The sequence below is a fragment of the Streptomyces sp. JW3 genome (genome assembly GCF_052216785.1).
In the GTDB taxonomy this organism is placed as follows: Bacteria; Actinomycetota; Actinomycetes; order Streptomycetales; family Streptomycetaceae; genus Streptomyces.
The window spans coordinates 109,558-167,228 of the sequence record NZ_JBQOUX010000001.1 but is presented as its reverse complement, the minus strand read 5'-3'; the positions used below and the strand labels follow the sequence as shown (position 1 = coordinate 167,228).

Genomic DNA, 57,671 nt, shown 5'->3' with positions numbered 1-57,671 from the left:
ACGACCTCGGTGCCGTCACCCAGCATGAGCTTGGTGTGCTTCATGCCGGTGGCGCCGGTCATGCCCTGGACGATGACCTTGCTGTCCTTGTTGAGCCAGATAGCCATGGTGTGTTGGTGTCCTCGTCCTGAGTGCTTACTTGGCGGCGGCGTGAGCCAGCTCGGCGGCCTTGTCGGCGGCGCCGTCCATGGTGTCGACGCGCTGCACCAGCGGGTGGTTGGCGTCGGTGAGGATCTTGCGGCCCAGCTCGGCGTTGTTGCCGTCGAGACGGACGACGAGCGGCTTCTCGACCTTCTCGCCGCGGTCCTCGAGGAGCTTCAGCGCCTGGACGATGCCGTTGGCGACCTCGTCGCAGGCGGTGATGCCGCCGAAGACGTTGACGAACACGGAGCGGACGTCCGGGTCGCCGAGGATGATCTCCAGGCCGTTCGCCATCACCTGGGCGGAGGCGCCGCCACCGATGTCCAGGAAGTTGGCGGGCTTCACGTTGCCGTGCTTCTCACCGGCGTACGCGACGACGTCCAGGGTGCTCATCACGAGACCCGCGCCGTTGCCGATGATGCCGACCTCGCCGTCGAGCTTGACGTAGTTGAGGTTCTTCTCCTTGGCGGCGGCCTCCAGCGGGTTGGCCGCGGCCTTGTCGTGCAGCTCGTCCCAGTCGTGCCGGAACTCGGCGTTGTCATCGAGCGACACCTTGCCGTCCAGCGCGAGGACGTCACCGGAGGCGACCTTCGCGAGCGGGTTGACCTCGACGAGGAGGGCGTCCGACTTGATGAAGGTGTCCCACAGCGTGACGAGGACGTTGGCGACCTTGTCGGCGACCTCGGCCGGGAACTTCGCGGCCTCGACGATCTCGCGCGCCTTCTCGGGCGTCACGCCGTCGATCGCGTCGATCGGTGTCTTGGCGACGGCCTCGGGGCGGGTCGCGGCGACCTCCTCGATCTCCATGCCGCCCTCGACGGAGGCGATGGAGAGGAAGGTGCGGTTGGCACGGTCGAGGAGGAAGGAGACGTAGTACTCCTCCAGGATCTCCGGGGCCGTCTCGGCGATCATCACCTTGTGGACCGTGTGGCCCTTGATGTCCATGCCGAGGATGTCCGTCGCGCGGGCGACGGCCTCGTCCGCGGTCGCGGCGAGCTTGACGCCGCCGGCCTTGCCGCGGCCGCCGACCTTCACCTGGGCCTTGACGACGGACTTGCCACCGAGGCGCTCAGTGGCTGCGCGGGCCGCCTCAGGCGTGTCGATGACTTCACCGGCCAGCACCGGTACATCGTGCTTGGCGAAGAGGTCCCTCGCCTGGTACTCGAACAGGTCCACGCGCTTCCGTCCCTATCAGTGATCTCGCGGTTCGTTGTCTGCGTGGGCGTGCCGCGAGGGCAACGTGACGACCGCCGTGTCAGTCACAAGGGAGGCGCACACGGTGTCCGAGCGCGCGGCATGTCCGTCTCGCAGGTTATCGCCGCATGCGGGAGGTCTCTAAATCACATCTCACACCTGAGCGGTGATACCTGTCACATGATGCCGCCCTCTCTGGCACGGGGTGCCGCAGGTGAGGCGGGCAGTACGGCGGCGGTGGGGCCTCACCGGGCTGGGGTCGGCCCGGTGAGGCCGGTGCACACCCCTGAGCTCCGGCGATGCCGGTTCTCCTGGGGCGTGGGGTGCCCGGTCCCCACCCCTGGGGACCGGGCACCCCGACCGCGGACTCCCGCGCCGGACGGAACCGACGGATTTCGGCCATCCGGTACGGGGGGGTCCGCGGCGTCGATACCCGCCTGCGGACGTCGGCGCGGTGCGTGGACGCCGTACGGGCGTGCCTGGACGCGTGGATCTGAACGCGTACGCATCGCGCGGAACGCAGAACGGGACGCTGAGCGGCGGCGGTGCGGTAGTCAGGGCGTTGCCGCGTGGGGCACGCCGACAGGATCGGTGAGCATGGCCTATGGCGACGTGGCGACGTGGCGACGGGACCCGGGTATCGGGCCGGTAGCGTCACAGACCCCGGGCTATCGAGCCACTGGTCACCTATCGAGCCCCTGGGCCACCGGTTGCCAGCTGCCAGCTGCGAACACCAGCTACCGGCTACCGGCTACCGGCTAGGCAGGAGAAACGGGAATGTCCCGGTACCGGTCGCGGACATCGCTCGCGTCGGCGTACGCGACTGCGCCGGGCGCGAGTCGCAGGGGGATACGGGTACTCAGCGCGACGGCCGACGCGTCACCGTGCCGCGACGTCCCGTGATCGGCCGCGGACGCGTTCCCCAACGCCCCGTCCGGATCCCCGGCGGGCGCCTGATGTACGGGACCGGGCACGTACCCCGTACCAGAGGCCGGACCACTCCCACCGAGGTCCGTCACCACCCCACCGGACGGCAACGGTCCGTACCGACCGACCACCTCGACCACCTCGGCCTCCGCGAGGCCCTGGTCTCGGCCCCTCTGGCCGGCATCCTGGTCGTCGGCCGTGGACGGGGTCACCGGGTCCGGCGGCATGAGGGCATGAGCCGGGACGGGCTCGGCCCCCACCGATCCGACCGGGCCGGACCCGACCGGGGCAGGCAGCAGGTTTACCGGCAGCACGGGAAACGCCGGAAGCACGGGCTCGGCCGGAACCACCGGCTCCGCGGGAAGCGCGGGCCACGCGGGCAACACCGCCCCGCCGACCAGGTCGGACAGAGCGGGGAGGACGTCGGACAGGACCGGCAAGAGGTCTGACAGAACCGGGAGGTCAGAGAGGATTGGAAGGTCAGAGAGAGCCGGCAAGTCAGACGGGCTGGACGGGGCGGACGGGCTGGACGGGCTGGACGGGCTGGACGGATCGACCAGCCCCGGCCGGGTGCCCAGGATCGGCAACTCGGCCACGGTCGACGGGACCGGCTGGGCCGAAGGATCCAGCTGGCCGGGCGAGTTGGGCTGACTGGTCGAGCCCGACGCGCTCGACGGGCCCGACGCGCCGGGCACGCTCGACGGATCGGGCGCGCCCGGCACATCAGGCACGCCCGGCAGATCCGACACGATCGGCGCGTCCGGCGTGCTCGGCGCGTCCGGCACGCTCGGTACGGCTGACGGGGTGCCAGGCCGCCCCACAACCGGAGGGATCGGCGTCGACGACGGCACTTCCGCCCGTACCGACCCGAGCCCCTCCCCCACCGCATCCACCAGGCCACCGACGGAACGTCCCGTCCCCCCAGAACCGGCATCCGCAGCGGCACCCCCGCCACCGGACCGATGCCCGGAACCACCGACCACCCGGTCGACCAGCGAGGGGGCATCGCCCGCCCCGTCGGCCGCCTCCGCGGGCTGCCCGAGGAGCAACCCGAGAAGGAACGCCCCGCCGACCAGCAGCGCCCCGAGGAGCGCACGCCGAGCGGCAGCGTGCAGAACGGCCGGACAGGACAAAAGGAGATGCCTCCCGTGCGACGGAACGAGGTCGGCGTCACGGGCACTGCCGGCGCGACGCGGTACAGCGGTACAGCGGTAAGGACGAGCGGAGCGCGAGTCACCGCTGACAGACGCCGATACTCGCACGAATACGCGGAGTTCGCGCAAGCCCTTGGTTACCGACAGGTAGTCCCGTCCCCGGCCAACGCACCGCCCCCGTCCGTCACACCGTCTCCGGTATCGGCAGCGGCCGCTTCTCGATCGCCGCCGCCATCACGTCCGGGAACAGATCCGGCGTGCAGGCGAAGGCCGGCGCGCCCAGCGCGGCGAGCGCCGCCGCGTGCTCCCGGTCATAGGCGGGCGCCCCCTCGTCGGACAGCGCCAGCAGCGTCACGAACTGCACCCCCGACGCCTTCATCGCCGCCACCCGCTTGAGCATCTCGTTCCGTATGCCTCCTTCGTAGAGGTCGCTGATCAGCACGACCACCGTCTCGCTGGGCCGGGTGATCTGCGACTGGCAGTACGCCAGCGCCCGGTTGATGTCCGTCCCGCCGCCGAGCTGGGTGCCGAAGAGCACGTCGACCGGGTCGTCGAGCTGGTCGGTGAGATCCACGACCGCCGTGTCGAAGACGACGAGCCGCGTGCTGATCGACCGCATGGACGCCAGCACCGCCCCGAACACCGACGCGTACACCACCGATGCCGCCATCGACCCCGACTGGTCGATGCAGAGGACGACCTCCTTCTTCACCGACTGGGAGGCCCGCCCGTAACCGATCAGCCGCTCCGGCACGATCGTCCGGTACTGCGGCAGATAGTGCTTGAGGTTGGCCGCGATCGTGCGGTTCCAGTCGATGTCGTGGTGGCGCGGCCGGTTGATGCGGGCGCTGCGGTCGAGGGCGCCGGTGAGAGTGGCCCGGGTCCGGGTCGCGAGCCGCTTCTCAAGGTCCTCGACGACCTTGCGCACCACGGCCCGTGCCGTCTCCTTGGTCGTCTCCGGCATCGCCTTGTTGAGGGACAGCAGCGTGCCGACGAGGTGCACGTCGGCCTCCACCGCTTCGAGCATCTCCGGCTCCAGCAGCAGCGTGGAGAGCCCGAGCCGGTCGATGGCGTCCCGCTGCATCACCTGGACGACGGAGGAGGGGAAGTACGTCCGGATGTCCCCGAGCCAGCGCGCCACGGACGGCGCCGATGCCCCGAGCCCGGCCGAACGCTCCCGTCCCGCCCGGCCCGTCTGCGGATTGTCCCCCTTCCCGTAGAGCGAGGTGAGCGCCGCGTCCATGCCGGCGTCCCGCCCGGACAGCGCGCACCCGGTGCCGTCGGCCGCGTCACCGCCCAGCACCAGCCGCCACCGCCGCAGCCGCTCCGCGCCCGGATCTTCCAGGTCAGCCGATCCGGTCGTCATGCCTCCACCCCCACAAGGTCACTGTTCGTGCTGTTCGCGCTGCCCGCGTTGTCCTTGCTGTCCTTGCTGTCCTTGCTGTCCTTGCTGTCCAGGCCCAGCAGCAGCCGCACCACCGGCTCCACCGCGTCGGCGCGCGCACCGTCCGGCTCGGGAGCGAACCCGGGTATGCCGGAACCGCCGGTGACCGCGCTCCCCCGCGCCCCGGGCCCGCGCCGGACCAGTTCCCCCAGCGTCCGCCGCACTCCCGGCTCGTACGCCGAGAACGTGCGCCGCAGCAACGGCAGGACGTCCGTGAACGCCTCCGCCGGTACGCCGGTCAGCCACGCGTCGACCAGGCCCAGCAGCCGCTCGTCGTGGACGAGGAGCATGCCGCCCCCGGAGCCGCCGCCGACGAAGCCCTCGATCCAGGCGGCGGCGTCCGCCGGCGGCGTTCCCAGCGACAGGGCCAGACCCATGAGGCGGGCGGCCTCCTCCGCCGGCAGCTCCCCGTCGTCCAGCAGGAGCCGCACCGCGCGGCCGCGGATGACGCCGGGCACGGTGTCCCGCCCGGACAGCACCCGCAGCACCTTGCGCCAGCGGACCCGCAGGTCGCCGTGGCCGGGCGCGGGGTCGTCGCCGAGCAGGCCCACCGCCCCGTGCACCGCGTCCACATGACGCCGCATCTGTTCGGCTCCGTCCGCGTCGAGCGCGGCGCACGCCGGTGGCAGACCGACGAACACCCGCTCGGCGAGACCCGCGGCCACCCCGGCCAGCGCACCGGTGTCGGTGCCGCGCACATCGCCGTAGCGCAGGGAGCGGACCAGGGCCGGCAGCGCCTGGGCGAGCTGGCCGACGTCCGTGTCCAGCGCCGCCCGGTCGGCCAGGATCCGCATCACCGCCGGGAGCGCGTCCGGCAGTTCGGCCAGCAGGCAGCACTCGGCGAGGACGGTGACCTCGGCGAGGTGCTGGGCGCCGACGGCGTCCGCCTCGGCCTTGGCGGTCGCGGCCGAGAGCACCGTGGTGCCCCACACCCCGGCCTCGGCCACCCGCACCGACAGCTCCGGCTCCCAGCGCAGCCGCCACGTCTCCCGGAACGTCCCCGTACCGGCGCGCGACGCCGCCGGTTCGCCCCACCCGACGCCGAGCAGCCGCAGCCGGTGCAGGAGTCTGCTGCGCTCGGTGTCGTTCTCCTTGCGCAGATCGAGTTCCAGCTCCCGCTCCAGTGCCTCCGGCTTGAGCCGCAGTCGGCGCTGTATCCGGGCCAGATCGCGTTGCAGCGGTACCGCCGGCGCCGCCTCGGGCACCTCGCCCAGCGCGTCCCCGACGATCAGCCGGTCGCGCACCAGGCCCAGCGGTACGTCCGAGCCCTCGCACATCACCGCGCGCACGGCGTCCGTCGTCTCGGTCAGACCGGGCAGTGGGCGTCCTCGCATCACGGCGAGCGTCTCGGCCAGCCGCACCGCCTCGATCACATGGGCTGAGGAGACGATCCGGTCCTCCTCCCGCAGCAACCCCGCGACCTTCGTCAGCCACCGCTCGACGGGCCGGTCCGGCGCGCCGAACAGATGTCCGTACCAGCCCGGCGAGTCGATGCCCGCGCCGTAGCCACTGCTCCGGGACAGCCTGCGGTGCGTCCACGGCACCCAGGTCATGTCCACCTTGGTCTTGGGCAGGCCCTTGAGCAGCGCCCGGTCGGCGGCGACGGTGGTCTTCCGGCGCAGTGCGGGCACGTGCCACGCCCCGCACACCACGGCCACGCCGCCCGGGAACTCGCGCTGCGCGGCCCGGACCTGAAGCCGCATGTACGCCTCCCGCACGAGGTCCCGGTCGTGCTCGGTGTCCCCCTCCGGCGCCCCCGACGGTCTCGGCTGACCCGCCGGACCCGCCGGACCGGTGCTCTCCGCCCCCTCCGTCTCCCGCAGCGCCCCCATCGCCTCCTCCAGCGCCGCGAACGGTGCGAGCGGATCCTCCTCCCCCGCCCCCCGATGCTCGACGACGTCCTCCCACCAGCGCTCGGGATCGTCGTACCCAGCGGCCTCGGCGAGCACGGCGAGCGGATCGGACCGCACTTCTGAGTCCGAGTCCGCCTGCCCGGGCACCTCAGATCGCTCGGCCTCCCCTGTCTCTCCCGTCTCCCCTGTCTCTCCCGTCTCCCCTGTCTCTCCCGTCTCCCCTGTCTCTCCCGTCTCCCCTTTCTCTCCCGTCTCCCCTCTCTCCTCCGTCCGTGCTCGCAGGGCCAGCGTGTGGGTGGCCGGCAGGTCGAAGAAGCGGACCGGCACATCGTGGTCCAGGGCCCAGCGCAGGGCGACCCACTCCGGGGAGAACTCAGCGAGCGGCCAGAACGCCGAGCGGCCGGGCTCGTCCACGGCGTGGGCGAGGAGGGCGACCGGCGGCCGCATCCCCTCGTCGGCGGCCAGCGGGACCAGGGCGTCCGCCTCGGGCGGTCCCTCGATCAGGACGACCCGGGGCCGGGCGGCCATCAGCGCCGCCCGCACCGCTCGGGCCGACCCCGGCCCGTGATGCCGTACGCCCAGGAGCAGCGGCTCACGCCCCTGGACACCGGTGCGGGCCTGGGCGTGGACATCAGTGCTCGTCACACCGTCCCCCTCCCATGAACGGCCGGATCCCCATGAACAGCCGGACCCTCGTGCCCAGCCGGACTCCCGCAAACGGCCGGACGCCCCCGACCATCCGTCCCCCCACCGCGAAAGACCACGTCGTGTCGTCCTCTCCAATGCCGGTCATGCGCTCACCTCCCGGCAGGCCCGGTAGAAGTCCTTCCAGCCGTCCCGCTCCCGGACGACCGTCTCCAGGTACTCCTGCCAGATGACCCGGTCGGCCGCCGGATCGCGGACGACGGCGCCGAGGATGCCGGCCGCGATGTCGCCGGAGCGCAGCACTCCGTCGCCGAAGTGGGCGGCCAGCGCGAGGCCGCCGGTGACGACGGAGATCGCCTCGGCCGTCGACAATGTGCCGCTGGGCGACTTCAGCTTCGTCCGTCCGTCGGTCGTCACCCCGTCGCGCAGTTCACGGAAGACGGTGACGACGCGACGGATCTCGTCGATGCCGTCGGGCGTGGCCGGCAGGTCGAGGGAGCGGCCGAGCTGGTCGACGCGGCGCGAGACGATGTCCACCTCGGCCTCGGGGCTCTCCGGCAGCGGCAGTACGACGGTGTTGAAGCGGCGGCGCAGGGCACTGGACAGGTCGTTGACTCCGCGGTCGCGGTCGTTGGCCGTGGCGATCAGGTTGAAGCCGCGGACCGCCTGCACCTCCGCGCCCAGCTCCGGTATCGGCAGTGTCTTCTCCGACAGGATCGTGATCAGCGTGTCCTGCACGTCGGCCGGGATACGGGTCAGTTCCTCGACCCGGGCGGTCATCCCCTCGGCCATCGCCCGCATGACCGGGCTCGGCACCAGGGCGTCCCGGCTGGGGCCGTGGGCGAGCAGCTGCGCGTAGTTCCAGCCGTACCGGATCGCCTCCTCGGGCGTGCCGGCCGTGCCCTGCACCAGCAGGGTCGAGTCGCCGCTGACGGCCGCGGCCAGGTGCTCGGACACCCAGGTCTTGGCGGTACCGGGCACGCCCAGCAGGAGCAGGGCGCGGTCGGTGGCCAGCGTGGTGACGGCCACCTCGACGATGCGGCGCGGGCCCACGTACTTCGGCGTGATCACCGTGCCGTCCGGCAGCGTGCCGCCGAGCAGGTACGTCGCGACGGCCCACGGCGACAGCTTCCAGCGGGCCGGGCGCGGACGGTCGTCCTGCGCGGCGAGCGCGGCCAGTTCGCCGGCGAAGGCGTTCTCGGCGTGCGGACGCAGGGCCTCCGCGCTCTCGTGACTCTCGTGCGGGCCTGCGGATGTCTGGGTGTCCGCGTCCGTGTTCACGGGCGCGGACCCGTTCTGGCTCGGGTCGACGGTCGTCGGTTCTGCGGACACAGGCATGGCTGAGTCCCCCTCCAGCTCGGCCGGTTCGGATCTGACATCTACGGTGCACCACACCACTGACAATCGCCCTGACCTGCACAAACACGCTCGCGAGGGCCGATTGTCAGTGGTAGGACCTAGCTTCGATGACATGACTCAGCAGGGGGCGCGCTGGACGGCCGACCAGGTGCTGGCACTGGCACCTGACGCCGCGTCACGCAAAGCGGGAAGCAAACTCGGTACGGCCGGGCCGTGGTCCGAGGCGGGATGTACCGACGAGGGGGCGGTGTGGGGACTGTGCAGAGGCAGCGGCAGCAAGCCGTATCAGACGGTCGTCGATCTCGCGGGCGCGACCGGGCCCGCGTACAAGTGCAGTTGTCCGAGCCGCAAGTTCCCGTGCAAGCACGCGCTCGGGCTGCTGCTGCTCTGGACCGGCGGGGACAGCGCGGTGCCGTCGGCCCAGGTGCCGGACTGGGCGGAGCAGTGGCTGGCGACGCGGCGCGGACGGGAGGAGCGGAAGGGCCGGGCGGACAGCGCCGGTTCCGCGGCCGCCGATCCGGAGGCGGCGCGGCGCCGGGCGGAGCGCCGGGCCGAGCGGATCTCGGCGGGCGCCACAGAGCTGGAGCAGCGCCTGGCGGATCTGCTGCGCGGCGGTCTGGCCGGCGCGGAGACGGCCGGGTACGAGCTGTGGGAGGAGACGGCGGCCCGCATGGTCGACGCCCAGGCGCCCGGACTGGCGGCGCGGGCCCGCGAGCTGGGCTCGGTCCCGTCGTCCGGTCCTGGCTGGCCGGTCCGGTTGCTGGAGGAGTGCGCCCTGCTCCACCTGCTCGACCGGGGCTGGCTGCGCCGTGACCGTCTGCCGGAGGGACTGGCGGCGACGGTCCGCTCGCGGGTCGGGCTGCCCGCCTCTCCGGAGGGACCGGCCGTCCGCGACCGGTGGCTGGTCCTCGCCCAGTACGACACGGCGGACGCGCGGCTGACCACCCGCCGGGTCTGGCTGCACGGCACCGCGTCGGGCCGCACCGCCCTGCTCCTCTCCTACGGTGCCGCCGGCCGGGCCCCGGAGCTGGCCCTGCCGGTGGGGCTGACGCTGGATACGGAGGTGTCCCCTTATCCGGGAGCCGGTCAGTACCGGGCGGCCCTGGGCGAGCGGCTCGCCCCGCCCGCCGCGACAGAGATACGCCCCCCGGGCATCAGTACGTCCGGGGCGGCCGCCCGCTACGGCGAGGCCCTCCGTGACGACCCCTGGCTGGATTCCGTCCCGGTGACGCTGGACGAGGTCATACCGGTGCCGGACGGCGACGGCTGGCAACTGGCGGACGCCGACGGCGACACGGCGCTGCCGCTCACCTCCGCGGCCCGCAACCGACCGGGCCTGTGGCGGCTGGTCGCGCTGTCCGGCGGCGCACCCGTCAAGGTCTTCGGCGAGTGCGGCCACCGGGGCTTCACCCCACTGACGGCCTGGCCACCGGGCCCGGGCCCCGCGGTCCCACTGCACTGACCCGCCCGCTCTCCCCTCAACTCCCCCACGTCTCTCCTGGCTCCCTCCCCCACACCACCCCCAACCCCCTCCCTCAGCGCCTCCCTTAACTCCCTCCCTTCTTTCCGCCCTCTCCAGGAAGAGGAACCGCATGCCCAGGACACCCGCGCCCGCGCCGCCCGTTTGGGAGGAGCTGGTCACCGCGGCACTGCTCGGCACGGAACGGCGTACTCCGCCGGGGTGCGTGCCCGGCCCGCACGCTCCGACGGACCTGTTGGACGCGGCGGCCGTAGAGACCGTGCGCAGAAGGGCCGCCCTGCGTCCCGCCCGGTCGGCGGAACATCCGGCCCCGGCCCCCGCCGATCACCGTCCGCCCCTGCCGGAGGCCGCCGCCCGCCGACTCGCCCTGCTGCTCACGGACCGTGCCGGCACGGGCGGCGGGAGCCGGCGCGGGTCGGCCCCCGACCTGATGGAACTGCTGCCCCAGTGGCTGGCGGCGGCCAACGACCACGGTTACGCGGCGCCGCCGGAATCGCTGCCCGCCCTGCTGGACGCTGCGCGTGGCCGGACCGACCTGCGCCCGGCGGCCCTGGAGTTCGCCGGACCGCGCGCCCTGTGGCTGGCCCGGCTGAACCCGGACTGGCGGTTCGCCCTGCGCGCCGCGCCGGGCGGCGACACCACGCTGCCGCGTTCCGAGGACACGGACCGGATCCGCCGGCTGTGGGAGGAGGGCCTGTTCGCCGAGCGGGTCGCGCTCCTGTCCGCGCTGCGCGCCCGGCGCCCCGCCGACGCCCGCGAACTGCTCACCACCACCTGGTCGACGGAACGGGCCGAGGACCGCCTGATGTTCCTCGACTCGCTCCGCACGGGCCTCGGTCCGGACGACGAGCCGTTCCTGGAGCAGGCGCTCGCCGACCGCAGCCGCAACGTACGGGCGACGGCGGCGGAGCTGCTGTCGGCGCTGCCCTCATCGGCGCTCGCGCAGCGCATGGCGGCGAGGGCGGTGTCCTGTGTGTCCGTCGACCGCACGCGGACCGCCCCGGCGATCGTCGTGGAGGCACCGCACGAATGCGACGCGGGCATGGAACGCGACGGCGTCGTCGCCAAGCCGCCCGGCGGACGGGGTGAACGGTCTTGGTGGCTCGGCCAGTTGCTGGAGGCGGCGCCCCTCACAACGTGGACCGGGCGCCTGGGCGGGCGGGCGCCCCGGGAGATCGTCGCGCTTCCGGTGGCGGACGACTGGCAGGGCGAGGTGCACGCCGCGTGGTGCCGGGCGGCCGTACGCCAGCGGGACACCGCGTGGGCACGGGCGCTGCTCGGGTCACCCACGGCGCCCGAGGCCGGCGGGCCGGGCGCGGTGTCCCTGGCCGAGCGGGCCAAGCTGCTCGGCGTCCTGGCCGCCGGTGAACGGGCCGACTGGGTCGCCGGGTTCATCGCGACGCACGGCCTGTCCGAGGCGTTCCAGCTCCTCGGGGTGTGCGCGGTGCCCTGGGCCGCGCCGCTGGGACGGGCGGTGGTCGACGCGCTCAACATCGCGCGGGACGCGGGGAACTACCCCTGGAGCTTCAGCGGCGTGATGGGCCTCGCGGAACGGTGCCTGGACCCCGCCGAGGCGGACCGCTTCGACGGGCTGTCGGCGATACCCGACGAGCCGGAGGACGCGTCGCCGGGGGCCGGCGGGTACTGGGCAGAGGCGTTCCAGCGCCTGGTCACCACGTTGCGGCTGCGCGCGGCGATGGCGGAGGAACTGGAGCCGGGTCCGACCCCCGAGGACGTTCCCGACACCCCGGGACCACGATGACCCGTCCGCCCTCCTCTCACACCCCCGCGGGCTCGCGTCCCCCGAGCCCACACCCCCGCAGGCTCGCGTCACCCCGGGCCCACGCCCCTAAGCCCGCACCCCGCAGGCTCGCGTCCCCCGGGGCCCACACCCGGGCTCACGCCCCCGCAGGCTGCCGCGCGTTCTCCCGCACCCAGTCCACGATCGACGTCGTGGTCGCACCGGGTGTGAAGATCTCCGCGACGCCCTTCTCCTTCAGCGGCGGGATGTCGGCCTCCGGGATGATCCCGCCCCCGAAGACCAGGATGTCCGCCGCGTCCCGCTCCTTGAGGAGGTCGATCACCGCGGCGAAGAGCGTGTTGTGCGCGCCCGACAGGATGGAGAGCCCAATCGCGTCGGCGTCCTCCTGGATCGCGGTGTCGACGATCTGCTCGGGGGTCTGGTGGAGGCCGGTGTAGATGACCTCCATACCGGCGTCGCGCAACGCCCGCGCGATCACTTTGGCCCCTCGGTCATGGCCGTCGAGCCCCGGTTTGGCCACCACCACGCGGATCGGACCGGCTGCCACACCCATCACTGCCTCCATGCCATGAAGCGACCTCTGATGAAGTGAACGAACGTTATCTCCAGCATCCCGCAACCGGCAGTTTCGCGGTGGACACCGAGGGGGAAATCACACAGAAGGACATATTGATCGCGCGGCGTTTCGATCACCAGCGGGAGACGCGCGCACGGAGAGCCGCGCCCGACACGGACGCACCGGGCAAGCACAGCACACGGGGCAGTGAACACGCAGGCACGCACAGCACGCGGGACGGGCCATCCACGGTGGGCCGCGGCCGCTCGGCACCCGCCATCCACGCAACCACCAGCCCGACAACCGACGGCGACACCCGGGTACCCAAAGTCGCCACACCAGCACGCACCGCCACCGAGCCGCACGAGACTCCCGCACTACCCCATTTACACCACCCGGCACCTGTGTCACGACTCTCCATGAGGGCACACGGGGGACAGAGGCGTTCTTCCGCGTGCCGACGGGAGGTCGGCCATGAAGGTCAGCTGGGCAGTGCAGCCCTTTCGTCCGCTCTGTCAGCGGCTCGCACCGGTTCTGCCGGTGAAGGTCGCCGGCGTTTCCGTGGGCCTGCTGAAAGCGACGGCCCTGGAGCTCGCGATCCTGGCAGGGCATGTCCTTCTCTATCCATCCGGCATCATCCAGGAACGCCGGGCGGCCCCGCCCCTCCCGGCTCCGGCCCCGCCCCCGTCCACCCTGGACGACGACGCCCAGGCCGAAACCGACACAGACACCGAAACCGAAACCGACACGGGCACGGGCACCGACACCGACACCGACACCACCGCCACCCCCCGCCTGCCGACCCAGGCCGAGAACCGCCCGCCGGTCGTCCTGCTGCACGGCTTCATCGACAACCGGTCGGTCTTCGTCCTGCTCCGCCGCAGCCTGGCGCAGCACGGCAGGCAGCAGGTCGAGTCGCTCAACTACTCCCCGCTGACCTGCGACATACGCACTGCCGCAGAGCTGCTGGGCCGGCACCTGGAGGAGATCTGCGAGCGTACGGGCAAGGACCAGGTGGACATCGTCGGACACAGCCTGGGCGGACTGATCGCGCGGTACTACGTCCAGCGCCTCGGCGGTGACCGGCGCGTGCGGATGCTGGTGACGCTCGGCACCCCGCACACCGGCACCCGCGTGGCCCCACTGGCCAACGCGCACCCGATCGTGCGCCAGATGCGCCCCGGTTCACCGGTGATCGAGGAACTGGCCCGCCCCGCGCCGGGCTGCCGTACCCGCTTCGTCAGTTTCTGGAGCGATCTCGACCCGCTGATGGTCCCGCTGGAGGCGGCCCGCCTGGAGCACCCGGATCTGCTGACGCAGAACGTGCGGGTCAGCGGTATCGGCCATCTGGCCCTGCCGGTTCACCCTGCGGTGGCTACCGGTATCCGGCAGGCTCTTGACGCGAGTCATATCAGCGCACTGTCCGAGGCCGACCCCGACGACCCGACCGGTTCCACCGGCCCCAGCGGGCTCACCGTCGCCTGATGACCGTTTGACGATCGCTGACTGACCATCGACCGACCGCTGACTGACCACCCGCCGATCGCCCGCCGATCACTTGACGACCACCACCACCTCGAACAACGCTCGAACGCCAGGCCAAACCCGTGCCCGCAGTCCGCCGAATCACGGCCGATTGCCCGTTTCCTGCGTGAGCGAAACCTGCGGAAGATTGTCGTGCCCGCATACCGCCGGGTACAGTCGCCGCACTGCTCTGGCAGCCCCTGTTGTCGAGGCGAAAGAGAAGTTGGTGAACGACCGTCACCCGTCGGGGACCCCCACCGCCCCGGCCGCGGCTTCCGAAGCCGCCTCGGCGCACTACGCGTCGTACGGCATCCAGGAAGCCCAGTACGGCGACCTCACCACACACAACGGCTACGACACCACCGGTTTCGCCGCCGACCCGCTCTTCGGCAGCCTCCCGGGCCGGCACACCAGCCCATACGACACCACCGGGTACGACACCGCCGCCGCATACGCCCCGCACACCGCGTACGGCACGCCAGGCACGTACGACGACACCACCCAGTGGACCGGCGGTCACCCGACACTGGACACCGGTGGTCACGAAACCCTGGACACCGGCGGACACCAGATCCTGGACACCGGTGGTCACGAAACCCTGGACACCGGCGGACACCAGATCCTGGACACCGGTGGCCATCAGACCCTGAACTACGACGTGTACGCCGCTCAGCATCACGCCGCGTACGACACCGGGGCCTACGACACCACCAGCTGGGCGGACGGCTGTCAGCCGCTGTCCGCCGTGCCACCGCAGGCGGGCGCCCCCGAGACGAGCGGCCAGTGGGACAGCACGGCCTGGCTCCAGCCCGACCAGACCCAGCAGTGGGACTGGAACACGCAGACCTCGCAGACCTCGCAGACCTCGAACACCGGCGCACTCGACACCGGCGCACTCGACACCGGCGCACTGGACACCGGCGCCTTCGACGCCACCCAGTGGAATTCCGACGGCTCGGACCATCCGGACCATCCGGACCACCCTGGAACCCGTCAGGAAGACCCGCCCGCCGACGGCCTCACCGCCACCGGCGAACTCCCGGCCATGACGCCGCTGCTGGAGGGCCAGGAGGAGACCACACCGGCCGCGGACACCGCGCCGACCCTCTCCCCCACCGCCTCGGCCGGCCCCACCTCGCCCCGCACCGGCTCCCGTTCGCGCCGTCGGCAGCCCGCCAAACGTTCCGCGCTGCTGACCATCGCCGTGCCCTCGGCGTGTGTGATGGGCGTGGCCGGTATCGCCGCCGCCTCCGTCGACGGTCTGAGCAGCGAGGACGGCACGGAGAGCACGGCGTCGGCGGCGGACACCCAGGTGGTGAAACCATCCGCCGCCAACAACAAGCTCGACACCCAGCTCGCCAGTCTGACCGCCGGCGCCGACGACTTCGCCGACCGGGCCAGCCGCACCCAGGAGCGCATCGACCTCAAGGCCGAGCAGGCGGCGGAGAAGAGGCGCGCGGCGGAAGAGGCGGCGCGCAAGGAGCGGCTGCGCCCTAAGTTCGCGCTGCCCGTCGAACAGCACGGCCTCAGCGCCTACTACGGCCAGGCCGGCATCAACTGGATGTCCGTCCACTCGGGCATCGACTTCCCCGTCTCGTACGGCACCACGGTCATGGCGGCGACCGACGGCACGGTCCGCACGCAGTACAACAGCGCGTACGGAAACATGATGATCGTGACGGCGAAGGACGGCACGGAGACGTGGTACTGCCACCTCTCCAGTTACCAGGTCTCCTCCGGTACGACCGTCAAGGCCGGGGACCCGATCGCCTACTCCGGCAACTCGGGCAACTCGACCGGCCCGCACCTGCACTTCGAGGTGCGCCCCTCCGGCGGCTCGGCGATCGACCCGCTGGCGTGGCTGCGCAGCCACGACCTCGACCCGACGTAACGCACCGAGCACGTAACGCCCCGAGCCCCCGCGGGGGCGGCCGTCACCAGTGCCGTCAGAGTTTCTCCACCGGCGCGTACCGCAGCAGCAGCCGCTTCGGCTTGGTGTCGCCGAAGTCGATCGTCGCCTCGGCGTTGCCGCCGGTGCCCTTCACCGCGACCACGGTGCCGAGCCCGAACTGGTCGTGCGTGACCCGGTCCCCGACCGCCAGCGACACCGCCGGCTGCTCACCGGTGCGGCGGGTGGCGAACCCGGACCCGCCCTGCGCCGACGACCGCGACCGGGACGAGGACAGCGACGCCGCCACCCCGGAGACCGGCCCGGCGGACGAGGCGGAGGCACTCGATCCGGTCCGCTTCCACGCCAGGTGGGCCGCCGGAATCTCTTCCAGGAACCGGGAGGGCGGGTTGTACGAGGGCTGTCCCCAGGCGCTGCGCAGCGTGGACCGGGTCAGATACAGCCGCTCGCGCGCCCGCGTGATGCCGACGTACGCCAGCCGCCGCTCCTCCTCCAGTTCCTTGGCCTGGCCGAGGGCGCGCATGTGCGGGAAGACGCCGTCCTCCATGCCGGTCAGGAAGACCACCGGGAACTCCAGGCCCTTGGCGGTGTGCAGCGTCATCAGGGTGACGACGCCGTCGCCGTCCTCCTCGTCGGGGATCTGGTCGGAGTCGGCGACCAGCGCGACCCGTTCCAGGAAGTCGGCGAGCCCGCCCGCGGACTCCCCCTCCCCCTCCCCCTCGGCCCGCTCCTGCTCGAACTCCAGGGCGACGGCGGCGAGTTCCTGGAGGTTCTCGATCCGGGTCTCGTCCTGCGGGTCGGTGGACGCCTGCAACTCGGCGAGGTAGCCGGTGCGTTCCAGTATCGCCTCCAGCACGGTGGCCGGTCCGGCTCCGGACTCGACGATCGTACGGAGGTCCTCCATCAGCGTGTTGAAGCGCTTGACGGCGTTCGTGGAGCGCGCGGCCATGCCGTACGCCTCGTCGACGCGCCGCAGCGCCTGCGGGAAGCTGATCTTTTCGCGCTGGGCGAGGGCGTCGATCATGGCCTCGGCACGGTCCCCGATCCCGCGCTTGGGCACGTTCAGGATGCGCCGCAGCGGTACCGAGTCCTCCGGATTGGCCAGTACCCGCAGGTAGGCCAGGACGTCCCGGACCTCCTTGCGCTCGTAGAAGCGGACGCCGCCGACCACCTTGTAGGGCAGGCCGGTGCGGATGAAGATCTCTTCGAAGACCCGGGACTGGGCGTTGGTGCGGTAGAAGACGGCGACGTCGCCGGCCTTGGCCTCGCCCGCGTCCGTGAGCCGGTCGATCTCGTCGGCGACGAACTGCGCCTCGTCGTGCTCGGTGTCGGCGACGTACCCGGTGATCTGCGCGCCCGCGCCCGCGTTGGTCCACAGGTTCTTGGGGCGGCGCGACTCGTTGCGCTCGATGACCGCGTTGGCGGCGCTCAGGATGGTCTGGGTGGAGCGGTAGTTCTGCTCCAGCAGGATCGTGGTCGCGTCCGGGTAGTCCTCCTCGAACTGGAGGATGTTGCGGATGGTCGCGCCGCGGAAGGCGTAGATCGACTGGTCGGCGTCGCCCACGACGCACAGCTCGGCGGGCGGCACCTCGCCCTCGCCCGGCGGGACGTCCTCGTCGTGGACACCGGTGCCGACCAGCTCGCGCACCAGGGCGTACTGCGCGTGGTTGGTGTCCTGGTACTCGTCGACCAGGACGTGCCGGAAGCGGCGCCGGTAGTGCTCGGCGACGTCCGGGAACGCGCGCAGCAGGTTGACCGTCGTCATGATCAGGTCGTCGAAGTCGAGCGCGTTGGCCTCGCGCAGCCGCGCCTGGTACATCGCGTACGCCTGGGCGAGGGTCTTCTCAAAACCGTCGCCTGCCTGGGCGGCGAAGTCCTCCTCGTCGATCAGCTCGTTCTTCAGATTCGAGATCTTGGCGCTGAAGGACTTGGGCGGGAAGCGCTTCGGGTCGAGATCGAGGTCGCGGCAGACCAGCGCCATCAGCCGCTTGGAGTCGGCGGCGTCGTAGATCGAGAACGACGACGTGAAGCCGAGCTGCTTCGACTCCCTGCGCAGGATGCGGACGCAGGCGCTGTGGAAGGTCATCACCCACATCGCGTTCGCGCGCGGTCCGACGAGCTGCTCGACGCGCTCCTTCATCTCGCCCGCGGCCTTGTTGGTGAACGTGATCGCGAGGATCTGGCCGGGGTGGACACGGCGCTCGCCGAGCAGGTGGGCGATGCGGTGGGTGAGTACCCGGGTTTTGCCGGAGCCGGCACCGGCCACGATGAGCAGCGGGGAACCGGCGTGCGTGACCGCGGCGCGCTGGTTCTCGTTCAGCCCCTCCAGGAGAGCGGCGGAGTCCAGTACCGGCCGGGGGGCGCCGTCCCGGTAGTACTGGTCCCGGTCCGGGGGCATGTCGAACTTCCCGGCGAACAGATCGTCCGGGATCGGCTCCGGTCCGTGCTGCTCGTCCTCGGGCGGTGGCGGAGGTTCCTCCTCGTGGCCGCGGGGGGCCTGGAGGCTCGCCAGGAAGCTGTCGTCAAAGAGGCTGCTCATCGCTCTACGAGTCTAGGGCGCCCCACCGACAACCGGACGCCGCCTCGAAAATCCGCCCGACGGACCGGCCGTCAGCCCTCTCCGGACACGCTCCCGCCACCCCGCATCACGCAGCGTGAGCCAAAGGCATGAGGTCACGAAAATGTATCGGGCATATCACCCTTCAACCTTCACAGCTGCCACACGAGTTGGCTACGGTGCGGGGCAGGCCGCACGACCCCCACCGGCGAACGTCGCCGGGCCGCGCGGCCTCCGCCGAATCCGGCGTGCCCGCACGGCACCCGGAACCGGGGACCCACCGTGACATGGGGTGATTCGGTTCACAGCCCTCCCCGGGGCCACGAACCGTAGGGCAGCCTTCCGTAGCAACACCACCGCCCGAACCCTCCCCCAGGCCTGGACGGCCCGGGGGCACCCCCATCGCTAACCCCGGTAGGCGGAGCACGGAAGGAGTCGCCTCCCTTGGCGTCGCACCGCAAGTCGCGTCCCGCCGGCACGCGCGTGGCAGGCATCCGGACCCCGGTCCTGGCCACGGCCGCGCTCACCTCCGTGGCCCTGCTCTCCCAGACGGCCACCGCCGCCCCCGCCGACGACCGGCCCAGCCTCGAAGAGGTCCAGAAGAAGGTCGACGACCTCTACCGGCAGGCCGGATCGGCCACCGAGCAGTACAACGCGGCCAAGGAGAAGGCCGCGAAACAGCGCGAGCAGGTCGACACCCTCCTGGACGATGTGGCCAAGCGCACCCAGGTGCTCAACGACGCGCGCGAGGAGCTGGGTTCCTTCGCCGCCGCCCAGTACCGCACCGGCGCGGCCGTCTCCGAGACCGCGACCCTCCTGCTCGCGGACTCCCCGCAGGACTACTTCGACCAGAACCAGCTGATGGACCGGCTCACCGGCCGCCAGAAGCAGATGGTCGACGACTACGCCACCCAGCAGGCCGAGACGATGGAGAAGCGCCAGGAGGCCACCGAGAGCCTCCAGACGCTCACCACCTCGCAGCAGGACCTGAAGTCGGCCAAGGCCACCGTCCAGACCAAGCTCTCCTCCGCGCGGGAGCTGCTGGCCGACCTGACCGCCGAGGAGCAGGCGCGGCTCGCGGCGATCGAGAAGAAGAAGCAGGAGGCGGCCGACCGCGAGGCCGAGGAACTGGCCCGGCAGCAGGCTGCGGAGCAGCAGCGCCAGGAGGCGGCAGCGGCAGCGGCGGCCGCCGAGCAGGAGGAGAGCGGCTCCTCGGAGACCGGCTCGTCCTCCGCCACCGACTCCTCGTACGCCACCAAGGCCGAGAAAGCCCTGGCCTTCGCCCGCGCCCAGATCGGCAAACCGTACGTCTGGGGCGCCACCGGCCCCGACTCCTACGACTGCTCCGGCCTCACCCAGGCCGCCTGGAAGGACGCCGGCGTCGACCTGCCACGCACCACCTACGACCAGGTCAACGCCGGCACGACGGTGTCGATCTCCGCCGCCCAACCCGGTGACCTGGTCTTCTTCTACGACGACATCTCGCACGTCGGCCTGTACATCGGCAACGGCATGATGATCCACGCGCCGAAGCCGGGCGCGTACGTCCGTGAGGAGTCCGTCTACTACGACGGCGAGTCGTCGATCTACAGCGTGGTACGCCCGGCCTGAGCGGCTCCGCTCTCTAGCATCGGCCCCATGTCACCCGGTATCTCCGCGCTGCGCGCCTGGTGGGCGGGGCGTCCGCCGGCCGCCGGGGCCGCCGTGATGGCGACCGGCATCGTGTCGGTCGGCCTGCACCTGACGGGACACGAGGTGCTGTCCGGGATCGCCCTGGTCCTGGGCAGCGCCGCCTGGCTCGGCCTCGCGCTGAACTTCGTCGTCCTGCTGCTGCGCGAGCGCCCGAAGTGGGTGGCGCGGGCGGCCACCCCGGGCGCGCTCACCGCCGTCGCCGCCACCACCGTCCTCGGCACCCGCTTCTCGCTGCTCGGCTGGCAGCCGCTCGCGGCCGTGCTGCTGGCGCTGGCCGCGGCACTGTGGCCCGGACTGCTCGTCCTGGTGATCCGGCACTGGAGCCGGTCCATGCCGGGCGCGGTGTTCCTCGGCTGTGTGGCCACCCAGGGCCTCGCCGTGCTCGGCGCCACGCTCGCCGCCGCCACCTCGACGCCCTGGCCGGCGCACGCCGCCCTGGTGCCGTTCTGGTTCGGCCTGGTGCTCTACGCCGCCGCCCTGTTCCGCTTCGACTGGCGGCAGGTGGCCCGGGGCGCCGGGGACCACTGGATCGCGGCCGGCGCGCTCGCCATCTCGGCGCTCGCCGGGTCCAAGCTGCTCGCCGCCGGCGGCAGCGGCATGCACCTGTGGAACCGGGACGACGGCGACGCCCTGCGCACCACCACCGTCGCCCTCCTCGTCCTCGACCTGACCTGGTACGTCGTCCTCCTCGCCGCCGAACTCCTCCGCCCCCGCCTCCGCTACGACGTACGCCGCTGGTCGACCGTCTTCCCGCTCGGCATGACGGCGGCGGCGACGCTGTCCGTCGCCGCCGCCGTGGAGGTGCCGTGGCTGAAGGGGCCCGGTCAGGCCCTGCTGTGGATCGCGGTGGCCGCGTGGCTGGCGGTGGCCGCCGGGGCGGTCGGGTCCGCGCGGTCGGCGCTCAGGTCCACAGCACCGCGATGAAGACGTTCACCAGCGTCAACGCCCCGACCAGCCCGAACAGCCCCTTCTCCACCTTCTCGTCGTCCCGCTTCACGTAGACCAGGCCGAGGATCACGATCAGCACGGCGAGCTTCACGCCGATCTTGATGTTGTTGACGGACTGGTCGTCGGCCTGGTTGAGACCGACCAGGATCACCCCGGTGACCAGCATGGTCAGCGCACCGTGCAACATCGCCGGACCGAACCGGGCGGTGCCGTCGCCCATCGCCTTCATCTGGGTGAGGAAGCCGCCGAGCAGCGCGGCGATACCGATGATGTGCAGGCCGACGAAGAGGTGGATGAGTACGTCCATGAGGCCGGAGCCTAGTGAAGGCCGCGCGCCCGGCAGCGCGGGGACAGCCGTGATAGCACTCCGCCCGGCCGCCGAGTTCTCGAATCCGCACATCGGTCATCACTCTGCGTAAAGCGAACGACCCGCGACGGAGATCATCGTTACATACAGTCACGCAACGATCCCCTCCCGTCATTTACGTGCAAGCCGTCACTCTTTCACCGCGGCCCGGTCTAGCGTCCTGCACCAGGTGACCGGCTTCCCACCGCCGTCCGGGCCAGGGGCGGCCGCCGGTACCACCGCCAGAGGGTCCGGCGGCGGCCCCGTTCCCCTGTACGGGACCGCCGCCGGGCCCCATCCGAAACACGGCATACGGAAGGAACGGCATCCCGGTGGCAGCACACCGCAGACCCCGGCAGCGCACGGTGCACCGCACCTCCGCCCGGACCGCCGCGACGATCGCCCTCGCGGGCGCGGCGACCGCCACCGGGTGGGACGGCACCGGACACGCCGCACCGGAGCCGACTCCGGCCCAGGTCGAGGTCACAGTGGACCGGCTGTACCGGGAGGCCGAGGCCGCCACCGAGCAGTACAACGGCACCAAGGAGCGGGCGGACGCGGCCGAGCGGCGGCTGGAACGCCTGCGGGACGAGACGGCGCGCAAGGAGGAACGGCTCGGCGAGGCGCGTACGGCGCTCGGTTCGGTGGCTGCGGCCCAGTACCGTGACGGCGGCCTCGACCCGGCCCTGCGGCTCGCGCTCTCCGCCGAACCCGACCGGTATCTCGATTCGGCCGCGCGGATCGAACGGGCGGGCGACCGGCACGCGACCGCCGTCGCCGGTGTGCGCAAGCAGTTGCGGGAGATCGAGCGGCTGCGTGGCGCGGCCCGCGTGGAGGTCGCCTCGCTGGCCTCCCGGCGGGCGGAACTGAAACGCCACCGCGCGACCATCACCGGCAAGCTGGCGGAGGCCCGACGGCTGCTGTCCCGGCTCACCGAGCCGGAACGCGCCCACGCCGATCGCTCCGCGGGCGACCGCGACACCCTGTCCGCCGGCGCCGCCGAGGCCTCGAATCCGCGCGCCGCGGCAGCCGTCGCGTATGCCTACGCCAAGCTCGGCAGCCCTTACGTCTGGGGCGCGACCGGCCCGAACGCCTTCGACTGCTCGGGCCTCGTCCAGGCGGCGTACCGCTCCGCGGGCGTCGCACTGCCCCGCACGACCTACGCCCAGATCGACACCGGCCACCGGGTCTCCCGGGCCGAACTCCGCCCGGGCGACCTGGTCTTCTTCTACCCCGGCGTCACCCACGTCGGCCTGTACGTGGGCGACGGCCGGATGATCCACGCCCCGAACCCGTCGTCCCCGGTCCGGATCGCCCCGGTGGACGAGATGCCGTTCACGGGAGCGACACGGGTGACCTGACTGACCTGACGCGGTCAGGCCGCGCCGATACGGGTACGGGCGAAGGAGACGAAAACGGCCCAGGCACCCCCGGCGACTGTGAACCGAGGGCTCGTGGAGCCGAGTTTGGAATCCCGGACGTGGATGGTGTGGGGGCAGGGGGCGACTTCTACGCAGGCGCCGCCCTGACTGTCGCTGTAGCTGGACTTGTGCCAGTCGCTGGCTATTTCCAGGCAGTTCCCGCCTTGATCGTCGCTATAGCTGGACTTGAACCACACCAGGCTGTCGCTCACAGCTCCTCCGCCACCCTTCCGATGAACTCAGCTGACTCCTCAATACTGAGGGCATGCACGCGGATCATGGCATGCCTCTGGTTCAGCGCACTCACCTTGTCCGGGGCGGCATGCAGCACGCTGACCTCTGGCCCTTCGACGTAGGCCAACGTGTCATGGTCCGGCGTCTCCAAGAGGACGATGGGGCCGGCGAGAGCGACACCGGTGCACCGGCCGATCGGAAGCACCTGCACCGACACGTTGCGGCGTCGACCGGCCTCCTGGAGGTGCTTCAGCTGAGTCCTCATGACCTCTCTGCCGCCGACTTCCGTCCGCAACGCAGCCTCATAGATCACGAACCCAAAGAGCACACTGACTCGTCGGCTCAACGCGTCCTGCCGACGGAGCCTGGCAGCCACCCGTTCCTCGACCGTCTCGTCATCCAACGGTGGACAACTACCGCCGATCAAGGCCCGGGCATACTCCTCCGTCTGCAACAGGCCGGGAATGAGCAGTGGCTCATAACATGAGAGCCCAATGGCATCCGCCTCAATGGCCATGTACTCCTGAGACCGCGCAGGAAACGGCTCCGGCTTCAGATACTCCTGCGCAGCGACCAGCTTCCCCCGCGCCCCGCAGACCTGGTCCGCGATCTGCAACAGCCGCAGCGTGGGCCGGCGCCGGCCGTTCTCCATCGACTTGACGTACTCGCAGTCATAGCCGGTCTCCTTGGCCAGCGCGTCACGGCCGACGCCCGCTTCCGAGCGCCACAGCTTGATCTGGCTGCCGCAGTACCGCCAGGCGATCGGCGGCTGGGAGTTCACCTCGGTCGACACACGTACCTCCGCCGGATTCACGTCGGGTACGGCAACTCGCTGTACCCGTACCGTCACTTCGCGAGGCTACGCGCGAGCCGGGACGGTGTTCTCGCCAACCGTGAGACATCGCCACAAGGGATGAACAGCGCATGCAGAAAGTGACCGCCCCGCAGGACATCGAGTGGCGGCTGCCCCGTCACGCCCGCAGCGTCGGCCGGGCCCGGACCCTGTTCCGTGAGCAGGCGGTCGCGTGGGAACTGCCCCCGGACCTGACGGACACGGCGGAACTCCTCCTGAGCGAACTGGTGACGAACGCCTACCGCCACGCGAAGGTCCCACAAGGCCGTGAGATCCGCGCCCGCTGCGTCCTCACGGACGACGGCTGCCTGCGCCTCCTGGTGACGGACGCGAGCGACGCACTGCCCGTGCCCGCCACCGCCGGCCCGGACACGGCATCGGAGTCGGGCCGGGGCGTGCTCCTCGTCGAGACGCTGGCGGACGACTGGGGCGCCGAACCGCGGGCGGGCGGCATCGGCAAGGTCGTCTGGTGCGAACTGCGTCAGACCAGCCGCCGCGCGGTGGCCCAGCGGGTCAGCTCGTGCCGGTTGGACAGCTGAAGTTTGCGCAGGACCGCCGAGACATGGGACTCGACCGTCTTGACGGAGATGAACAGTTGCTTGGCGATCTCCTTGTACGCGTAGCCGCGGGCGATGAGGCGCAGGACCTCGCGCTCGCGCTGGGTGAGGCGGTCGAGGTCCTCGTCGAGCGGTGGGGCGTCGGTGGAGGCGAAGGCGTCGAGGACGAAGCCGGCCAGCCGGGGCGAGAAGACGGCGTCGCCTTCCTGGACGCGGAAGACGGAGTCGACCAGGTCGGTACCGGTGATCGTCTTGGTGACGTAACCCCGCGCGCCGCCGCGGATCACACCGATCACGTCCTCCGCCGCGTCCGAGACGGACAGCGCGAGGAAGCGGACGGGCTGCTCGGCGTCGGCCATCAAGGGGGCGCAGCGGCGCAGGACTTCGACGCCGCCGCCGCCCGGGAGGTGGACGTCGAGGAGGACCACCTCGGGCCGGGTCGCGGTGATGACGGTGACCGCCTGGTCGACGTCGGCGGCCTCGCCGACCACCTCGACCCCGGTCTGCTCGGTCTGGCCGATCTCCGCCTGCACACCCGTACGGAACATGCGGTGGTCGTCGACGAGGACCACCCGCACATGCCGCTCGGCCGCGGCCGCCGTCTCGTTCGCCTCGGTCGGGTCGCTCATGACGTCTTCTCCGCCCTCTCCATCTCCAGCTCGACCTCCGTGCCGCCGCCGGGCACCGCGCGCAGCCGCGCCGTGCCGCCGTTGCGCTCCATGCGGCCGATGATCGATTCTCTGACACCCATCCGGTCGGCGGGTATCGATTCGAGGTCGAAGCCGGGGCCCCGGTCCCGGACGGACACGAAGACCGTCCTGCCCTCGACTTCGGCGAAGACCTGTACGGCGCCGCCCTCGCCACCGTACTTGGCGGCGTTCACCATCGCTTCGCGCGCGGCCTGCGTCTGCGCTCCGATCCGTTCGTCGAGCGGGCAGTCGCCGACCACGACGACCTCTATGGGGACTCCGTGCTTGTCCTCGACCTCGGCCGCGTCGCGCTTCACGGCCTCGGCGAGAGTGGTCGGCTCGTCGTCCTCGTCCTTGCCGTTGCCCTCCGGCTTGTAGAGCCAGGCGCGCAGGTCCCGCTCCTGGGCACGGGCCAGCCGGCGCACCTCGCCGGGGCTCTCCGCGTTGCGCTGGATCAGGGTCAGGGTGTGCAGCACCGAGTCGTGCACATGGGCGGCGACCTCGGCGCGCTCCTGCGCCCGGATACGCATCAGGCGTTCCTCGGAGAGGTCCTGCGTCATGCGCACCAGATACGGCCCGGCCAGCAGCGTTATGCCGACCAGGACCGCGAGGGCGGCCTGGAGCACGGAGCCGAGGTGGGCCGCGGAACCCTGGAGCACGAAGATGCCGGAGACACCGGCCGTCACCAGCAGCACCCCGGCGACCGCGCGCAGCAGCCGGACCGTGCGCCGGCGGCGGCCGGCCTCGACCCAGCGGGCCCGGCGGGCGTTGTCCGCCTGCCGCCAGACCAGGGCGACGCCCGCGCCGACCAGCACGGTCGGCCAGAGGTACGCCTTGGCGCCGCCGCTCAGATTGACGTTGCCCACGAAGACCATGGCCACGACGACCATGAGGAGCAGGGCGACGATCTGCCCCTTGTCCGGTCTGCGGGCGACGAGTCTGCGGCGGCCGTCGGGGGAGGTCTCGGTGGAGACCAGGGAGGGCGGCTTCTGCGCGTCGACGCCGCCGACTCCGAGCGGCACGAAGAACCAGAACGCCGCGTACAGCAGCGCGCCCAGTCCGTCGGCCATGAACAGGCCGACGAAGACCAGCCGCACCCAGATCACGGGCAGCCCGAGGTGTCCAGCGAGCCCCCGCGCCACTCCACCGAGCCAGCGTCCGTCGCTGCTGCGGTAGAGCTTGCGCGGCGGCCGTGGCTCGACGACTGGCGCTGCTGCGGCTTCCGGCATGCCAACGATGGTCACACGGCCCCACGGCCGGGGCATCAGGGTGTACCCCGGAGACTCCCCTGATCTTCGGGGCGGCCTGTCGTCGAACATCTCCCGGGCGCCGGCTCGGGGCCGATATCAGGGTCCGACCAGGGTCGTACCGGCTGCCGTCGCGGCGCCGCGCCCGCCACCATGGACGCATGACAGAAAACGAGCGCGCCGCGGCGGGTACCGGACCCGGTGCCGGCCCGCGCCCGCCACGGGGCGCCGGGCCGCAGGACGCCACGCCCGGCGCCGGTGCCGGGAGCGGCGCCGGGAGTGGGAGCGGCGCCGGGAGTGGGAGCGGTGCCGGGCCGGACCTCGCCGCGCCGCCGCACCGCTTCCGCCGCGACCGGCGGCACAAGGTGGTCGCCGGGGTGTGCGCGGGGCTCGGCCGGCAGTGCGACATGGACCCGGTGATCTTCCGGGTCACGCTGGCGGTGCTCTCCGCGACCGGCGGCCTCGGTCTGCTCTTCTACGGCTTCGCGTGGCTGTTCGTCCCGGCCGACGACGAGGACGAGAACGAGGTGCGCAAGCTGCTGACCGGCCGGGTCGACGGCCAGGCGCTGGCGGCCGTGCTCTTCGCGCTGGTCGGCTGCGGGGTCTTCCTGACCATGCTGAACAACGGCGGGGTGCTCACCTTCGCCGTCGTCCTCTCCCTTCTTCTCGCGGGCGCGGGGTACTGGTCGCGGCAGCGCGGCAATCCCGGGCCCGACCCCCTCGCGGCGCAGGCCGTAGGTGACGCCCCGCCCGAGGCGCAGGCACCGCCGATCAGCTTCACCTGGCCGTCCTGGTGGCGCGACCCCATAGTCAAGGACGGCTCCCATGTCGGCGGCACGGGGTATCTGTGGGGGCCGAGCGACTCCCGTCCCCGGGACATCGCGGCCTTCGTCGACGTCGACCTGGACGGCCACGGCACCGACCGCCCCGGGTACCGCGCCGACGACCGGGCACAGCCGGGAGCGCCACGTCCCCGACCGCCCAGGCCGCCGAGGCCGCGCGGCCCCCGGGGGATCGGCGGCTGGGTCTTCCTGCTGGCCCTCGCCGCCGGATTCCTCGGCACCCGCGCCGGCTGGGGCGAGCAGGCCCTGGGCACCAGCCTCCAGACGGGCCTGGCCTGCGCGCTGGCCGTGTTCGGGGTGGGCATCGCGGTCAGCGCCTTCCTGGGGCGCACGGGGGCCGGTTCGGTCTTCCTCGCGATCGTCACGGCGGGTCTGCTCGCCGCGTCGGCCGCCCTGCCCAAGGACATCGGCACCGAGTGGGTGCGCGCCGACTGGACACCGGCCTCGGCCGCGCAGGTGAAGCAGCGGTACGAGGTCGGTACCGGTGACGGCACCCTGGACCTGTCCGGGCTGGACCTGGCCGCGGGCCGTACGGTCAGCACCCGGGCCGAGGCGAGCCTGGGCCGAATACGGGTCGTCGTGCCGCCGGACGTGACGGTGCGGCTGGACATCGAGGTCGGACTGGGAGACATCCAGCTGCCGGGCGACGACGGGAAGGACGTGGACGTGGCACCGGACAAGCACCAGCGGCTGACCCTGGCTCCGGCCGGAGGCGGCAAGAGCGGCGGCACGCTCGACCTCGAGGTGGAGGTCGGCGTCGGCCAGGTGGAGGTCAGCCGTGCTGCGTCATGAGTTCCAGCCGGGCCGGCTGGTGGCCGGCGCCTTCCTCATCGCGGCGGGCGTCGTATACGCCGGGGACGCGGGCGGTCTGTGGCAGACACCGTGGTTCGTGGTGATCCCCGTCGTCCTCGGCGGCCTGGGCCTCGCCGGCGCGGTGGGGACGCTGGCCCACGAGGCACGGCGCCGCCGCCGGGCAGCGGACGGCGCACCCGCCCCGGCCGAGCCACACACCGAAACCCGGAGCTGACCCGCACCGGAGGCCGCGGCAGAGCTGGTTACCGTCCGCGACAGGGCCGGTTACCGGTACCCGCCCCGCCGCCGCCGACGCCGCGCGTGCAGCCCCGCGTCCAGCGACAGCACCGGCGCACCCGCCAGCACGAGAGGAATCCACGCCATGAGATAGGCCAGGTCATTGCCGTAGTAGTAGGGATCGGAAGCCCAGCTCACCGTCAGCCACAGGCTGAGCGAGATCAGGGCGCCGCCGAACGCGGCGAGCCGGGCGAACAGACCGATCAGGGTGCCGATGCCGACGGCCAGTTCCCCGAAGGCGATGGCGTAACCGAAGCCGGACGGGCTCTTCAGGGCGAGGTCGACGAGGGCGGGAATGGCCGAGGAGTCCCGGACGGTCCGCATCATGTCGCCGACGGAGCCGGCGCCCGAGTCCTTCATGAAGGCGCTGTCCGTGAGTTTGTCGATGCCGGCGTAGATGAAGGTGATGCCGAGGAAGACCCGAAGAGGAAGGAGGGCGTACCGGGTGGCCCGCTCCCGCCAGTCCGCGCCGTCGATGGGGGACGTGTCCGTCCGCATGCCGTGCGTCATCGCTGCCAGCCGCCTCTCGCCGCGCGTGCCGAGACCCCCTCGACGACCATACGTACGACACGGAGAGTGCGCTCAATCCTCGCGGGCCAAGATTTTTCCCGACCGGACCGTTTTCTGACCGATATCCGGACCGTTTTCTGACCGATATCCGGACCGTTTTCTGACCGATATCCGGACCGTTTTCTGAACGATATGGAGACCAGAACAGGCCAGAGGCCGCCGCAGTCGGCCCTCCGCCGCCCTCCACCCGCCCTACCCGCCGGAACTCAGCCAGCAGCCCTTCAGCCAGCCCCTCAGTCGGACCTCAGCCAGCCCTTCAGCCAGCCCTTCAGTCGCACCGCAGCCGGATCTCAGTCCGACCTCAGTCCGTCACTTCCACCACGCACCGGTTGGTCTCCACCCCGGCCGCCGTGACCACCTGCACCTCGACCCGCCCCGGCTCCACGTCCGCCGGTACGGGCACGGTCAGCAGCGAGTCGGTGGGGTTGCTGAAGCCACCGGCGACCGGGACCAGCGGTACGTGCACGTTGACCGGACCGATCCGCACCACCATCCGCGACAGCCGGTCCGCGTTCTGCGCCCCCGGCGGCACGAACCCGGCACCCCGGATCTCGATGTCGTCGCCGGTCCTGATCGGACCGTCCAGGTCACCGGCCTCGCGGGCGCGCACCACCGACAGGACCACCGGACGGCCGCCCTCGGCGTACTTGCCGGCCAGGTAGGTCGCCGCCGACACCAGCACCACCACCGCCAGCCCCCACGGCAGGTCCGGCAGCTGTTCCGGGCGCCGGGCCAGCCGTACCGCCCCGAACACCAGGGCGACCCCGTTGATCACGACGTACTGGATGTCCGCGAAGGTGCCGCGTCCCGCGTCGTCCGTCAGCAGATCGGCCGCGCGCGGCCGGTCCGCCCGTACCTTCTGGAGCCGCTGTCCCAGCACCCGCAGCCCGACCACCCGCCGTACCAGCACCGCGATCCCGCAGACCACCGCGAGCACGGTGACCACACCGGCGCCCCGGCGCAGTTCCAGGCCGGAGATCAGCGCGTCCCGGTCGCCGTGCGCGGAGGCCAGCGCCAACTGTCCGACCAGCACCAGCACCGCGTAGGCCACGAACAGCACCCAGGCCACCGCCACGGCGCGGGACGTGGAGAGCCGGTTGTCCTCGCCGATGACCGGGGCCAGCGCGCCGCCCCGGGCGCGGTGGAACCAGGACGCCGCCGTCAGCGCCCCGGCCACGACCAGGGCCGCCACCAGCCCGGCGGTCCGGGCGGGCGTCCAGCCGGCGCCCACCGCGGTGAGCGCCTGCACCAGCAGCAGGATCACCACGGCGGCCAGGGCCACGCCGGCCGTGCGGCGCCACAGGCCGGCCAGCCAGGCCCCGCCCTCGGCCCGGCCGCGTTCGGCGACCAGGCCGGCGGACTGGGTCAGTTCCTCGGAGACCCATTGCCGGGACGCCGACGCCGAGTGGGCCACCGCGGCCGGCAGCCCCTGACCGGCGGCGAACTCGTCCCTGCGCAGGGCGAATTCGGCGGCCGCCCGCCGATGGCCCTCACGTGCGCCGTGCGGGCAGTCACCGCATTCGCATCCGCCCCCGTGCGTGCCCACCCCACCGTGTCTCGCCTCCTGCACCGCCACGCCCGACATCCACCTTCCGCACCCTTGCGACCGGACCCGCAACTCCCCCGGGACGACAGCGAATTGTGCCCTACAGCACCCCGTTCGCGCCGGGCACCCCCGGCCCTGTCTGCTCAGCACAAGTGACGTGCGGTCCGCGGTGTTGACCCGGCTGCGAGAATTCCCTTATGGCCGAGATCATCCAGCGCGACGGAGCCTGGGCCTTCGACGGGAGCACGGTCCGGATCACCCCGGGTCTGCACCGCTCGGTGCCGCTGTTCCGGCAGACGTACGGGGAGGTCGCCGTACCGCTGGAGGCCGTCTCGGGCATCGTCTTCGAACCGGAACGCAAGCGCGGGCGGCTCCGGTTGCGGCTGCGGGAGGGCGCCGATCCGCTGCTCCAGGCGACCGGCGGCCGGCTCCCCGACCCGGCGGACCCCTACCGGCTGACGGTGGACACCGACCGGGCCGGGATCGCCGAGTACGTCGCCGAGGAGATCCGCCGCGCGCTGCTGCTCGACCGGATTCCCAAGGACCCCACCAAGGCGTACCTCCTGCCCGGCCCGCCGGTCCCGGTCTCGGTCCGTTCCTCCGACGGCACGGTCTCCTTCGACGGCACCCAGGTGCGGATCGACTGGGCGGACACCTCCGACCGGGTCAAGCGTGCCACCGGCCCGAGAATCATCCACGTGGGTGACTTGGTGCAGGTCGAGTGGCTGCCCAACTCCGGTTACGCGGACGGCTTTCTGCGGTTCGTGACGCGGGAGACGGTGTTCGCCGAGCTGCCGCCGGAGAAGGACCCGTACGCCCTGGACCTGTGGGGCAACGCCCGGCGCGATCTGCTCACCGCGCTGGTCGCCACCGCCGTCACCGCCCGGCTGCCGCATCCGTCGGCCCGCGCCGCCCTCGGCCCCGGGGACCCACCGCACGACTCCCCGCACGGCCCCCGGCCGGCCCGCACCGTGCCGCCGCAGGCCGACCAGCACGACGTATTGCTGCGCCGGCTGCGCGAGTTGGGGCAGTTGCACCGCGACGGGGTGCTCACCGACGAGGAGTTCGCGACGACCAAGGCGGTCGTGCTCCGGCAGTTCTGACGGCATTTCTGAGACACGGCCGCAGTGCCACGCTTCAGTCCAGCAGATCGGGCTCCCCGCGGCTGATCTCGCGCCACAGCGGCTGGTAGTTGATCCACGCCACCAGGTCCCCGCCGAGCTGTTCCCAGGTCGCCGCCGCCCGCTGGTGGTCGATCAGTACCGGCCGGCCCGCCGCCTTGGCGGTCAGCTGGACCTGGCAGCACCGTTCCATGGACAGGAACCACCAGGCCGCCGCGTCCACGGAGTCGCCGACCGTCAGCAGGCCGTGGTTGCGCAGCACCAGCGCCTTGCGGGAGCCGAGCGCCGCGGCGATGCGCCGCCCCTCCTCGGCGTCGACCGAGACGCCGCTGTAGGAGTCGTAGAGGGCGTGGTCCTCGTAGAAGGCGCAGCTCTCCTGGGTGATGGGGTCGAGCAGGTCGCCGAGGGCGGCCAGCGCGCGTCCGTGCACCGAGTGGCAGTGGGCGACTGCGACGACGTCGGGGCGGGCGGCGTGCACCTGGGAGTGGACGGTGAAGGCGGCCTGGTTGACGTGGTAGCTGCCCTCGATCACCTGGCCGTCGGCGTTGGCCAGCACCAGGTCGCTCACCGTGACGTGCCGGAACGGCAGGCCGAAGGGGTTGACCCAGAAGCAGTCGGTGAACTCGGGGTCGCGGGCGGTGATGTGCCCGGAGACGCCGTCCTCCAGCCCGTTGCGCCCGAAGATACGGAGCGCGCCCGCCAGTCGCTCCTTGCGGTGCCGGCGTTCGTCGGCGACGGACTCGTGCATCGGCGGCATCGCGAACTGGAGCTTGTCGAGAGGCCGCGGCGGGGGCGGAGCGGCCCCGGACGTCCCGTGCGTGTGTCCTTTGGCACTGGGTTGATTCACGGGGCGGAAGTTACCCTCGGTGAGCCCGGGAAGACAGTTCTGTTCCGTAAATGTGCGGAGCAATACGTGGACACCCGGCGCGTCCCGGCCGATACCCGACAGGAGATGTCTGGTTTGGCCAGGAGACTCGGCTTCATGACTCCGCCCATGAATCAACGCACGACCCGACGCACGACCCGACACACGACCCGACGCACGACCCGACACACGACCCGACGCACGACCCGACGCACGACAGCGAACTGGGGCTCCTTCGCCGCCGCCGAACCCGGTCTCGCCACGACCGCCGAGCGGCGTTTCGGCGCCTACACCCACCACACCCTCGCCACCCTGCGGGCGGACGGCTCGCCCCGGACCAGCGGTCTGGAGGTGCGTTTTCTCGCCGGTGAGCTGTGGCTCGGCATGATGCCGGGCTCGCTCAAGGCCCTGGACCTGCGCCGTGACCCGCGCTTCGCGCTCCAGGCCAACCCCGGCGAGGGCACCGGCATGGGCGGGGGCGATGTCCGGATCAGCGGACGGGCGTACGAGGTGGAGGACGGGGAGACGAAGGCCGGGTACGTCGAAGAGGTGGAACCGCCGGAGCCGTTCCACCTCTTCCGTGCCGAGCTGACCGAGGTCACGCGGACCTGCGTGGAGGACGACACGTATCTCGTCGTCCAGGTCTGGCAGCCCGGGGAACCGCTGCGCACGATCAGACGCACGTGAGAACCGCGAGGGCGCTCACTGCGCTCACTCCCACTCGATGGTCCCCGGCGGCTTGCTGGTGACGTCCAGGACGACCCGGTTGACGTCCTTGACCTCGTTGGTGATCCGCGTCGAGATGCGGGACAGGACGTCGTACGGCAGCCGGGACCAGTCGGCGGTCATGGCGTCCTCGGAGGAGACCGGACGCAGCACGATCGGGTGGCCGTAGGTGCGGCCGTCGCCCTGGACGCCGACCGAGCGGACATCGGCGAGCAGCACCACCGGGCACTGCCAGATGTCACGGTCCAGGCCGGCCGCGGTCAGCTCCTCGCGGGCGATGGCGTCGGCCTCGCGCAGCAGGTCGAGCCGCTCCTTGGTGACCTCGCCGACGATCCGGATGCCGAGGCCGGGGCCGGGGAAGGGCTGGCGCTGGACGATCTCGTCCGGCAGGCCCAGCTCCTGGCCGACCATCCGGACCTCGTCCTTGAACAGCTTGCGCAGCGGCTCGATCAGCTTGAACTCCAGGTCCTCCGGGAGTCCGCCGACGTTGTGGTGCGACTTGATGTTTGCGGCGCCGGTGCCGCCACCGGACTCGACCACGTCCGGGTAGAGGGTGCCCTGCACGAGGAACTCGACCGCCGGGCCCTCGTCGGCGATGATCTCGGCCTGCGCCTGCTCGAAGACCCGGATGAACTCCCGGCCGATGATCTTCCGCTTCTCCTCGGGGTCGCTGACCCCGGCCAGCGCCTTCAGGAACCGCTCCTCGGCGTCCACGACCTTCAGCTGTACGCCGGTCGCGGCGACGAAGTCCTTCTCGACCTGCTCGGTCTCGCCCTGGCGCATCAGGCCGTGGTCGACGTAGACGCAGGTCAGCTGGGCGCCGATGGCCTTCTGGACCAGGGCCGCGGCGACCGCGGAGTCCACGCCGCCGGACAGGCCGCAGATGGCGCGCTTGTCGCCGACCTGCTCGCGGATGGCGGCGACCTGCTCCTCGATCACGTTGCCGGTGGTCCAGTCGGGGGTCAGGCCCGCGCCCCGATAGAGGAAGTGCTCCAGGACCTGCTGGCCGTGCGTGGAGTGCATCACCTCGGGGTGGTACTGGACGCCGTAGAGCTTCTTCTCGTCGTTCTCGAAGGCGGCGACCGGGACGACGTCCGTGGCGGCGGTGACGGCGAAGCCCTCGGGGGCGGCGGAGCAGGCGTCGCCGTGCGACATCCACACCGCCTGCTCGGCCGGGGTGCCCTCGAACAGGGTGGAGGCCGGCTTGGAGACGGCCAGGTCGGTACGGCCGTACTCGCGGGCACCGGTGTTGTCCACCGTGCCGCCGAGGGACTGCGCCATCAGCTGGAAGCCGTAGCACATGCCGAAGACGGGGACGCCGGCCTCGAAGATCTCGCGGTCCAGGCGGGGGGCGCCCTCCTCGTACACCGAGGACGGGCCGCCGGAGAGGATGATGGCCGCCGGGTTCTTGGCGAGCATGTCCTGAACCGGCATGGTGCTCGGCACGATCTCGCTGTAGACCCGGGCCTCGCGGACGCGGCGGGCGATGAGCTGGGCGTACTGCGCGCCGAAGTCGACGACCAGGACGGTGTCGGGGGCGGCGTTGGCAGCGGGAGTCGCTGATGACACGAGGTGCCTTCCGGCGGTCGGGCGGGGGTCTTGTGACTCCGATTCTACCGAGGTGGGCACGTGGCCCGTCCCCGTCGTGATCGTCGCGGCCGCGTCTCACCATCCGGATCACCATCCGAAAAGGCTTGGCCACGGTGCGTTCCCCCGGCATACTGGGCGCATGTTCTCGAAGCACCAGGCTTACCTGTTTATCTATGGCAACCGGCCCACCGGCTGCCATGGTCGTGCTGCTTGAGCATCTGACAAGCGACTTCCCAGGCGCCCCGGGCCGACAAGGCCCGGGGCGCCTGGCGTTTTCCTCCCGGACCTGCCGTCCCGGGGCACCCCGTTCCGACGAGGAGCCCCCCATGACCACCACCACCATCACTGCCACCGACGCCGCCGCCGCGACCGGTGCCCGCACCCCCGAAGCCGCCGATGTGATCACCGGTGCCCGGGAGCGCATCGACGCGCTCGACGACCGGATCATCGGTCTGATCCAGGAACGCATGGCCGTCTCGGCCGTCATCCAGGACGCCCGGATCGCCTCCGGGGGCCGGCGGGTGAACCTCTCCCGCGAGACGGCCGTCCTCGGCCACTACCGCGAGGCGCTGGGCAAGCCCGGCACCGCGCTCGCGATGACGCTGCTGGAACTGTGCCGGGGCCGGGTCTGAGCCGGCGGGCCGGTCGGACCTGAGTTCGGGGCCGTTCTCACCCGTCCGGTGCGTGACCGGTGGCCGCGTGGCTTCGTTGGTCCCGGTGTCCGTGCCAGCCAGGGGCGGGCCCGAAAGAACCACGCGTGGCTCACTGGAGCGATGAGACGTACGGACGGATCGTGCCGGACGTCGTGGGACCTCGCTCCAGCAAGTGACCGGACGGCAGGGGACAGCAGCCCGGTCACCCAAGAGAACGGCCGGCTCCGGGGACGCCCGGAGCCGGCCGACGGAAAATGTTCGCAATGTTCAAGACCAGCGGCGCGACCCCCCGGCGCCGCTCCCCAGGCACCGGCGCTGCCCTGACGCCGGTGCTGACCGACGAAGGGCCTCGCGGCCGACTGCCGCGGGGCCCTTCGCTATGTCACGCCCGCCTTCCTGCCCGCCTGCCTGCCCGCCTTCCTGCCCGCCTTCCTGCCCGCCTTCCCGGACGCGCCGCAGGACGTGATGCCGGGCGTGACGCAGGCCACATGAGAATTTCGTGAATGTACGGACAACCTTTGCCGGGCCTGACCGATCCAACCTGCTGTCCCAAGGGCCCCACCCGCGCCCCACCGCGGCGGCTTTCTCACCGTCCGTGCTGCTCCCAGCGGTACGCCCGACTTCCCGAGGTCTTCATGAAGCTTCGCCGCGCCATGGCAGCAGCGGCCGTGACGGCAGTGATAGCCCCCGTGGCGCTGCTCGCCGCTCCGGTCGCGTACGCCGACGGAGAGACGTCCGCCTCACCGAGCACCTCCGCGAGCGTGACGTCCGACGAGAGCACCTCGCCGGACCCGTCCACCAGCACGACCGAGACCGCGCCCGGGGAGAACACCACCTCCACCAGCGCCGCCCCGGCCGACGACCCCGGCCAGACCTCCTCGACCAGCGCCTCGCCCACCGAGGCCGGCGGCACGTCGCCGAACGCCACGGAGTCCGAGGACCCCGAGGAGTCGCAGCAGCCCGACCCCGAGCCGACCGAGTGCGTGGCCGACAAGGTCGACTCGGACATCACCGGCCTGCCCGGCAAGATCGCGGCGGGCAGCGGCTGGCACGAGTTCTCGCTCACCGTGGAGAACACCTCCGACACCACGATCTACGGGCTCGGCTACCTGGTCAGCGCCGCCTCCAACAAGGCCGGCGACGACCTGTTCACCAGCCGCGACGTCCGCCTCCAGGCGTTCGATCCCGAGGGCAGGACCTGGTACGACCTCGACGAGTACGGCTACGCCATCGGCTACGCCGGTATGACCGAGGAGCTCAAGCCCGGCTACGAGGCCGAGGTGCCGCTGCGCGTCAACGTCGCCGCCGGTGCGCCGACCGGAGCCGCCTTCACCATCGGCTCGACGCTCTACGCCGACGAAGACCTGTGCTTCAACGAGATCGAGGTCGCGTACAAGTTCCAGATCGTCGCCGCCGGCACCGACACCTCCGGCACCAAGCCGCAGGAAGGCGGCAAGGTGCCCGTGACCACCGCGACGCCCTCCGCCGGTACCCCGCAGGTCACCGGCAACCTCGCCGAGACCGGCTCCAGCTCCGCGCTGCCGATGGTCGGCCTGGTCGGCGGTTTCGCGGTCGTCGCCGGTGCGGGCGCGGTGTTCGCGGTGCGGCGGCGCAAGGCCGGCGTCGAGGCGTAGCACGTAGCACCAGCCACAGCCACAGCCGCAGCCGAGTACGCCGCAGCCGCAGCCGCAGCCGAGTACGCCGTAGCACCGGCCGCGGAACAGGGAAGGACCCGCGCTCGGAGGGGGGCGCGGGTCCTTCCCTGTTCCGCGGCCGCGCCCGCCCGGCTACCGCTTCGGCTACCGCTTCGGCGGCACCGCCGGCATGCCGAGGAACGGCAGCCGCAGCGCGCCGAACGCGTCCGCCGGGACCGCCGGGGACTTGGGCTCCACGGCGGCCAGCCGCTCGTACCCCGTGCCCTGCGCCGGGCGCTGGTCGGGCTCGTCCTTGTTCGGCCAGTAGGACATGGCCCGTTCGGCCTGGGCGGTGATGGTCAGGGACGGGTTGACGCCCAGGTTGGCCGAGACCGCGGCGCCGTCCACGACGGAGATGCCGGGATGGCCGTACAGCCGGTGGTACGGGTCGATGACCCCGGTCTCGCGGCCGGCGCCGATCGGGCAGCCGCCGAGGAAGTGGGCGGTGAGCGGGGTGCCCATCAGCTCGCCGACGTTGGAGCCGGCGAAGCCGTTGATCTCGGCGGCGAGCGCGGCGGCGCCCTCGGTGGCGGCCTCGATCTGCTTGGGGTTGGGCGAACCGTGGCCCTGGCCGGCGGTGAGCAGGCCCTTGCCGACGCCCCCTGGTTTCAGATACGTCGTCAGGGAGTTGTCCAGCGACTGCATCACCAGGCCGATGATGGTCCGCTCCGACCAGCGGCGGTTGGACAGGGAGCGCAGGACCAGCATCGGGTGCTTGGCCGCGTGGGCCAGGAAGCCCAGGACGCGGGTCGTCCCGGAGGCGGTCCGGCCGGCGTAGGGGACCTGGAGGATCGACAGGCCGCCCATCGCGTTGGAGCCCTTGCCGTAGCGGACCGGCTCGATGTGGGTGTTGGCGTCCGGGTGGATCGAGGACGTGATGGCGACGCCGCGGGTGAAGTCGGCCTTGGCCTGGCCGGTGGCCTTGCGGTAGCGCCGGTCGTCGGTCTGGGCGCCGACCAGGGCCTCGGAGTTGGTGCGGGTCAGCGCGCCGAGCCGGTCGGATATGTACGGGAGCTGCCCGCCGGCCTTCATCCGGTGCAGCAGCGTCTGGGTGCCGTAGGTGCCGGCCGCGAGGACCACCCGGCGGGCGGTGAAGGTGCGGCCCGCGCCCTTCTTCTGCCGGTCGGTGGGCAGGGTGGCCACCGCGTAGCCGCCCCGGGAATCATCCGTGACGGAGACGACCGTCGTCATCGGGTGCACGACCGCGCCGGCCTTCTCGGCGAGGTAGAGGTAGTTCTCGTTGAGGGTGTTCTTCGCGCCGTGCCGGCAGCCGGTCATGCACTCGCCGCACTCGGCGCAGGCCCGCCGGTCCGGCCCCGCGCCCCCGAAGTAGGGGTCCGCGACCTTCTCCCCCGGCTTGGCCCGCACCGAGCCGTCGGCGTCCTCGCCGTCGCCGAAGAAGACGCCGACCGGGGCCAGGTGGAAGGTGTCGCCACAGCCCAAGCGTTCGGCGGCGGCCTTCAGATGGACGTCGGACGGGGTCGTCGTCGGGTTGAGCCGGACGCCGAGCATGCGGCGGGCCTGGTCGTAGTACGGGGCCAGTTCGTCCTTCCAGTCGGTGATGTCGCGCCACTGGGGGTCCTCGAAGAAGGGCGCGGGCGGGACGTAGAGGGTGTTGGCGTAGTTGAGGGAGCCACCGCCGACCCCCGCGCCTGCCAGGACCATGACATTCCCGAGCAGATGGATGCGCTGGAGTCCGAACATGCCCAGCTTGGGGGCCCAGAGGTAGTTCTTCAGGTCCCAGGAGTTCTTCGGCAGCGTGCCGCGGGTGAAGCGGCGGCCGGCTTCCAGGACGCCGACCTTGTAGCCCTTCTCGGTGAGGCGCAGGGCGCTCACCGAGCCGCCGAAGCCTGAGCCCACGACGATGACGTCGTAGTCGTACGCGTCCTGGGGCACGGTGGTCTCCTCGTTGAGTTTCGCGTGCGGGTGGTGGGTGGCCGGGAGCCGGCGGCCGGTCAGCGCAGCCGGAACGCCTTCATCAGGCGCAGACTGCGGGACATGAACCGGGCGTACGCCTCGTCGTCCATGCCGAGGGAGGGGGCCATCGGCAGCAGCCGCTGGTGGGCGACGGTCTGCGCCTCGGTGTACTTGAGGATGCCCTCGGAGCCGTGCCGGCGGCCGAGCCCGGAGTCCTTCATGCCGCCCATCGGCGCCTGCACGCTGCCGTAGGCGGAGGCGTATCCCTCGTTGATGTTGACCGTGCCGGTGCGCAGCCGGGCGGCGACCTTGCCGCCACGCCGGGCGTCCTTGGTCCAGACCGAGGAGTTCAAGCCGTACGGCGTCGCGTTGGCGTGCTCGACGGCCTCCTCCTCGGTGTGGAAGCGGTGGACGGAGACGACCGGGCCGAAGGTCTCCTCGGTGCACACCGTCATGGGCGCCGCGACCCCCTCCAGGATGGTCGGCTCGTAGAAGTACGGGCCGATGTCCGGGCGCGCGACCCCGCCGGCGATCACCTTCGCGCCCCGTGCCACGGCGTCCGCCACGTGCCGCTGTACGGTTTCCAGCTGCCGTTCGCCCACCAGTGAGCCCATGTCGGCGCCGTAGGCCAGGGAGTTGCCCAGCCGCATCGCCCTGGTGCGGGCGGCGAAGCGCGCCAGGAAGGCGTCGGCGACGGACTCGTGGACGTAGAGCCGCTCGATGGATATGCAGAGCTGGCCGGCCGAGGAGAAGCAGGCCCGGACGGCGCCCGCCGCGGCCTTCTCCACGTCGGCGTCCTCCAGGACCAGCATGGCGTTCTTGCCGCCGAGTTCGAGGGAGACGCCGACCAGCCGGGCGGCGGCGCCCTGGGCGACCTCGCGGCCGGTGCGGGTGGAGCCGGTGAAGGAGACGTAGTCGGCGTGCCGGACCACCTCGGGGCCGACCACCGGGCCCTCGCCCAGGACCACCTGGAAGACGTCGGCGGGCAGCCCGGCCTCGACCAGCAGGTCACGGGCCCACAGCGCGGTCAGGCAGGTCTCGGTGTCCGGCTTCATCACGACCGCGTTGCCCGCGACGAAGGCGGGCAGCGCGTCGCCGACGGACAGTTCGAGGGGGTAGTTCCAGGGGGCTATCTGGCCGACGACCCCGCGCGGGTGGCGCAGTTCGGTGACCTTGGTCAGGGCCGGTACGGCACCGGTGTGCCGCTTCGGCCGCAGGTATCCGGCGGCGCGGCGGCCGTAGTGCCGGGCGGCGACGGCGACGGCCTGCACCTCCTCGTGGGCGTGCAGCCGGGCCTTGCCGGTCTCCAGCTGGATCAGGTCCAGCACCTCGGCCTGCCGCGCCAGCACCAGGTCGTGGAAGCGGAGCAGGACCGCCGCCCGCTCCCGGACCGGGGTCCGCTCCCAGGCCGGCTGGGCGGCGCGGGCCCGGCCGAACGCCTCGGCGACGTCCGCGGGACTGGATTCCGGCAGGTCGGCCAGCTTCTCGCCGGTGAACGGCGCGTGGCTGACCGTCCGTCCGGAACCGGTCACGCCCTTGGTGAGCTGGGCGATCAGCTCGGGGGTGACCACGTCGGCGGCGGTGCGGGCGCCCGCCGGTGCGGGGGCGAGGGGGTTGGTGCCGGCCGGTGCCGGGCCGGTCCGCTCCGCGGCGGTCTTCTCGGTGCTCTCGGTGCTCTCCAGGGCCTGCGCGTCCGTCATGAGCGGCAGGGTATGCCGCGCCGGGGGCCCTTGTGTACCCGTCGGTAACGCAGATTCACCGAGTGCTCACATGGCGCCAGTGATCGGTGGCAACGAACGTGCTGATCAGGGGGTTATTCGGAGGCGCTGGGGGGTTCGGAAGGTGAGGCCGCGGGCGTGGACGCCGGGGAGTGCGGGGAGGTCGGGGAGGTCGGGGACCGGGGAGAGGCGGGCGTGCGGGTCACGGTGACCGTGGCGGTGGGCATCGGGGGCGAGGGACCGGTGCCGCCGGTGGCCGTTCCCGGCGCGGAGGCCGGCGGCGGGTTGTCGTCGCCGTCCTCGTCGCCGGCGCCGTCGATCAGCAGGACCGCCGCGGAGATGCCGGCGCCGGCCGTCGCGGCGGCCAACAGGGCGGCCGTGAGGACGGTCCGTCTGGAGCGCGGTCGACCGGTCCCGGCCCCCGTCCCGGTCCCGGTCCCGTTGCCGGGCCTGTTGCCGGTCCTGTTTCCAGTCCTGTTCCTCATCCCGATACCGACACCGATCCCGATACCCATCCCGGTCCTGCTGGCAGGCCCGGTTCCGGGCGGTACGGGGATGCGGCCCGTGGTCAGATAGGCGTTCAGCATCCGCTCCGCCTCCGCCGCGTCCAGCCGTCGCCGCGGGTCGCGTTCGAGCAGACCGTTGACGACGGGCAGCAGCGGCCCGGCCTGCGGTGGCGGCGCTATCTCCGCGGAGACGACGGCGTGCAGGATGCCGCCCAGCGAGTCCCGGCGGAACGGGGACTCGCCGCTGAGGACGGCGCACAGCAGCGCGCCCAGCGACCACAGGTCGGACTCCGGGCCGGTGCCGCCGCCGGCCATCCGCTCGGGCGCGGTGTACTCGGGCGAGCCGACGAACGAACCCGCCTCGGTGAGCGTGGTGGCGCCCGGCACCTGGGCGACGCCGAAGTCGGTGAGCACGATCCGGCCGCCCTCGGCGACCAGCACGTTGGACGGCTTCACGTCCCGGTGCAGCACCCCGGCCGCGTGCGCGGTGCGCAGGGCGCCGAGCAGGGCGAGCCCGATCCGGGCCGCCTCCGCCGGGCCGACCGGGCCGTACCGGGCGACGCGGTCGGCCAGCGAGCCGCCGTCGACCAACTCCATGACCAGGTATGTGCGTTCGTCCTCCTCGACGACATCGTGGACGACGACGATGTGCGGGTGGGTCAGTTGCGCGACCGCGCGGGCCTCGCGCAGGGTACGCTCCCGCCGCTGCCGGGCCTCGGCGACGGAGAGGGTCTCGTCGTAGGGCAGTTCCTTGACGGCGATCTGCCGGCCGAGCAGTTCGTCGGTCGCCCGCCACACCACGCCCATGCCGCCGCGCCCGATCCGCGACAGAAGCCGGTAACGGCCCGCGATGACACGCCCGTCCGCCCCCTCGGTCACCATGCGCCCCATCATGCCGCACGGTACGGGCCACTTCCGGGGCGCCGGGCCGCGGGTGGCCGACAACCGACCCGGGGCGGGATGGGCCGGGCCGGGCTGGGCCGGGCCAGCTCAGTGTCCAGCTCAGGCCGACCCGGGCCGGACCGCCCGGTCCAGCCCTGTGCGCCGTACCCGCGTCAGCCGGTGCCTTCCCGCCAGCTCCGCAGCACCGCGTCGAACTGCTCGCGCGCCGTGGACCAGTCCGCGACGGGCGAGGACATGTAGATGGCGTACTCGACGCCGTCCTGGGACAGGTACATCTCCTCGATGGCCCGGCGCGGTCCGGGGAAGGGCATGTCCTTGGCGAGGGCGGTCCAGGTGTACTCCCAGCGGGCGCTGGGGTAGTCCCGGTAGTTGTTCTCCTTCAGCGTCAGCCGTTCGTAGTCGACCAGGCTCTGGAGCCGTTCCTCCAGGCGGAGCTGGTGGGCGTAGGGATCGTCGAAGTCGGGCGAGGTGTCGACGGCGATACGGATGAAGTGCTCGCCGCCGTCTGGCGTGTAGTCGACCTGTCTGAGGTCGCCGTCCTCGCCGTACACCTGGCGGGTCCAGCCCTCGGGCAGCGAGAGGCTGAAACCGAACGGGTCGGTACGGCGGACCCAGCCGGCCGGCACGGACCCCTCCGACGCCTCGGAGTCACCCGAGCTCCCGGAGTCCCCGGAGTCCCCGGAGTCCCCGGAGTCCCCGGAGCCCTCGTCCGCCGCACCGTCCGTGGCGTCGCCCGTGGCACCGGCCGACGCGCTCGGCGAGGCGGACACGGAGGTCGAGGCGTCGTCCTCGCTGCCGCCGCCGTCCTGCGTCATGCGCACCAGCACGGCGGTGCCGCCGCCGATCAGCGCGGCGACCAGCACGGCCAGCACGACCGTACGCAGCCGGCGGCCGCGGCGCGGCGCGGCGGCCACCGGGGTCGCGGCGGTCGGTGTCCCGCCGGCGGGCGGATACGCGGCGCCGGGCGGGTACGTCGCGCCGGTCTGATACGTGGCGGCCGGCGGCTGTCCGGCCCGGGCGAAGCCGGTGGCGGGCGTGGCGCCCTGGTCGGCGGAAGTGGGAGCGCCGGTGGGGACGGCGGTGGCTGCGGCGGTGGGAGGCGCGCTGGGGGTGACCGCCGTCGGCGCGGTCATCGAGGGCTGCCCGGCCGCGTCGGCCGGGGCGGGCCACGCCTGGTCGGCGCCGCTGTGGGCGTCGGCGTAGGTCCCCGTACCCGCGTACCGCGTCGGAACGTACGCCTGCGCCGCGTCCGACCGGCGTCCCTCCGCCGCCTCGGCCAGCATCTGCTCGGCCTCCGCCACGGAGGGCCGGGTGGCCGGGTCCTTGCGCAGCAGCGCGTTGACGACGGGTTCCAGCGGACCGGCGTGCCGCGGCGGTTCGGCCTCCTCCTCGACCACCGCCTGCATGGTGGTCAGCGGCGAGGTCCGGCGGAACGGCGATCTGCCCTCCACCGCCGTGTACAGCGTCGCGCCGAGCGCCCACAGGTCGGAGGACGGGCCCGGATCGTGGCCGCGGACGCGTTCGGGCGCCAGGTAGTCGACCGACCCGACGACCTCCCCGGTACGGGTGATGGTGCTGTCGCCCTCGATCTGCGCGATGCCGAAGTCGGTGAGCAGCACCCGGCCGTCCGCGCCGAGCAGGACGTTGCCCGGTTTCACGTCGCGGTGCAGCACCCCGGCCGCGTGCGCGGCGCGCAGGGCGCGCAGCACCCACAGGCCGATCCGGGCCGCCTCCCGCGGCTCGACGCGTTCCTCGTCCTTGACCGCGTCGGCCAGCGAACGGCCCTCGACGAGCTCCATCACGATCCACGGCCGGCCGTCGTGTTCGAGTACGTCGTGCACGGTGACGACGGCCGGGTGGTTGATCCGCGCGGCCGCACGCGCCTCGCCCCGGGTGCGGGCCAGCAGTACCGCCCGGTCGCTCTCGGCGACGTACAGCGCGGCGGTCAACTCCTTGATGGCGACGACTCGGTGCAGCACCTCGTCATGGGCGCGCCACACTCGGCCCATGCCACCGCTGCCGATGGCGTCGCCGAGCCGGTAGCGGCCCGCGAGGAGCTGGCCCTGCATCTGATTCACGTTGCCCCGCAATGCTCTTGACAGGGTCAGCGTAGGGACCGGCCTCCCTTCAGGGAACCGGTGGGGTGCCCCGGAGACCGCTCTGTGACGGTTGTCGCTTTCCGCTCCCCGAAGCAACCAAGGACGCTCAAGTCACGTCACGCGGCAGCGGATATGACCGGCAATCAGACAGAAGAAGGCACAGAGACGGATACACAGAGCCGGATGCGCAGAGCCGGATGGTGACGCTCAACCGGTGTACTGGTACGTCGCCGACGCCTGCTCGAACAGCCTGGTCACCTCGTCGCGGTCCGCCTCCGGGCCGCGTACCTGCACCACGTGGTAGTGCCCGTCGATCAGGATGGCGAGGTTGCGCACGAACAGCTCGCCCCCGTCGTCGCCGGTCCAGGTGAACTGTCCCTCGGCCATCGACCGCCCGCCCACCTCGATGGACTTCAGCCCGGCGGAGGTGGCCCAGCTGGAGTCGCGGTAGGGCTGCAACTCCGGCTCCCGGTCCCGCTGATACGTCATCGGGTCGCCGCCGAAGTCGTCGCTGCCGTCCCGGCCGGGGACGACGATCAGCTCGAAGTCGCCGTCCGCGTAGACGATCTGGCCGCGTCCGTTGACCGCCGTGCGCTTCCAGCCCTCGGCGACGGCGACCCGGAATCCCTCCGGGTCCTTGCGCAGGGTGAAGCCGTCGGCGGCCTGGGTCTCGGTGGTCTGCGGCTCGGTGGAACCCGCCGACCGGGAGGGGTCCGCCCCCTTGTCCGATCCCGCCGACCCGTCCGTGCCCTTCGTCTCCCGCGGCGACTCGCGTTCGGGCCGCGGCTCGTCGCCGGGGTCCGCCGAACCGGCCACCCGGCCCGCCTCCCCGACGGCTCCGCTCTCCTTGTCCTTCGGCATGAAGAGCATGGCGTACGCGATCAGCGCGGCCATGCCGAGCAGTATCAGCAGCAGCAGGGTGCGGCCGAGCCGGCGCGGGGAACGCGCCTCCTGCTTGGCCCGCTTGTGCCGCCCGTGGTGCGCGGGCAGCCCGGCGCGCCGCCTGCGCACCAGCTCGCCCCGGCGACGGACGATCGGCAGCCGGCTCGCGTCGGCCGGCGGGGCCGGGACGACGTACAGCCCGGCGTCCGGCTCGGGCGCCGAGCGGACGAGGGAACGCAGCCAGCCGCGCAGTTCCTCGAAGTCCAGCCGCTCGGTCGGGTCCTGCCGCAGCAGCGACTCCACGACCGGCCTGAGCGGCCCGCACTCCTCGGCATAGGCCGGCGGCTCCGCGCACACCATCTGCACCAGCTCGGCCGTGGACTCCTCCGGGTAGGGCGCGTGTCCCTGTACGGCACGGAAGAGCAGGGCGCCGAGCGCCCACAGGTCGGTGGCGGGGCCGATCGGGGGCGCGAGCTGCCAGTTCTCGTGCACCGGGCCGGCCTGCTCCGGGGCCCAGCGCTCGGTCACCGGGCCGACCACCGCCATCCTGGCCTGCCGGGCCCGCTCGGCGGCGAGCGCGGTGGCCGGTCCCCGGCGCACGGGCGTCTTGGCGACCAGGTCGTCCCAACGGCTGGGCGCCGGGGCGGGCGCGTCTGCCGGGGGAGTGGGCGTGGGCGTGGCGGGCAGCGCGGTCTGGCCGGAAGGGCTGACGGTTCCGGCGGAACCGGCGGAACCGGCGGCGGACCGTGCGTCGTCCGCCGTCCGGGGCGCGGCACCGGGCCAGGAGGTGGTGCGGACGCCGTAGGGATCGGTGATCTGTCCCGGCGGGGTCCCGCCGGAGCCGTACGGCAACGCGTTCGCGTCGGGGGCGGGGCGGGCGCCGGGCAGGGCCGCCCGGCCGTTCTCCGCCTCCTGGACCCGGGCCGCGGCCCGCGCTCCCGCCCGGTAGGCGGCGATCGCCCCGGCCCGCGCGGCCCGGACATCCCCGCTGCCCTCCCCGAGCGCCCGCGGCCCGGCCGTGTCACCGCGCCCGTTCGCCCCCGCGGCCCCCTGCCCCGGCAGCACCTCGGCCACCCGCGCCTGAATAGCGGCCCGCCGAGCGGCCTCGGGGTCCAGCTGAGCGACGTCGGGCGCTACGGGGCGGTCGTGTCCGTTGCCGCTGTGGGGACCGCTGGGACCGCTGGGGCCGCTGGGACCGCTCGGACGACCGGGCCCCTTGGGGCGGCTGGGACCATGGGCACCGCCGACCCCACTCACACCAGCCGATCCCTCCCCCGCCCCGTCCTCCTCGTCGTCCCCCGGCACCGGGTCGTACCCGCACAGCGCCTCCTCCGCCGCGCCGACCGCGAGGCCGGTCAGCATCACCCGGCCGTCGTCGCAGACCAGCACCGTGCGGGCGGTGATGTTCCGGTGCACCCAGCCGTGCGCGTGCAGCACCCGCAGGGCCATCAGGACGTCGGAGGCGATCTCGGCCGCCCGGTACGGGGTCAGCGGCTGCTCGGCGAGCAGCGCGGCCAGCGGCCGGGCCGGCACCAGTTCGCTCACCACCCACAACGAGCCGCCCTCGGCGAACACGTCGAAGACCTGGTCGAGCCGGGGATGGTCGGGAATGCTCGCCGCGGCCTGCGCCGCCTCCACCGCCCGCCGCACCACGGGGTCGGCCGGGCGCCGCGTACTGCCGCGCGCGGCCGAGGACCGCTGGACCGGCCGGCGCGGAGCACCGTCACGCGGCGTGAACCCGTCGGGCAGCCCCTCCGCGTCGAGCACCTCGGCCTCGACGACCTCGGGCAACGGCACCTGCCTGACCAGCACTTCCTGCCCGCTGTAGGTGTCGAAGGCCCGGGTCTCGGCGAGTTCGTACTCGTCGGAGGGCGGCAGCGGCAGCCGGTAGCGGTCGGCGAGGACCCGTCCCGCGTACTCGTCCACGTTGCCTCCCCCGGCACGGTCGGTCATCCCGGTCGGTCAATTCCGTTCGCCCCGCGTCCCGTTGTTGCTGCGTACGGTCCGCAAGCACTCACGATACGTGCCGGAGGCAACCCGCAAAGAGGTGTCACCAGATATCGGCGCCACCAAACCCGCGCACGCCGGGCGCGGGGCGGGTTCAGGGGGCCGGCTCGAAGGACTTCGTCAGCGTCTGCCAGGTCTCCCGGCGCTGGTCAGTCCCCCAGTCGGCGGCCTTGGCGGTGTACATGAGCGCGTAGCCGTGCTCGTCGTCGACGACGAATCCCCGGTCGGTCGTGCGGTACTTGGTGCCGCCGTCCACATAGGTGAACTCCCAGTCGGCCGCGTTCCACCCCCGGTAGTCCACCTCCTCTATGCGGATCTTCTTGTACTGGGAGCGCGTCATGTACCGCTCCTGGTTCTTCCAGTCCGCCACCGGGTCGTCCTTCGGCGTGGACGTCCAGGCGACGAGCAGCTTCTGCCCGTCCGGACCGGTGAACCGGTCGCCCGAGGAGCCCGTGGTCTGGTACTTCCAGCCCTCGGGCAGTCCTATCTCGTACCCCTGGTCGCCCTCGTGCGTGGAAACGGCTCCGTCGTCGGAGTCCGCCGACTCCGTCGAGTCCCCGTCCTCGTCCTCCGTGTCCGCCGTGTTCTCTGCGGAACCGCCCGTGCCCGCTCCGTCGGACGCGCTCGCCTCCGCGCCCGTCGAGCCGTCCGGGGTGGCGCCCGGCGACCCGGCGCCGTCCGTGCCGTCGTCCTGCTTGGTCTCGTCGCCCGTGGTGGCCGAGGCCGTGGTCCCGGCACCGCCGGCGCTGTTCTCGCCGTCGTCGCCGCCCAGCGTGAGGGCCAGCACGGTGCCGAGCACGGCCAGTACGACGACCACCGCGATGATCACCAGGGTGCGGCGCGGCACCACGTCGGTGAGGGATGCCTTCGGCGCGGGCCGGGACGGCAGGTCCGGCGGCGTCATCACGGGCCAGCCCGAACTCCGGCCGCCCGCCGCCGCGTTCCCGCTTCCCGCGCCGGACGCGGCCGGCGTGGCCGCCGTCGCACCGGCGCCGCCCGCCGCGGCACCCGCCGACCCGCCCGTGCCGGTCCCGGTGGTGGCGGAGCCAGTGGCGGCGGAGCCAGTGGCGGCAGAGCCAGTGGTGGCGGACCCGCTCCGGGACTTGGCGCGGGCACCGGCGGCCGCCCCGGCCGCTCCGGCCGAGACCGCGGCCTTGCGCACGGAGCGCAGCGCGCCCTTCAGCCGCTCCCCGGCCTCCTCGCCCCGCCTGCTCCCGGACCGCTCGTCCGGCTGGGCGGGCAGCGGCACGACCTTGGTCGCGTCCATCGGCTCGGCCGGCGTGCTCGCGGGCGCGTGGATCACCTTGTTGAGCAGTGCGCGGGCGCCCGCGTCGTCGAGCCGCTGGGCGGGGTCCTTGGTGAGTAGTCCGTAGATGACGTCCCGCAGCGGACCGGCGTTCTTCGGCTCCTCCAACTGCTCGGTCATCACGGCGGTGAGCGTGGCGATCGCCGAGCCCTTGTCGTACGGCGGGGTGCCCTCCACCGCCGCGTACAGCAGCCCGCCCAGCGACCACAGGTCGGCGGCCGGTCCCGGCTTGTGCCCGCGGGCCCGCTCCGGGGAGATGTAAGAGGGAGCGCCGACCAGCATGCCGGTGGAGGTGATGGACGGGTCGCCCTCGACCTGGGCGATGCCGAAGTCGGTGAGCACGACCCGGCCGTCCTCGGCGATCAGCACGTTGGACGGCTTCACGTCGCGGTGCAGGATGCCCTCGCGGTGCGCGGACCGCAGCACGTCCAGCACGGCCAGCCCCACCTCGGCCGCCCGCCTCGGTTCCAGCAGGCCGTCTTCCCGGATGACCTCGGCGAGCGACTTGCCCTCGACGAGTTCCATCACGATCCACGGCCGGTCGTCCTCGTCGACCACGTCGAAGACCGTCACGGCGCTGTTGTTGCGGATCCGCGCGATCGCCTTGGCCTCGCGCAGCGTCCGCGTGATCAGGCGCCGCTTCTCCTCCTCGTCGATGTTGGTCGGGAACCGCAGCTCCTTGACGGCGACCGTGCGTCCCAGGGTCTCGTCCTGGGCCCGCCACACCGTCCCCATGCCGCCGCGGCCGAGCACGTCTCCCAGCCGGTACCGCCCGGCGAGGAGACGTGCGCTCTTGTCCTGACGGGATGTCCCCGCCCGCTCCGCCTCCGACATGCGTCCCCTCATGCAACCCGCCCTGACAGAGCCTTCATTGTCTCTCACCCGACAAGTGCTCGACGCCCAGGGTGCCCCTGGCCGCGCCCCACGGTCCCACGTCCCGGACGGTCCGGTGAACCGGCCGTCGCGCCGCCCATGACGGGTGCGACGAGGGAGGAACCGTGATGCCACCGCTTCGGACGCTTCTGTCCCTCCCCGTGGTTCTGGTCCCGCTCGCTCCCATCCCGTCCGTCGCCCCCGGACCCCGTGGAGAAGCATCTGCCCGTCCGACTGGGTCTGTCCGGCACCTCCTCCCCTGGTCCCCTGCGGTGTCACCGTGTGCAGACCCACCGCCGAGTCCTGCCCCCGCACCCAGTAGAACGGCCGGAGTTCGCTCGGATATCCCGACCGCAGACACCCGTTCGAGTGAATGCGGTCGATCCGACCGCAGCGACCGCTACGGCCCCACGAGCATCACAACGGCACGATGTCCGGCGCCCCCAGCCGCGCCGCGTCCGCGGTCAGGTCGTCGGGCTGGCGCTGCGACTCCCGCTCGGCCTGCACCCGCTTCTCGTAGTGCTGGACCTCGCGCTCGATCTGGTCCTTGTCCCAGCCCAGCACCGGCGCCATCAGCTCGGCCGCCTCCCGGGCGCTGCGGGTGCCCCGGTCGAAGGTCTCGATGGAGATGCGGGTGCGGCGGGTGAGCACGTCATCCAGGTGCCGGGCCCCCTCGTGCGAGGCGGCGTACACGATCTCGGCGCGCAGATAGTCGTCGGCGGTCGGCAGCGGATCGCCGAGCGAGGGGTCGGCGGCGATCAGTTCCAGCACCTCCTCGGCATGGGTGCCGTACCGATTCAGCAGGTGTTCCACCCGGACGACGTGCAGGCCGGTGCGGGCGGCGATCCGGGCCCGCGCGTTCCACAGGGCCGAGAAGCCCTCGGCGCCCAGCAGCGGCACGTCCTCGGTGACGCAGTCGGCGACCCGCATGTCGAGTCCGTGCACGGCCTCGTCGACCGCGTCCTTGGCCATCACCCGGTACGTCGTGTACTTGCCGCCCGCCACCACGACCAGCCCCGGCGCCGGGTGGGCGACGGTGTGCTCGCGCGACAGCTTGCTGGTGGCGTCCGACTCGCCGGCCAGCAGCGGGCGCAGCCCCGCGTACACGCCCTGGACGTCGTCCCTGGTCAGCGGCACGGAGAGGACGGAGTTCACATGCTGGAGCAGGTAGTCGATGTCCGCGCTGGAGGCGGCCGGGTGGGCCTTGTCGAGGTCCCAGTCGGTGTCGGTGGTGCCGATGATCCAGTGCCGGCCCCAGGGGATGACGAACAGCACCGACTTCTCGGTGCGCAGGATCAGCCCGGTCGAGGAGTTGATGCGGTCCTTGGGGACGACGAGGTGGATGCCCTTGGAGGCCCGGACGTGGAACTGCCCGCGCTCCCCCACCAGCGACTGCGTGTCGTCGGTCCACACGCCCGTGGCGTTCACGATCTGCTTGGCGCGGATCTCGTACTCGCCGCCGCCCTCCACGTCCTCCACCCGGGCGCCGACGACCCGCTCGCCCTCGCGCAGGAAACCGGTCACCCGCGCGCGGTTGGCGACCGGCGCGCCGTACGACGCCGCGGTGCGCACCAGGGTCGCCACGAAGCGGGCGTCGTCCACCTGCGCGTCGTAGTACTGAAGCGCGCCGACCAGGGCGTCCTTCTTCAGCGCCGGTGCCACCCGCAGAGCGTGACGGCGCGTGAGATGGCGGTGCGTGGGCAGCCCCCGGCCGTGCCCGCGGGCCATCGACATCGCGTCGTAGAGCGCGACGCCCGAACCGGCGTACAGCCGCTCCCACCCCGTGTGCTGAAGCGGGTACAGGAACGGCACCGGCTTCACCAGGTGCGGGGCCAGCCGCTCCAGCAGCAGCCCGCGCTCCTTCAGTGCCTCCCGCACCAGGGCGAAGTCGAGCATCTCCAGATAACGCAGGCCGCCGTGGATCAGCTTGCTCGACCTGCTGGAGGTGCCCGACGCCCAGTCCCGCGCCTCGATCAGTCCGGTGGACAGGCCGCGGGTGACGGCGTCCAGGGCGGTGCCCGCGCCCACCACGCCGCCGCCGACGACCAGCACGTCCAGTTCTCGCTCGGCCATGGCCGCGAGCGACTCCGCGCGTTGCGCCGGGCCCAGTGTCGCTGTCCTCACCGCTGCCTCCCGCTCATCCGTTGATCGGTCGCGTCGGCCGCACCCGTCCGACAGGCGAAGCCCGGTCGTTCCCTGTACCCCCCATGCCCAGATTCTGACCGGGTTGCCCGACTTCAGCCACACGCACCCGTGCCCTGTGGACAACCTCAGCGGGCGCTCCCGGCAGACGGAGCCCCAGTACCGCCGCCAACACTCACCGAAACTCGGTCGACCAATCCCACAAATCGGTCATATTTACTCCTAGTCTGACGTTGTGCTCGCCCGTCCTGTCCACAGGGCTTGCGCACCTGTCCCGCTCCGGCTACTGGGAAGGACGGCCCACGCCATGCCCGCAGATCTCGCCGTCATCGGACTCGGTCCCTACGGCCTGCCCCTGGCCCAGGCCGCCATCGCCGCCGGCCTCCCCACCCTCGGCTACCGGACCGGCCCCGAGGCCGGCTCCCTGTCCCCGGCCGAACTGCGCCGCATGCTCGCCGGGGGCTTCCGGACGGCCGCCGGACCGGCCGAGCTGGGCCGGGTGCGCACGGCGGTCATCTGCGCCCCGACCCCGCCGGGCGAGGGCGGCGGCCCGGACCTCGGCCAGGTCGAGGCGGCCGCACGCACCCTGGCGGCACATTTGCGCCCGCACACCACGGTGATCCTGGAGTCACCCGTCCCTCCCGGCACCACGGAGGACTTCCTCCGCCCGCTCCTCGAAACCGGCTCCGGCCTGCGCGCGGGGCGCGACTTCCACCTCGCCTACTCCCCCAGCCGGGTCGACCCCGGCAACCGCGACTTCACTCCCACGAACACGCCGAAGGTCATCGGCGGCCTCACCCCCGCCTGCACCGAGTCGGCCGCCGCCTTCTACGGCCGCCTCACCGACAAGGTGGTACGCGCGCGTGGCCCGCGGGAGGCGGAGACGGTCCAGCTCCTGGAGACCAACTTCCGCCATGTGAACATCGCACTGGTGAACGAGATGTCCGTCCTCTGCCACGACCTCGGCGTCGACCTCTGGGACGTCATCCGCTGCGCGGAGACCAAGCCGTTCGGCTTCCAGACCTTCCGCCCCGGCCCCGGCGTCGGCGGCCACTCCGTCCCCCAGGACCTGACCGGCCACGCCCCCCGCAGCCTGCGCATGGTCGAACTCGCCCAGCAGGTCAACAGCCAGATGCCCCGCTACGTCGTGCAGCGCGCCGCCGCCCTCCTCAACGAGCACGGCAAGTCCGCGCGCGGCGCCCGCGTGCTCCTGCTCGGCGTCACGTACAAGGCCGATCTCGCCGACCAGCAGGGCACCCCGGCCCAGGAGGTCGCGACCCGGCTGATCTCGATGGGCGCCGCGGTCAGCTACCACGACCCGCACATCCCGGCCTGGACGGTCCTCGACCGCCCGATCCCCCGCGCCGACTCCCTCTACGAGTCCGCCGCCGCCGCCGACCTGACGATCCTCCTCCAGCAGCACCGCACGTACGACCTCCAGGGCCTCTCGGTGAAGGCCCAGTTGTTGCTGGACACCCGGGGAGCCACGCCCACGGGGGCGGCGCACCGGTTGTGAAGGGGCGCGCGGAGGCCGGTCGTGCCACGGGGTTGGTGGTGGACGGGGCGCTACGTGGGTACCGTAGGGGCGGAGCCCACCGCAGCGGGTACTGCGATGGACTCCAAGATGGATCACGGAGTGTCCACCCCTAGTTCGCATAGGGGTGGCCGCTCACCATCCGAAAATCCGCAAGATCCACCTCCTCCGGCACTGAACCATCCGAAGACGGATCCGGTCCCAGCGGGTGGGCTTGCGGTGACGTCCCATGGGCACGCCCCCTTCCACGATGCCGCCGTCAGCCCGGTGGGCGGCGCGTCTGGAATTCGGGCCGGGCCCCGAGGGGACGGGGTCCGGAACGCGTTCCTTGGAAGGGGGCGTCCCAGAGAACTGGGCCGCCGGACACGGACGTTACCGGCGCGCGACGGCGCCACCCGGCGTATTCGCCCCGAAGACGACCATGCGCCCCCCGGACACCCTGCGCGCCCCCGTACCCGGCCCGCCGGACACCGGACGCCGAGCGCACGAACAACAAGAAGGCCGGCCGTCCCACCAGGGACGACCGGCCTCCGTACAACCAACTGCCGACACCGACTGCCGGCTGCCGGCTACCGCCGATGCTGCGAGTCCGCCACCGTCACCTCGACCCGCTGGAACTCCTTCAGCTCGCTGTAGCCGGTGGTGGCCATCGCGCGGCGCAGGGCGCCGAACAGGTTCATCGAGCCGTCGGGGTGGTGGGACGGCCCGGTGAGGACCTCCTCCAGCGTGCCGACCGTGCCGAGGTCGACCTTCTTGCCGCGCGGCAGTTCCTCGTTGACGGCCTCCATGCCCCAGTGGTGGCCCCGGCCCGGCGCGTCCGTCGCGCGGGCCAGCGGGGAGCCCATCATCACCGAGTCGGCGCCGCAGGCGATCGCCTTGGGCAGGTCGCCGGACCAGCCGACCCCGCCGTCCGCGATCACGTGCACGTACCGGCCGCCGGACTCGTCCATGTAGTCCCGGCGGGCCGCCGCCACGTCGGCGACCGCGGTGGCCATCGGGACCTGGATGCCCAGCACGTTGCGCGTGGTGTGCGCGGCGCCGCCGCCGAAGCCGACCAGGACACCGGCCGCGCCGGTGCGCATCAGGTGCAGGGCGGCGGTGTAGGTGGCGCAGCCGCCGACGATCACCGGGACGTCCAGCTCGTAGATGAACTGCTTCAGGTTCAGCGGCTCGGCGGCACCGGAGACGTGCTCCGCGGAGACGGTCGTACCGCGGATGACGAAGATGTCCACGCCCGCGTCGACCACGGCCTTGGAGAACTGCGCGGTGCGCTGCGGGGAGAGCGCGGCGGCGGTGACGACGCCGGAGTCGCGCACCTCCTTGATGCGCTGCCCGATCAGCTCCTCGCGGATCGGGGCGGCGTAGATCTCCTGGAGGCGGCGGGTCGCGGTCTCCGAGTCCAGGCCGACGATCTCGTCGAGCAGCGGCTGCGGGTCCTCGTAGCGGGTCCAGAGCCCTTCCAGGTTCAGTACGCCGAGGCCGCCCAGTTCGCCGATGCGGATGGCGGTGGCCGGGGAGACGACCGAGTCCATGGGGGCGGCCAGGAACGGCAGCTCGAAGCGGTAGGCGTCGATCTGCCAGGCGATCGAGACCTCCTTCGGGTCTCGCGTACGGCGGCTGGGGACGACGGCGATGTCGTCGAAGGCGTACGCCCGGCGGCCGCGCTTGCCGCGCCCGATCTCGATCTCAGTCACGTGTGTGGCCTTTCCCTCATGCGTTGCAGCGTCTTCCAGTATCCCCGACGGGCAGAACGAGGGCGGCCCCGGTCGCTCCGGGGCCGCCCTCGGGAAGATCGCCGCTGCTTACGGCTGCCTACTTGTTACGGCTGTAGTTCGGTGCCTCGACCGTCATCTGGATGTCGTGCGGGTGGCTCTCCTTGAGGCCGGCGGAGGTGATCCGCACGAACCGGCCCTTGGACTCCATCTCCTCGATGGTGGCCGCGCCCACGTATCCCATGGTCTGGCGCAGACCGCCGACGAGCTGGTGCAGCACGTTGGCCAACGGGCCGCGGTAGGGCACCTGGCCCTCGATGCCCTCGGGCACCAGCTTGTCGTCGGAGGCGACCTCGGCCTGGAAGTAGCGGTCCTTGGAGTACGACTTCCCCTGGCCGCGGGACTGCATGGCGCCCAGCGAGCCCATGCCGCGGTACGACTTGAACTGCTTGCCGTTGATGAACTGGAGCTCGCCCGGCGACTCCTCGCAGCCCGCGAGCAGGCTGCCCAGCATCACCGTGTCGGCGCCGGCGGCCAGCGCCTTGCCGATGTCGCCGGAGTACTGGAGGCCGCCGTCGCCGATCAGCGGGACGCCGGCCGCGCGGGCCGCCAGCGACGCCTCGTAGATGGCGGTGACCTGGGGGACGCCGATGCCGGCGACGACCCGGGTGGTGCAGATGGAGCCGGGGCCGACGCCCACCTTGATGCCGTCCACACCGGCGTCGATCAGCGCCTGGGCGCCGTCCCGGGTGGCGACGTTGCCGCCGATGACGTCGATGCCGACGCTCGACTTGATCTTGGCCATCCAGCTCAGCGCGTTGCTGTTGTGGCCGTGCGAGGTGTCGACGACCAGGAAGTCCGCGCCGGCCTCGGCGAGCGCCTGGGCCCGGTCCAGCGCCTCGGGGCTGGCGCCCACGGCGGCGCCGACGATGAGCCGGCCCTCGGCGTCCTTCGCGGCGCCCGGGTACTGCTCGGCCTTGACGAAGTCCTTGACCGTGATCAGACCCTTGAGCACGCCGGCGTCGTCGACCAGCGGCAGCTTCTCGATCTTGTGGCGGCGCAGCAGCCCCATGGCGTCCACGCCGGAGATGCCGACCTTGCCGGTGACCAGCGGCATCGGCGTCATGACCTCGCGCACCCGGCGGGCCCGGTCGGTCTCGAAGGCCATGTCACGGTTGGTGACGATGCCGAGCAGCTTGCCGGCGTCGTCGGTGACCGGCACGCCGCTGATCCGGAACTTGGCGCACAGCGCGTCGGCCTCGCCGAGGGTGGCGTCCGGGTGGATGGTGATGGGGTTGGCCACCATGCCGGACTCGGAGCGCTTGACCAGGTCGACCTGGTTGGCCTGGTCCTCGATGGACAGGTTGCGGTGCAGCACGCCGACGCCGCCCTGGCGGGCCATCGCGATCGCCATGCGGGACTCGGTCACCTTGTCCATCGCCGCGGAGAGCAGCGGGATGTTGACCCGGACGTTGCGCGAGATGCGGGACGAGGTGTCGACCGCGTTCGGAAGCACCTCGGAGGCGCCCGGCAGCAGCAGCACGTCGTCGTAGGTCAGCCCGAGTGTCGCGAATTTACCGGGCACTCCGTCGACGTTCGCAGTCATGACACCTTCCCCAAATGGCCTTGATCGGTGCGGATGTCCATGCTAACGGGAAGTGCGGGTGTCTCATTCCACGATCATGGCAACCCGGACAGCCGTAGGTTCGTACGAAAGCGGCGGGCCGCCCGTTCACCGAAGTGACGAACGGAGCAACTACTGCTCGGCCAGGGCCCGGAGCCGGCTCAGCGCCCGGTGCTGCGCCACGCGGACCGCGCCGGGTGACATTCCCAACATCTGGCCGGTCTCCTCGGCCGTGAGCCCGACCGCGATGCGCAGCAGCAGCAGTTCCCGCTGGTTGTCGGGGAGGTTGGCGAGGAGTTTCTTGGCCCACTCGGCGTCGCTGCTGAGCAGGGCGCGCTCCTCGGGGCCGAGCGAGTCGTCGGGCCGCTCGGGCATCTCGTCGGAGGGGACGGCGGTGGAGCCGGGGCCGCGCATCGCGGCGCGCTGGAGGTCGGCGACCTTGTGGGCGGCGATGGCGAAGACAAACGCCTCGAACGGGCGTCCGGTGTCCTTGTAGCGCGGCAGCGCGAGGAGTACGGCGACGCAGACCTCCTGGGCGAGGTCCTCGACGAAGTGACGCGCGTCGCCGGGCAGCCGGGACAGCCGGGTGCGGCAGTAGCGCAGCGCGAGGGGATGAACATGGGCGAGCAGGTCGTGCGTGGCCTGCTCGTCCCCGTCTACGGCGCGGTGGACGAGCGCACCGACTGTTCCCCCTTGCCCGGGGGCCGTCTCGTCGTCACGCATCGGTCCATGGTGCCTTGCGGCCGTCTGGTCCGCTCCGCCGCGTCCGTTGTTGTGCACCGAAGCGTTATGAGCAGGTGCGCCGGAACTCATCCCCTGCGCCCTCCCCTCCCGCTCGACCGACTCGTCCCCGAGGAACTCCACACCTCAAGGATGCGGCATCGGCGCCGAAACGAGCAGCGGGCACCCGGCGGTTCGGCTTGTCACCCCCGCTCACCTGGCGGTAAGCGGGGTCTGTCGCACCTCCGCCGGGCCCCGTGGGTCTCCGCCGCACGGAGCCCGGTCCCGTGGGTCTCCGCCGCACGGAGCTGCCCCTGGGGCCTGTCATCCGACAGGCCCTACCGGACCAGGCCCCACCGGAACCCGAGCGCCACCGCGTGTGCCCGGTCCGAGGCGCCGAGCTTCTTGAAGAGCCGCCGGGCGTGCGTCTTGACGGTGTCCTCGGAGAGGAACAGCTCACGGCCGATCTCCGCGTTGGAACGGCCGTGGCTCATGCCCTCCAGGACCTGGATCTCGCGTGCGGTGAGGGTGGGCGCGGCG

43 protein-coding genes (2 of these 43 only partly in view) are annotated in these 57,671 nt (G+C 72.2%); 15 read left to right on the top strand and 28 right to left on the bottom strand.

Going from position 1 to position 57,671, the window contains the following annotated elements; translation table 11 throughout:
* The 6 genes from sucD to ACTT8P_RS00795 form a co-directional block, all read right to left on the bottom strand.
* Positions 1–107, bottom strand: the 5' portion of a protein-coding gene (sucD, locus tag ACTT8P_RS00820) for a succinate--CoA ligase subunit alpha (protein WP_442829501.1). It extends 778 nt beyond the left edge of the window; only the first 107 of its 885 coding nucleotides appear in the window; it begins with the start codon at positions 105–107; its stop codon lies off the left edge, out of view.
* A gap of 28 nt (positions 108–135) precedes the next feature.
* Positions 136–1,317: an ADP-forming succinate--CoA ligase subunit beta gene (sucC, locus tag ACTT8P_RS00815; protein WP_442829500.1), complete on the bottom strand. Its 1,182-nt coding sequence runs from the start codon at positions 1,315–1,317 to the stop codon at positions 136–138.
* 776 nt (positions 1,318–2,093) lie between these two features.
* A complete protein-coding gene (locus ACTT8P_RS00810; protein ID WP_442829499.1) occupies positions 2,094–3,047 on the bottom strand; it encodes a hypothetical protein in 954 nt (317 codons plus the stop codon).
* Between the two features lie 553 nt (positions 3,048–3,600).
* Positions 3,601–4,782, bottom strand: a complete 1,182-nt coding sequence (locus ACTT8P_RS00805; RefSeq protein ID WP_442829498.1) for a VWA domain-containing protein — start codon at positions 4,780–4,782, stop codon at positions 3,601–3,603.
* A complete protein-coding gene (locus ACTT8P_RS00800; RefSeq protein ID WP_442829598.1) occupies positions 4,779–7,241 on the bottom strand; it encodes a DUF5682 family protein in 2,463 nt (820 codons plus the stop codon). Before ACTT8P_RS00800 ends, ACTT8P_RS00805 begins: the two co-directional genes overlap by 4 nt.
* Positions 7,242–7,502: 261 nt before the next feature.
* Positions 7,503–8,696, bottom strand: a complete 1,194-nt coding sequence (locus tag ACTT8P_RS00795; protein WP_442829497.1) for an ATP-binding protein — start codon at positions 8,694–8,696, stop codon at positions 7,503–7,505.
* A gap of 133 nt (positions 8,697–8,829) precedes the next feature.
* Here ACTT8P_RS00795 and ACTT8P_RS00790 point away from each other — a divergent pair, with 133 nt between their 5' ends.
* The gene (locus tag ACTT8P_RS00790) at positions 8,830–10,179 is read left to right on the top strand and encodes an SWIM zinc finger family protein (protein ID WP_442829496.1); all 1,350 of its coding nucleotides are present in this window, start codon (positions 8,830–8,832) and stop codon (positions 10,177–10,179) included.
* 130 nt (positions 10,180–10,309) lie between these two features.
* Positions 10,310–11,959, top strand: coding sequence for a DUF5691 domain-containing protein (locus tag ACTT8P_RS00785; protein ID WP_442829495.1), 1,650 nt, complete (start codon positions 10,310–10,312; stop codon positions 11,957–11,959).
* 136 nt (positions 11,960–12,095) lie between these two features.
* On the opposite strand, the gene ACTT8P_RS00780 is transcribed toward ACTT8P_RS00785, so the two are convergent.
* Positions 12,096–12,512, bottom strand: coding sequence for a cobalamin B12-binding domain-containing protein (locus ACTT8P_RS00780; RefSeq protein ID WP_442829494.1), 417 nt, complete (start codon positions 12,510–12,512; stop codon positions 12,096–12,098).
* Positions 12,513–12,989: 477 nt separating this feature from the next.
* Between ACTT8P_RS00780 and ACTT8P_RS00775 the strand changes: the two genes are divergently transcribed.
* Positions 12,990–14,000 (top strand): esterase/lipase family protein, encoded by a 1,011-nt coding sequence (locus ACTT8P_RS00775; protein WP_442829493.1) that lies wholly within the window; start codon positions 12,990–12,992, stop codon positions 13,998–14,000.
* Between the two features lie 265 nt (positions 14,001–14,265).
* Positions 14,266–15,930 carry a M23 family metallopeptidase gene (locus ACTT8P_RS00770; protein ID WP_442829492.1) on the top strand — a complete coding sequence of 555 codons (1,665 nt, stop codon included), beginning with the start codon at positions 14,266–14,268 and terminating at the stop codon, positions 15,928–15,930.
* Between the two features lie 55 nt (positions 15,931–15,985).
* Here the strand turns inward: ACTT8P_RS00770 and pcrA are convergent, their stop codons facing one another.
* A complete protein-coding gene (gene pcrA, locus ACTT8P_RS00765) occupies positions 15,986–18,487 on the bottom strand; it encodes a DNA helicase PcrA (RefSeq protein WP_442829491.1) in 2,502 nt (833 codons plus the stop codon).
* 462 nt (positions 18,488–18,949) lie between these two features.
* Here pcrA and ACTT8P_RS00760 point away from each other — a divergent pair, with 462 nt between their 5' ends.
* Together ACTT8P_RS00760 and ACTT8P_RS00755 are read left to right on the top strand one after the other, a co-directional pair.
* Entirely contained in the window at positions 18,950–20,116 is a 1,167-nt protein-coding gene (locus ACTT8P_RS00760) for an NlpC/P60 family protein (RefSeq protein ID WP_442829490.1), read from the top strand.
* A gap of 27 nt (positions 20,117–20,143) precedes the next feature.
* Positions 20,144–21,121: a tellurite resistance/C4-dicarboxylate transporter family protein gene (locus tag ACTT8P_RS00755; protein ID WP_442829489.1), complete on the top strand. Its 978-nt coding sequence runs from the start codon at positions 20,144–20,146 to the stop codon at positions 21,119–21,121.
* Here the strand turns inward: ACTT8P_RS00755 and ACTT8P_RS00750 are convergent.
* A complete protein-coding gene (locus ACTT8P_RS00750) occupies positions 21,099–21,452 on the bottom strand; it encodes a hypothetical protein (RefSeq protein ID WP_442829488.1) in 354 nt (117 codons plus the stop codon). The two genes, ACTT8P_RS00755 and ACTT8P_RS00750, sit on opposite strands and share 23 nt — an antisense overlap.
* Positions 21,453–21,823: 371 nt before the next feature.
* Here ACTT8P_RS00750 and ACTT8P_RS00745 point away from each other — a divergent pair, with 371 nt between their 5' ends.
* The gene (locus ACTT8P_RS00745) at positions 21,824–22,852 is read left to right on the top strand and encodes an NlpC/P60 family protein (protein ID WP_442829487.1); all 1,029 of its coding nucleotides are present in this window, start codon (positions 21,824–21,826) and stop codon (positions 22,850–22,852) included.
* Between the two features lie 14 nt (positions 22,853–22,866).
* On the opposite strand, the gene ACTT8P_RS00740 is transcribed toward ACTT8P_RS00745, so the two are convergent.
* Together ACTT8P_RS00740 and ACTT8P_RS00735 are read right to left on the bottom strand one after the other, a co-directional pair.
* Complete coding sequence (locus tag ACTT8P_RS00740) at positions 22,867–23,124, bottom strand: DUF397 domain-containing protein (RefSeq protein ID WP_442829486.1); 258 nt, start codon at positions 23,122–23,124, stop codon at positions 22,867–22,869.
* Positions 23,121–23,939 carry a helix-turn-helix domain-containing protein gene (locus ACTT8P_RS00735; RefSeq protein WP_442829485.1) on the bottom strand — a complete coding sequence of 273 codons (819 nt, stop codon included), beginning with the start codon at positions 23,937–23,939 and terminating at the stop codon, positions 23,121–23,123. The genes ACTT8P_RS00740 and ACTT8P_RS00735 overlap by 4 nt, the downstream gene beginning before the upstream one ends.
* A gap of 131 nt (positions 23,940–24,070) precedes the next feature.
* Here ACTT8P_RS00735 and ACTT8P_RS00730 point away from each other — a divergent pair, with 131 nt between their 5' ends.
* A complete protein-coding gene (locus tag ACTT8P_RS00730) occupies positions 24,071–24,538 on the top strand; it encodes an ATP-binding protein (protein WP_442829484.1) in 468 nt (155 codons plus the stop codon).
* On the opposite strand, the gene ACTT8P_RS00725 is transcribed toward ACTT8P_RS00730, so the two are convergent.
* Both ACTT8P_RS00725 and ACTT8P_RS00720 read right to left on the bottom strand, forming a co-directional pair.
* Positions 24,481–25,185 carry a LuxR C-terminal-related transcriptional regulator gene (locus tag ACTT8P_RS00725; protein WP_442829483.1) on the bottom strand — a complete coding sequence of 235 codons (705 nt, stop codon included), beginning with the start codon at positions 25,183–25,185 and terminating at the stop codon, positions 24,481–24,483. The genes ACTT8P_RS00730 and ACTT8P_RS00725 overlap by 58 nt on opposite strands.
* Positions 25,182–26,474 carry an ATP-binding protein gene (locus tag ACTT8P_RS00720; RefSeq protein WP_442829482.1) on the bottom strand — a complete coding sequence of 431 codons (1,293 nt, stop codon included), beginning with the start codon at positions 26,472–26,474 and terminating at the stop codon, positions 25,182–25,184. The genes ACTT8P_RS00725 and ACTT8P_RS00720 overlap by 4 nt, the downstream gene beginning before the upstream one ends.
* Before the next feature lie 179 nt (positions 26,475–26,653).
* On the opposite strand from ACTT8P_RS00720, the gene ACTT8P_RS00715 reads away from it, so the two are divergent.
* Both ACTT8P_RS00715 and ACTT8P_RS00710 read left to right on the top strand, forming a co-directional pair.
* Positions 26,654–28,126 (top strand): PspC domain-containing protein, encoded by a 1,473-nt coding sequence (locus ACTT8P_RS00715; protein WP_442829481.1) that lies wholly within the window; start codon positions 26,654–26,656, stop codon positions 28,124–28,126.
* Positions 28,113–28,361 carry a hypothetical protein gene (locus ACTT8P_RS00710; protein ID WP_442829480.1) on the top strand — a complete coding sequence of 83 codons (249 nt, stop codon included), beginning with the start codon at positions 28,113–28,115 and terminating at the stop codon, positions 28,359–28,361. Before ACTT8P_RS00715 ends, ACTT8P_RS00710 begins: the two co-directional genes overlap by 14 nt.
* 50 nt (positions 28,362–28,411) lie before the next feature.
* Here ACTT8P_RS00710 and ACTT8P_RS00705 read toward each other — a convergent pair whose 3' ends face one another.
* Positions 28,412–28,921: a DoxX family protein gene (locus ACTT8P_RS00705; protein ID WP_442829479.1), complete on the bottom strand. Its 510-nt coding sequence runs from the start codon at positions 28,919–28,921 to the stop codon at positions 28,412–28,414.
* Between the two features lie 373 nt (positions 28,922–29,294).
* Positions 29,295–30,569, bottom strand: a complete 1,275-nt coding sequence (locus ACTT8P_RS00700; RefSeq protein ID WP_442829478.1) for a hypothetical protein — start codon at positions 30,567–30,569, stop codon at positions 29,295–29,297.
* A gap of 167 nt (positions 30,570–30,736) precedes the next feature.
* Between ACTT8P_RS00700 and ACTT8P_RS00695 the strand changes: the two genes are divergently transcribed.
* Complete coding sequence (locus tag ACTT8P_RS00695; protein WP_442829477.1) at positions 30,737–31,642, top strand: DUF4429 domain-containing protein; 906 nt, start codon at positions 30,737–30,739, stop codon at positions 31,640–31,642.
* 34 nt (positions 31,643–31,676) lie between these two features.
* Here ACTT8P_RS00695 and ACTT8P_RS00690 read toward each other — a convergent pair whose 3' ends face one another.
* Entirely contained in the window at positions 31,677–32,507 is an 831-nt protein-coding gene (locus ACTT8P_RS00690; RefSeq protein WP_442829476.1) for a class II aldolase/adducin family protein, read from the bottom strand.
* Between the two features lie 147 nt (positions 32,508–32,654).
* Here ACTT8P_RS00690 and ACTT8P_RS00685 point away from each other — a divergent pair, with 147 nt between their 5' ends.
* Complete coding sequence (locus tag ACTT8P_RS00685) at positions 32,655–33,212, top strand: pyridoxamine 5'-phosphate oxidase family protein (RefSeq protein ID WP_442829475.1); 558 nt, start codon at positions 32,655–32,657, stop codon at positions 33,210–33,212.
* 24 nt (positions 33,213–33,236) lie between these two features.
* Here the strand turns inward: ACTT8P_RS00685 and guaA are convergent, their stop codons facing one another.
* A complete protein-coding gene (gene guaA / locus ACTT8P_RS00680; RefSeq protein ID WP_442829474.1) occupies positions 33,237–34,820 on the bottom strand; it encodes a glutamine-hydrolyzing GMP synthase in 1,584 nt (527 codons plus the stop codon).
* A gap of 347 nt (positions 34,821–35,167) precedes the next feature.
* On the opposite strand from guaA, the gene ACTT8P_RS00675 reads away from it, so the two are divergent.
* Both ACTT8P_RS00675 and ACTT8P_RS00670 read left to right on the top strand, forming a co-directional pair.
* The gene (locus ACTT8P_RS00675) at positions 35,168–35,473 is read left to right on the top strand and encodes a chorismate mutase (protein ID WP_442829473.1); all 306 of its coding nucleotides are present in this window, start codon (positions 35,168–35,170) and stop codon (positions 35,471–35,473) included.
* A gap of 674 nt (positions 35,474–36,147) precedes the next feature.
* On the top strand, positions 36,148–37,128 hold the full coding sequence (locus ACTT8P_RS00670; RefSeq protein WP_442829472.1) for an LAETG motif-containing sortase-dependent surface protein: 981 nt from the start codon (positions 36,148–36,150) through the stop codon (positions 37,126–37,128).
* A gap of 165 nt (positions 37,129–37,293) precedes the next feature.
* Here ACTT8P_RS00670 and ACTT8P_RS00665 read toward each other — a convergent pair whose 3' ends face one another.
* From ACTT8P_RS00665 to ACTT8P_RS00635, 7 genes are all read right to left on the bottom strand, one after another.
* Positions 37,294–39,084, bottom strand: coding sequence for a GMC family oxidoreductase N-terminal domain-containing protein (locus ACTT8P_RS00665; RefSeq protein WP_442829471.1), 1,791 nt, complete (start codon positions 39,082–39,084; stop codon positions 37,294–37,296).
* A gap of 59 nt (positions 39,085–39,143) precedes the next feature.
* On the bottom strand, positions 39,144–40,805 hold the full coding sequence (locus tag ACTT8P_RS00660; RefSeq protein WP_442829470.1) for a succinic semialdehyde dehydrogenase: 1,662 nt from the start codon (positions 40,803–40,805) through the stop codon (positions 39,144–39,146).
* Positions 40,806–40,918: 113 nt separating this feature from the next.
* Complete coding sequence (locus ACTT8P_RS00655; protein WP_442829597.1) at positions 40,919–42,220, bottom strand: protein kinase domain-containing protein; 1,302 nt, start codon at positions 42,218–42,220, stop codon at positions 40,919–40,921.
* 164 nt (positions 42,221–42,384) lie between these two features.
* A complete protein-coding gene (locus tag ACTT8P_RS00650) occupies positions 42,385–44,301 on the bottom strand; it encodes a serine/threonine-protein kinase (protein ID WP_442829469.1) in 1,917 nt (638 codons plus the stop codon).
* A gap of 237 nt (positions 44,302–44,538) precedes the next feature.
* Complete coding sequence (locus ACTT8P_RS00645; RefSeq protein WP_442829468.1) at positions 44,539–47,166, bottom strand: protein kinase; 2,628 nt, start codon at positions 47,164–47,166, stop codon at positions 44,539–44,541.
* Between the two features lie 148 nt (positions 47,167–47,314).
* A complete protein-coding gene (locus ACTT8P_RS00640) occupies positions 47,315–49,360 on the bottom strand; it encodes a protein kinase domain-containing protein (protein ID WP_442829467.1) in 2,046 nt (681 codons plus the stop codon).
* A 456-nt stretch (positions 49,361–49,816) separates the two neighbouring features.
* Positions 49,817–51,523, bottom strand: coding sequence for a glycerol-3-phosphate dehydrogenase/oxidase (locus tag ACTT8P_RS00635; protein ID WP_442829466.1), 1,707 nt, complete (start codon positions 51,521–51,523; stop codon positions 49,817–49,819).
* Positions 51,524–51,848: 325 nt separating this feature from the next.
* Here ACTT8P_RS00635 and ACTT8P_RS00630 point away from each other — a divergent pair, with 325 nt between their 5' ends.
* A complete protein-coding gene (locus ACTT8P_RS00630) occupies positions 51,849–53,057 on the top strand; it encodes a nucleotide sugar dehydrogenase (RefSeq protein ID WP_442829465.1) in 1,209 nt (402 codons plus the stop codon).
* A 587-nt stretch (positions 53,058–53,644) separates the two neighbouring features.
* Here ACTT8P_RS00630 and ACTT8P_RS00625 read toward each other — a convergent pair.
* The 4 genes from ACTT8P_RS00625 to ACTT8P_RS00610 form a co-directional block, all read right to left on the bottom strand.
* Positions 53,645–54,769, bottom strand: coding sequence for a GuaB3 family IMP dehydrogenase-related protein (locus tag ACTT8P_RS00625; RefSeq protein ID WP_442829464.1), 1,125 nt, complete (start codon positions 54,767–54,769; stop codon positions 53,645–53,647).
* 118 nt (positions 54,770–54,887) lie between these two features.
* The gene (gene guaB / locus ACTT8P_RS00620; protein ID WP_442829463.1) at positions 54,888–56,393 is read right to left on the bottom strand and encodes an IMP dehydrogenase; all 1,506 of its coding nucleotides are present in this window, start codon (positions 56,391–56,393) and stop codon (positions 54,888–54,890) included.
* A 150-nt stretch (positions 56,394–56,543) separates the two neighbouring features.
* Positions 56,544–57,134 carry a sigma-70 family RNA polymerase sigma factor gene (locus tag ACTT8P_RS00615; protein ID WP_442829462.1) on the bottom strand — a complete coding sequence of 197 codons (591 nt, stop codon included), beginning with the start codon at positions 57,132–57,134 and terminating at the stop codon, positions 56,544–56,546.
* 335 nt (positions 57,135–57,469) lie between these two features.
* On the bottom strand, positions 57,470–57,671 hold the 3' portion of the coding sequence (locus ACTT8P_RS00610) for a response regulator transcription factor (protein WP_003948568.1). The gene runs 410 nt beyond the window's last position; the window shows 202 of its 612 coding nt (coding positions 411–612); its start codon lies beyond the right edge, outside the window; the stop codon is at positions 57,470–57,472.

Bases quoted from the DNA above. Each gene is read 5' to 3' on its own strand.
- ACTT8P_RS00670 (WP_442829472.1), top strand. From the start codon at position 36,148: ATGGCAGCAGCGGCCGTGACGGCAGTGATAGCCCCCGTGGCGCTGCTC.
- ACTT8P_RS00645 (WP_442829468.1), bottom strand. From the start codon at position 47,166: ATGACCGACCGTGCCGGGGGAGGCAACGTGGACGAGTACGCGGGACGG.
- ACTT8P_RS00615 (WP_442829462.1), bottom strand. From the start codon at position 57,134: ATGCGTGACGACGAGACGGCCCCCGGGCAAGGGGGAACAGTCGGTGCG.
- ACTT8P_RS00705 (WP_442829479.1), bottom strand. From the start codon at position 28,921: ATGCGGACGGACACGTCCCCCATCGACGGCGCGGACTGGCGGGAGCGG.
- ACTT8P_RS00640 (WP_442829467.1), bottom strand. From the start codon at position 49,360: ATGTCGGAGGCGGAGCGGGCGGGGACATCCCGTCAGGACAAGAGCGCA.
- ACTT8P_RS00630 (WP_442829465.1), top strand. From the start codon at position 51,849: ATGCCCGCAGATCTCGCCGTCATCGGACTCGGTCCCTACGGCCTGCCC.
- ACTT8P_RS00785 (WP_442829495.1), top strand. From the start codon at position 10,310: ATGCCCAGGACACCCGCGCCCGCGCCGCCCGTTTGGGAGGAGCTGGTC.
- ACTT8P_RS00780 (WP_442829494.1), bottom strand. From the start codon at position 12,512: ATGGGTGTGGCAGCCGGTCCGATCCGCGTGGTGGTGGCCAAACCGGGG.
- ACTT8P_RS00775 (WP_442829493.1), top strand. From the start codon at position 12,990: ATGAAGGTCAGCTGGGCAGTGCAGCCCTTTCGTCCGCTCTGTCAGCGG.
- ACTT8P_RS00795 (WP_442829497.1), bottom strand. From the start codon at position 8,696: ATGCCTGTGTCCGCAGAACCGACGACCGTCGACCCGAGCCAGAACGGG.
- ACTT8P_RS00655 (WP_442829597.1), bottom strand. From the start codon at position 42,220: ATGGGGCGCATGGTGACCGAGGGGGCGGACGGGCGTGTCATCGCGGGC.
- ACTT8P_RS00720 (WP_442829482.1), bottom strand. From the start codon at position 26,474: ATGCCGGAAGCCGCAGCAGCGCCAGTCGTCGAGCCACGGCCGCCGCGC.
- ACTT8P_RS00685 (WP_442829475.1), top strand. From the start codon at position 32,655: ATGAATCAACGCACGACCCGACGCACGACCCGACACACGACCCGACGC.
- ACTT8P_RS00695 (WP_442829477.1), top strand. From the start codon at position 30,737: ATGGCCGAGATCATCCAGCGCGACGGAGCCTGGGCCTTCGACGGGAGC.
- ACTT8P_RS00800 (WP_442829598.1), bottom strand. From the start codon at position 7,241: ATGGCCGCCCGGCCCCGGGTCGTCCTGATCGAGGGACCGCCCGAGGCG.
- guaB (WP_442829463.1), bottom strand. From the start codon at position 56,393: ATGACTGCGAACGTCGACGGAGTGCCCGGTAAATTCGCGACACTCGGG.
- ACTT8P_RS00755 (WP_442829489.1), top strand. From the start codon at position 20,144: ATGTCACCCGGTATCTCCGCGCTGCGCGCCTGGTGGGCGGGGCGTCCG.
- ACTT8P_RS00750 (WP_442829488.1), bottom strand. From the start codon at position 21,452: ATGGACGTACTCATCCACCTCTTCGTCGGCCTGCACATCATCGGTATC.
- ACTT8P_RS00730 (WP_442829484.1), top strand. From the start codon at position 24,071: ATGCAGAAAGTGACCGCCCCGCAGGACATCGAGTGGCGGCTGCCCCGT.
- ACTT8P_RS00660 (WP_442829470.1), bottom strand. From the start codon at position 40,805: ATGACGGACGCGCAGGCCCTGGAGAGCACCGAGAGCACCGAGAAGACC.
- ACTT8P_RS00650 (WP_442829469.1), bottom strand. From the start codon at position 44,301: ATGCAGGGCCAGCTCCTCGCGGGCCGCTACCGGCTCGGCGACGCCATC.
- ACTT8P_RS00725 (WP_442829483.1), bottom strand. From the start codon at position 25,185: ATGAGCGACCCGACCGAGGCGAACGAGACGGCGGCCGCGGCCGAGCGG.
- ACTT8P_RS00790 (WP_442829496.1), top strand. From the start codon at position 8,830: ATGACTCAGCAGGGGGCGCGCTGGACGGCCGACCAGGTGCTGGCACTG.
- ACTT8P_RS00675 (WP_442829473.1), top strand. From the start codon at position 35,168: ATGACCACCACCACCATCACTGCCACCGACGCCGCCGCCGCGACCGGT.
- ACTT8P_RS00805 (WP_442829498.1), bottom strand. From the start codon at position 4,782: ATGACGACCGGATCGGCTGACCTGGAAGATCCGGGCGCGGAGCGGCTG.
- ACTT8P_RS00715 (WP_442829481.1), top strand. From the start codon at position 26,654: ATGACAGAAAACGAGCGCGCCGCGGCGGGTACCGGACCCGGTGCCGGC.
- pcrA (WP_442829491.1), bottom strand. From the start codon at position 18,487: ATGAGCAGCCTCTTTGACGACAGCTTCCTGGCGAGCCTCCAGGCCCCC.